A 57671-nucleotide genomic window follows, 5' to 3' on the forward strand; every position below is an offset into this window, starting at 1 on the left:
GCTTGCTTTCATCTACGATCCAGATAATCTGATCCGATAGATTAGCGACCACCTTTTCAAACAAGTGAGCAGCACCGCCGCCTTTGATTCCCTGATATTCACTGGAAATTTCATCTGCTCCGTCGATTGTTACATCAATATGATCAACGTCATCTATATCTTTTAGAGGAATGCCCCACTCTCTAGCATGATCCGCAGTCCTAAAGGAAGTCGTAACTCCAACGATCTGGAGACCTTCTTCTTTAACCCGTTTTCCGACTGCTTCCACCATGTAATAAGCCGTTGACCCAGTACCTAAACCGACTATCATGCCGTCTTTTACAAATTCTGCCGCTTTGTACCCAACCATTTGCTTAAGATTCATTCTAAAAAATCCCTTCTATATTCATTATCTCGTTATGTATCGCTTACATTCCACCGCTATTGTACCATAAGTCGATGCTTTCTACTGAGTTTTTCTGTCGGGTTGTTGTGTATTGCCGGCAGACTATCCTATAAAGACCTCAGACTATCGATTACTATTCTTTTTAGTATAAAACACGTAATTTCTTAAAGAAAAAGAGCACTTTTGCAAGTACTCTTTCTATCTCATCTAGCCGTTTGTCTTATCTAGAATTTTGCGAGCTTCTTCAACAAACGTCTTCAGCACTTTGATTCTGGCATATTTTTTCTGTTGACCTTCTACAATAATCCAAGGAGCGTAATCTGTATTTGTGCGGACAAGCATTTCATTCATTGCTTCAATGTATTCATCCCATTTTTTCCGATTGCGCCAATCTTCATCCGTCAATTTATATACTTTGTCCGGCTCTGTTTCACGCGCTTTAAACCTTTCCAGCTGTTCATCTTTATCGATATAAATAAAAAACTTCAATACTAGCGTACCGAAATTATGCAGATGTTTTTCCATCTGATTGATCTCATCATAAGCCCGGTCCCATTCAGCGGTTTCTGCCAGCCCTTCGACACGTTCGACCATGACCCTTCCATACCAGCTGCGATCAAATATTTTCATATCGCCTTTTTTCGGAAAGTTTTTATAGAATCGCCATAAATAATGATGGGCGTTTTCTAAGGATGATGGAGCAGAAGTCGTAACCACTTCATATCCTCTAGGATCCATTTCTCTTGTCAGACGCTCTATAGCTCCGCCTTTTCCGGCTGCATCGACTCCCTCAAATACCAATACTGTAGGTATCCCTTTCGTATAAAGCTGAAAAGCCAGTCGTTGTGCTTCCAGCTGTAATTCATCTTTTAATTGATCGTACTCCTCATCTTCCAATTTCAGATTCAGATTTATGTGATCCAGCGGTTTCTCTTGAGGTGCATACGTCCGCAGTTCTTTCCTTAATCCGCCGTTTTTCATCCCCATGATTCGATCGATGCCTTGATAAATCAAATCAATGGACATTCCTAAAGCTTTTTCAGAGGCTGCTTTTTTATCTTCTGAAGAGATCACATGCCATTTGCTGAACGTAAAATCTGATTTATCCAGTATCGTATCGAAGTGCTCTAGATATTTCTCATATTGTTTATATTGATCTTCATCTCGTTCACTGATCATAAAAGACCGGTACGGATCTTCCTTTAGTTCATCAATTCGTTTTTGCTGTGTTTTTTCTTTCTGATGCAGAAACAATTTGATGATAATTGCTTGATCATCAAGCAGTTGCTGTTCGATTGAACTGATATCTTTGATATTCTGATCAAGCTCCTGATCTTTTATAGCTGGATCATTGAACAGCTTGAAGTAAAAACTGCGATCATAAATCGCTATATCGCCCTTCTTCGGTAATTTATCCCAAAAACGCCATAAGAATGGACGATTTCTTTCTTCTTCCGTTGGATTTTCAAATACACTGACTTTAAATTGTTTTGGATTCAATTCCCGAACCAGATCTTTAATAACATATCCTTTTCCAGATGATTCCCATCCTTCTACAAGAATCAGTACTGGAATATTTAAGTGATTTACCAGCCGCTGAGCACGGGCTAATCGCTCACCCAGTTCTTTTCTTTTAAACTTGCTATATGGGTTTTCAAAGTGATCAAAGTCAAACACTTTAATCATCGTGTGCCTCCTCAAGTCGTAATCTGATTATTATCTGCTATATTGTTGTTCTCTTTTGACTAGAATAGCAAAAATGAGAACGACTCCCCTAACGAAACACTTTAAATGAAGGAGATTTAGTGCGAACGGAACAGCAAGGAAGAAAGAAAAACAGTTTTCATCTTAAATTAAAAAATGCTATACTGTTTATTAAATATTTTTAATGGAGTGATTAGATGGAAACTGAACGAACAGCTACTTTAGAAGAGCTCATTCAAGAGCATATTTCTGTGGTCAAAGGTTATCGCCGACAACTGCATGAATTTCCGGAATTATCTTTTCAAGAATATAAAACGAGTCAATTTATTTTCGATGAGATGAGTGCTTTAGATCACGTTGAAGTAACCCGTCCAACCAAAACCTCTGTCCTCGTTAAAATCACCGGAGGAAAGCCAGGACTGAAAATCGGACTCCGCGCTGATATTGATGCACTTCCCATACAAGAAGAACGACCAGAGCTGACCTTTTCCTCAAAAGTCGATGGGATTATGCACGCTTGCGGACATGATGGACATACAGCTATGCTGATGACCGCAACCAAAATTTTGTCTGAACAGGCGGACCAACTGGAAGGAGAAATCTACAGTATTTTCCAGCATGCGGAAGAAAGTCATCCGGGCGGTGCTAGAGAAATGGTGGCAACCGGATTATTTGATGATTTTGATTTTATTTACGGCCATCATTTGTTTTCTAATATCGAAACTGGATTGATCGATATCAAATCAGGAGCCTGTACTGGAAATTCTGATCGCTATGATGTCACAATATACGGAAAAGGGGGGCACGCAGCAACCCCCCATGAAACGATCGACCCGATTATCATCGGTGCTCAGATCATTGAAAAATTTCAGACAATTATTTCTCGCAAAGTTGATCCACTGGCATCAGGAATCATTTCAAATACTGTTTTTCAAGCGGGAAATTCTAATGCAAAAAATATTATTCCAGAGACCGTATTGCTGGGAGGAAGTGTCCGTTCATTTGAACCGAACGTCAGAGATTTGATTGAAACGGAAATGGAACGAGTCATCAAAGGAACATGCGACAGCTATGGTGCTGATTATACTTTTAATTTCCGCCGCGGATATGCCAGCGTGATCAATAACGAAGAAACGACAGCGACCGTTCAAGAGATTGCTGAAACAGCTTTTCCCGATCAAATCATTTCCTTACCGCCTACGATGGGGGGAGAAGACTTTTCAGCATTCTCGAATCTGGTTCCGTCTACGTATGTATTTATCGGAGCCAAAAATGAGGAATTCGGATTCGATTTTCCGCACCATCATCCTAAATTTGGAATAGATGAAAACAGCCTTTTGACGGGTATCAAGTTGTTTGTCAATATTGCTGTTCAATACTCTAGGTTGACCCTCACTTAACAAAAAAAACCTTGCTTGACAGTCCCTGCTTCTCTATAAAAAGAGAAACAGTTCTGTCGAAGCAAGGTCTTTTTGTTTAGATTACTCTCTTCTCAACATCTTAAATTCCAAAAAGAGATCATTGTACTTTCCAAGGTACTCATACCCTAGATTTTCGTACACTTCTAGATTCTCCATCATCTCTTCTGTTGGATAGAACTGCGGATCTTCAATCGTTTCTTCAGGCAATAATGCCATAGCTGCCTCATTCGGCGTACTATAACCGATATAGTCAGCGTTTTGAGCTGCTACTTCTGGGCGAAGCATGAAATTGATAAATGCATAAGCAGCTTCTTCATTTTGAGCCGTTTCCGGAATGATCATATTGTCAAACCACAGATTCGATCCTTCTTCAGGTAAAATATAATGGAGAGACTCATTTTCCCACATCATATCTGCAGCTTCTCCAGAGAAGGTTACGGCAAGCGGTGCTTCTCCTTGGATCATATACATCTTGATCTCATCTGCCACCAGTGCTTTGACATTCGGTGCAAGACTTTCTAATAAATCAAAAGCTTCCTGCAGCCTTTCGTCATCTTGAGTATTCAACGAGTAACCCAATGTCTGAAGTCCGATTCCCATAATTTCTCTAGCTCCATCGATCAGCATAATGTCGTCCTTATACTGTGGATTCCAAAGGTCGCTCCAAGATTGGATGGCTCCTTCTTCAATCATTTCATCGTTATAAATAATGCCTAAAGTCCCCCAGAAATAAGGAATAGAATATTGATTGCCTGGATCAAACGAGAGATCTAGGAAATCTGCATCAATATTATCTAGTCCTTCGATTTTGGACTGATCCAGTTTATGTACCAGTCCTTCATCGATCATTCTGTCAATCATATATTCGCTGGGAATGGCAATATCATAAGCAGTTCCGCCTTGCTGCACTTTCGTGTACATCGCTTCATTGGAATCAAACGTTTCATAAACAACACGGTATCCGGTTTCTTCTTCAAACTGCTCCAGCAGCGCCGGATCAATATAATCTCCCCAGTTGAAGATATTTAAAGTATCAGAGCCCGCTGAACCTTCTGAACGGTCTACATACAAGCTGCCGATATATAGAAGTCCAGATACACCCAAAATCACTGCTGCGAGCTGAATTAGTTGTTTCATCTATGGAGACACCGCCTTCTGATGATTCGTAGGATCAATATCTGTCAATTTGCGTCTGCGAGTCCGCTGTTGCTGCTGTACATAATAATAGCCGCTCACTAAGCCAAGAGCTAAAATAAATAGAATCGTACTCAAAGCATTGATTTCCAGACTGATTCCTTGTCTTGCTCTGGAATAAATCTCCACAGATAAGGTCGCAAAGCCGTTCCCCGTTACAAAGAATGTAACCGCAAAGTCATCGATCGAATACGTAAATGCCATAAAATATCCTGCCAGAATACCCGGCTTAATACTTGGAATAATGATACTTTTCAGTACCTGCCAGTTATTTGCACCTAAGTCTTTTGCTGCTGTAACCATATTGAGATTCATCTCTTCAAGCTTCGGCAGTACCATCAAAACGACGATTGGAATACTAAAAGCGATATGGGAGAACAACACAGAAAAGAATCCTAAGCGGAATCCGGCAATAGTAAAAAGGAGCAAGAAACTTGCACCAATAATAACATCCGGCGAAACCAATAGAACATTATTGAGCCCAAGTAAAGTAGTCTGTGTTTTTCTCTGCTTCACAAAAAAGATACCGATGGCTCCTAATGTTCCGATCACAGTAGCAAACAAAGAGGATAACAGCGCTACTCTAAAGGTATCCAGCGCGATGCGAATCAACCGAGTGTCATCCGCCAGTGCCTGATAATGTTCCCCAGTAAAACCAGTAAATGCGTTCATCGTACCGGCCGCGTTGAACGAATAAAAGATTAAATAAAGAATAGGCGTATACAATAAAACAAAAATGAGAATCAAATATAGATTTGCCCAAGAAAAGGATTTCTTTTTCACGATCTGCCCACTCCTTTCTTACCTTTTTTTCTGCCTGATGTCAGAATCATAGTCAGTACCATCAAGACAATCAGAACGATTCCAATCGTTGAGCCCATTCCCCAGTTTTGCGTCACTAAGAAATGCTGCTCAATGGCTGTTCCCAAGGTAATGACTCGATTTCCGCCAATCAATCTGGTCAGCATGAATAAAGACAGTGACGGAATGAACACGACTTGGATTCCGCTGCGTACGCCAGAAAGCGAAAGCGGGAAAATAACATTTTTAAAGCTTTCCCAACTGCTGGCACCCAGATCACGGCTGGCATTCAGCAAGTTTGGATCAATTTCTTCTATGGCATTATAAATCGGCAGCAGCATAAAAGGTATTTCAATATAGGTTGCGACCAGCAGGAAGCTTGCATTGGTAAACAGCAGCTGCTGACGACCAAGACCTATCCAGTCAAAAAACCCATTCACACTGCCATCCTGGCTCAGCAATCCGATAAACGCATAAGCTTTCAGCAGCACATTGATCCATGTCGGCAAAATCAGCAGCAGCATCCATAAATCCTTGCGTTTTGCCTGCGTCAAAAAATAAGCCGTTGGATAACTGATCAGCAATGTAATGACTGTAATTAAGAAGGCATAAATAAAGGATTGCAGTGTCATTGTCAGATAAGTCGCCGATGTAAAATAGGTTACGATATTTTCGAGCGTAAATGTCCCCTCGATTCCAATAAAGGACTGATAGATCAGCAAACCGATTGGAATCAGCACAAATAAACCGATCCAGATAAAATATGGGAAAAAGAGCAGCCGGTTCTGCTTAGATGTCATTGTTCAGATCCACTCCTTTTTCCATATCGATCGTCTCCTGTACCATCGTTCCGTTCACGACAGCATATTCAGACAAACGGGTATTAAAGGCTTCTTCGGTTTCACCGATCCGCATGATATGAATGTCTCGAGGTTCAAATGCCAACCCGACTTCTTCACCGACTTCTGCTTTGCGGGTCGTATGCACCATCCATTCGTTTCCTTCAGGATCTTCGCCGATAATCTCATAGTGAACGCCTCTGAATAATTGCGATTGAACGATGATTTTCATATTGCCTAAAGAAGGTCTAGTCATCACCAAATCTTCTGGACGAATCACCACTTCAACGGTTTCGTTTTCATTCATTCCGCCGTCTACACAGTCAAATACTTTTCCGGCAAACTCTACTTTGTAATCTCTGATCATCGTTCCTTTAACAATATTGCTTTCTCCAATAAAGTCAGCCACATAATTATTCAGCGGTTCATCATAAATGTCGATCGGTGTCCCGCTTTGAACGATTTCGCCTTCTTTCATGACAAAAATCTCGTCACTCATCGCCAGCGCTTCTTCTTGATCATGAGTAACGAAAATAAACGTAATACCCAGCCGCTGCTGCAAGTCTCTTAATTCGTACTGCATTTCTGTTCTCAGTTTCAAATCGAGTGCAGAAAGCGGCTCATCCAGTAGAAGGATTTCCGGTTCGTTGACCAATGCTCTTGCAATCGCCACACGCTGACGCTGTCCACCTGACATTTCAGAAATTTCTCTCTTTTCAAATCCAGATAATCGTACAGCACGCAATGCATCCATTACTTTTTCTTTAATTTGATCTTTTGCTGCCTTTTTGATTTTTAATCCATACGCTACGTTATCATACACATTCATGTGCGGAAACAGCGCATAGTCCTGAAACACAGTATTAACTTTCCGTTTATTCGGAGGCAGAGTATTGACGGTTTTGCCATCCAAAACAATGGAACCGGAGGTCGCTTGGGTAAATCCTGCGATTAAATTCAAAATGGTTGATTTTCCGCAACCTGAAGGACCCAAAAGGGTATAAAATTTTCCTTTTTCTAAATCAAAAGAAATATCTTTTAAGATCATAGATTCATCATATTGTTTGTAAATATTCTGAAACGAAATAATTGTGTTCTCTGCCAAATTCCAGCACTCCCCTTACCTGCATTATAAATCAATTAAACCTATATAATTATATCTTTAAGATATATAAAATCAATCACTTTCCATTAATAATTCTAACAATTTAGACCCGTGCCGGTCACAAGTCAACCATCTGTTTTTTATTATAGTGAGTGCCTCTATCAATCCCAAATCATGTGCATTAAAAAACGACCGCCAGCTTGTGACGATCGTTCTGTTTGGATGATAAGATCTCCCAGTTCTTTCTATACTTTTTACTACAAATTGTTCATAAAAACGACCAGAGAATCTTGCATCCCATGCAATCGCTGGGATTCATATTGCCTTACAAATCGTCTGTTTCTATCGTTTATACTGCTTTTCACCATTTTGTATCCTATTTTCTGCTGATGTTACTCATCGTATATTTCTTATCCTATGAAAACTGCAATCAGTCAGTGTCTGCCGGGAAGTTCGAATCTTCACTTTCGATCACAATCGCCTTCATTCCTTTTTCTGACTGTGTTTCATGCCATTCATCTTTCTTCCAGAAAATTAAATCGCCTGCATCAACAGAAACTGCTTTGTTCTTTTCACCGCGGACGATTCCTGTACCTTCTAAAATCAAGAGCCATTGTGATGCTGTTGCTTGATGATACCCTACTTTTCCTTCTTTACCTATTTTTAAAAATCCCATATTAGTTTTTCCATTTAACTGTAATACATTCGCCAAGAAAAAATCGGATTGATATTCCTTAATTTCTTTTCCTTCTATTAAATCAAGTTTTAGGATTTCCATAGCGTTTCTCCCCTTATTTCATTATTTTATTCTGCTGACTTTATATCATTGTATGACTCACTTCATTTCATTTTACTGATTATGTTGTTTTTTGCTCTAAAATTTCGTGTACAAAAGATTCCTTATAGTCTGTATACTCGTTAATGCCCCTAGATGACATACTTAAGTATTTTTCTTTTATTTCAAGGTAATCCTTTCTTGCAGATGCATGAGTATTCAAGTAGTCTCTAAAAAAAATTAAATGATTCCATATTTCGTCTTTATAGTTTACCAAATGCACAAAATGTGTTTTTTCCATATATGTTTCATCCGTAAACTTAGCCAACACGATTTCTCCGTCTCTTTCAACTTTTAGACGTAAGAATCCTGATCTTTGAAGCGCTTTGAAAAATGACTTATTCAGCTTGCTATAATTGTCTACCCCTATCAATATATCAATGACAGGCTTTGCGGACATTCCTCTGATTGCTGTACTTCCGACATGCTCGATACGATCAGCATCAAGTTCTGTATAGTTAACTAGTTCCTTTTTTATTCTAATAAATTCTTCGTTCCATTCATCCGTATATTCAACCAGTCTGACTTCGTTCCGTTTTAAACCTAAATCCATTTTCTCACTTCTCCCCTGTAGTATGAAATATAAAATCCAATTCGCTTCTTTAACGTTATGCTATAGGAAAAACCCTTAAAATAATAGCCTTATACTGAATGACGCAATATGGTATAATTGTTATAGAAATAAGAACACAGATTGTTTTCACTCTCAAAATTTATGCACAGTAATCAAAATACCCGTCGATTAATCTGATAAGGTTAATCGACGGGTATTTTTCCTATAATGAGTTTGTATACTTTTGTCATCTGCTGTACTTCCATGAGCTAAAATAAACATTCTATCTCTATTCGTATAACAAATTTTACAGGCCTGCTTTTTCAAGGATCGCTTCGCAGACTTCATGGCTTCTTAGGGAAGAATCCAATGATACAGGATTTTCTGAGTTTGCTTGTACGGCCTCTAAAAAGGTTTTGATCATAGGAGCAAATCCTCGTTTATGCAGAGTCGGCTCCCAATCCCCAAATGGTTTGCTAAAAGATCCTTCCTCACTGTATTCTGTCCAGTCTGCCAGATTTTCTACTCGGACAGTTTTTGATGGACTCTGGACTTCCATCGTTTCTAATCTAGATCCTGATTCTGCATTCACTGAGACCATGATATGCGCTCCTGCAGATTCCAGTATGACCCAGGCACGTTTCAGTTGATCAGCATTGCCTACAATTCCAGAGTCAACCACTTCGACCGGTCCTTCTATCATGTGCAGCGCCGTATCGACTGGATGAATCATCATATCGTAGATTCGATATCTGGCAGGCAGTGTCGCCTGATTGACTTGGTTTTTCTGGAAATAAATCATATTTTTATCCGACACTGCTTTCAGTTCTTGGACTCTTGGTGCAAATCTTCTGTTAAATCCTGTCATCAAGAGTGTATTTTGCTCTTTAGACAACTGCAGCATAGCCTTTGTTTCTTCTAAATGATCGCTGATTGGTTTATCCACTAGGACAGGGATATTGTTACTCAGCATAGCTTCAATAATTTCAGCATGCGTAGGTGTCGGTGTATGAATAAATACAGCGTCCATTTTCTGATTAATCAGTTCATGCCAATCTGTATGTAAATGAGTCTGGTCAATTCTATATTGTTGACCGATCGCATTCAATTTCTCTTCATTTCTTGTACTTAAATGCCACTCAATCTCTGGATGCTCAGTCATCATGACTGGTAAATATGCTTTTTGTGCAATAGATCCTAATCCAATAACGCCTATTTTCATTATTTATCCTCCTGTTTTGTACCGCTTTCTTCTATTATATAGTATACAGCAAGTGAACCGCTTTTATCGAGAAAAATTAAAGCATATACCTCAGACAAATAGTCTGCAGTATATGCTCCTCATTACATTTCGTCAGCCAGTTGAATCGACTGCTCGACGTGTACTGTTTTCTTGAATTCTTTGGTTGCTTTTTGAATGATATTTTTTGCCGTTTTCTTTTCTAGTTCCGTTGGATCTTCACCGATGATACGGACTTCTGTCTCTAATTGAACACTGTTTTTTTCGAGAATGACCGACTTGATATGCTCAATCAGTTCAATATAGTCTGTAGCTGTCGCTTTGTTGATATTGACAATAAAGCCGGCGTGCTTCGTTGAGATCTGAGCGCCGCCCCAAGTCAAGCCTTGCAGCCCTGCATCTTGAATCAGTTTCCCAGTGAAATAGCCTGTCGGCCGTTTGAACACTGAACCGCACGATGGATACTCCAGCGGCTGTTTTGTTGTTCGCAAGATCGTCAGCTCATCCATTCGTTCTTTGATGGCATCTTGGTCGCCTTCTTTCAACTCGAAGGTCACATCGATCGCAATATCTCCAGTTTTTTGGATTTTACTATTGCGATAAACAAATTCCATTTCTTCATTGGTTACTTCTTTAAGCTCGCCTGTGCGGCTCAATAAGGTGACCGTTTGGATCACATCTTTTACTTCCCCGTCATAAGCGCCAGCATTCATAAAGACTGCTCCGCCCACACTGCCGGGAATGCCGCAAGCAAACTCAAGTCCAGTCAATCCGAACTGATATGCTTTTTTACTGACATCGATCAATGCAGCGCCAGCTTGTGCCGTGATTTTTTCGTCTTTTACACTAATCTGATCCATTTCCGTCAGAATCAAGGTAACTCCTGGAATCCCTCCGTCTTTTACAATCAGATTGCTGGCATTGCCTAAGATGGTCAACGGCCAGTTGCGCTCATTGATATATGAAACAATCGCTGCAATCTCTTCTTTGCGTTTTGGAAAAACCAGTACATCTGCCGGTCCGCCGGTTTCTGTATAAGTATAGTGTGCTAATGGTTCATTGATTTTTATAATTGAATCTGAAAAGGTCTCTTTAAATAACTGAATATCCATGGTTCAATACGTTCCTCTCGCTTTAACTTCATTCAATTCTGGTAAGCTTTTTTTATTAAAACTATGGTGAATCCTATTAAATCAATTATATTCTAACACGAATAGTTTCACAGTAGTAGCTTCGACGCAAATTGTCACTAAATTGTTGCGGTTTTTCTAAAATCTTCGTTGTTTCAGACTGTTCGCTTTATCCGTCATCGAAATTCCGATAAGATAAAATTAACTTGAACAAAAGGAGCTGCTTATGAAACTTATTTCATGGAACGTCAATGGCTTGCGGGCGATCGTCCAAAAAGATTTTTTAGCACAATTCAAAGAACTGGATGCTGATATTTTCTGTCTTCAAGAAATCAAGCTGCAGGAAGGCCAGATCGATATTGACTTTGAAGGCTATTATTCCTACTGGAATTATGCTGAAAAGAAAGGCTATTCCGGAACGGCTATTTTCACTAAGCAAAAGCCTTTAAATGTCTCATACGGTATCGGTATTGAGGAACATGACCGCGAAGGCCGAGTCATTACTTTGGAATATAAAGACTATATAGTTGTGACTTGTTATACTCCAAATTCTCAGTCTGAGCTGAAACGACTGGATTACCGCATGAGCTGGGAAAAAGCTTTTCAAGCTCATATTCAGACACTGGACCTCGTTAAACCGGTTATTTTATGCGGCGACTTAAATGTGGCTCACAAAGAAATCGACTTGAAAAATCCGGAAAACAATCGGACTAATGCAGGGTTCTCCGATGAAGAACGTGCACAGTTGACTAAGTTTCTAGATTCAGGCTATATTGATACTTTCCGCTACTTTTATCCTGATCAAGAAGACAGTTACACATGGTGGAATTATCGATTTGGTGCCAGAAAGAGAAATGCCGGCTGGCGTATCGACTACTTCCTTGTTTCAGAACGCTTGGAAGACCGTCTGCAGGATGCCAAGATTCACGCAGATTACATGGGATCTGATCACTGCCCAGTGGAACTAGATATTTTTCTATAAAGAAATACCTGTTTTTCTCTCTCATTGAGAAAAACAGGTATTTTGATTATACATAAGGGTATTCAATAACCTCGTCTTCGCCTTCATCTATAACGACTGACGTAAAAGCATTTGCATTATGGAATAGTCTCTTGCAGTCTTCACTTAATCGAACGATCCTGAAGGTTTTTCCTGCGTCTTCATATCGTTTTGTAATTGAACTGATCGCTTCTACAGCAGAATAATCTGTGACCTTAGCATATTTCAAATCTAATACAACTGTATCTGGATCCTCTTCTACGTTGAATAGCTCTTTGAAATTCAATACTGAACCAAAGAATACTGTTCCGTTGATTTTGTAGGTTTTTTCCCCTGTCGCAGATTCTTCTTCGTTTGCATAAATTACTTTCCCTTTTTCCCATGCAAAAATCAAAGCTGAAACAACGACTCCGGCAATCACTGCACTTGCAAGGTCTGCAAAAATAGTAATAAGGGATACAACAATAATAACCAAGATGTCTTGAGCAGGTACTTTTCCTTTATAACGCAAGCTTTCCCATTTAAAGGTACTCACCACAACCATGAACATAACGCCGACTAATCCAGCCAACGGAATCGCATTGATAAAAGCTGAACCAAACATAATGAAGATCATTAATGCACTCGCTGCGACCAGACCAGACATACGATGTCTTCCGCCGGATTTGATATTGATGATCGATTGACCGATCATGGCATCTCCACCCATTCCGCCTAAGAAACCATTGACAGTATTGGCAAGACCTTGTGCAATGATCTCCTTGTTTGTTCTGCCCCTAGTATTCGTCATTTCATCTAATACTTGTAAAGTCAGCACTGCTTCTGTCAACCCTACCAATCCGCCTATCAGCGCATAGGGGAATATGATACTCAACGTTTCAAAGTTCAAAGGAACTTGAGGAATGTGAAAGCCTGGAAGTCCTCCGGCAATTTCCATTCCAGCAAAATCTTGAACATTTCTCAAATGAATACCGCTGTTTCCAAGAACGACAGCAATAATCGTCATTACAATAATAGCAATCAAACTTGATGGTACAGCTTTTGTAAATTTTGGAACGATATGGATTATTGCCATAGTAAAGAGAACAAATCCGATCATCAATAACAGGTCGCCACTAGACATCCATACTGACTCGGTCACCGAAACGCCGTTCACTTCTGTAACTCGATTGATCTTGAACTGATCCAGCTGTGCCAAGAAAATGACAATAGACAGTCCATTTAGAAACCCTAACATAACGGGATAAGGAATAATCCTCGCATATTTTCCCAGTTTGAGAAATCCAATAATCAGTTGAAGGATCCCCATCAATATGACGGTTGCAAACAAGTACTCTAAGCCATGAGTAGCTACTAATGATGCAACAACAACCGCAATCGCTGCAGTCGAAGAACTGATCATTCCTGGTCTTCCAGTGAATGTTGCCGCAACTAGTCCGATTACTACCGCTGTCTGCAAGCTTAATATCGGGCTGACACCTGCAACGAATGCAAAAGCAATAGATTCTGGAATTAGTGCCAATGCTACCGTTAACCCTGAAAGTACTTCACTTTTGATCACTGACTTATGTTCGCCAAAAAATTTTATCGATCGAAACTTTCCGCTATTCTCTTTTTGTTTACTTTCCATTTCATTCTCTCCTTTTTCAGCTATTAATAATTTGTAGCCGCAATTAAACATATTAACAGATTAATGATTTATTACAACGAAAAATTTACTTATAAGTGAATTTTTTTAACTTAAAAGGGTTTACTTTGTGACGTTTGTCTTTTATACTGATAAATTACATGCTATTATACCTAAGCAGGTAAAAAAATTCTCGAGGTGCTCTATGGAAATCGGACCAAAAATTAAAGAATTAAGAATGGCTTCAAATATGACTGCAAAAGAACTCGCTCAAAAAATAGATATATCACCTTCATTCATCTCAGCTATCGAACATAATTCTACAAAGCTCTCGTTGAAAACATTAGCGCACATCTGCGATGTTTTTGGTGTTAGTTTATCTGAATTTTTTAATAATCAATCCAGCCCAATTGAAAAGAAGCTTATATCGACCATTCAATCTCTGCCAGAAGAAAAACAGTATGATCTTCTGAAGTTCTTAGACGGCTTAGTTTAAATTCTGTAAAGATTTCATGTTATTATAGGGCATGTAATTAAATTCCTTGCAAAACTCAGAAGCCTTTTATATAATTAACTGGACAATTCAATAAGCTTACGGGAGTAACTAGCAGTGATAAACTGTTGCAGCGCCACCACTCGCAGATTTGTATCTGCTGGTTCTGTATTAAATAGTGAGACGTATGCGGAGCTAACATACTCCGTATACGTCTTTTTTTATCGAAACGCTGGCTTACTCGCAATCATTTTACGAAAAGGAGCAAGTTAATGGAATTCTATCAGCAATCCAAGGAAGAGATTCTTTCTTCCCTAAAGACTGATTCCGAAAAGGGATTATCGTCAGAAGAAGTCAAACGCCGTCAGGAGGAAAATGGCTATAATGAATTAGAACAGCAAGATCGTCAGTCTATTTTTTCTCTTTTTATCGAAACATTTAAAGATCCAATGGTAATCGTTCTACTCATCGTTGCTATTATTCAAATCGTTTTAGGAGAAACAGTAGAATCACTGATCATCTTTGCCGTTTTGATTATCAATGCGATCTTGAGCGTTGTCCAAACTAGAAAAGCTGAGGATTCACTGGCTTCATTAAGAGACATGGCCGCTCCTTCTGCTACTGTCGTCCGTAACGGCGATACACAAAGTGTTCCTTCAAAAGAAATCGTCGCAGGAGATATCGTTATTTTAGAAGCAGGAAACAATATCCCTGCCGACGGACGCTTGCTTGAAGCTGAATCGCTGCAAGTTGAAGAAGGCGCATTAACCGGTGAATCAGTACCTTCAGATAAGGAAGCTGCAACAATCGAAGAAGAAACCGCGCTTGCTGACCGTAAAAACATGGTCTTCAGCGGAACATTAGTCACTTATGGACGTGCCCGTTATGTTGTCACCGGTATCGGAACAGAAACAGAAATGGGTAAAATTTCTGAACTGATTCAGAATGCTTCAGCTAAGCAAACACCGCTGCAACGTAAACTGGAATCATTCAGTAAAAAATTAGGTCTTGTTATTCTGGCACTATCCGTTCTGATCTTCGCGATCCAAGCATTTAGAATCTTCTTCGGAGGCGGCGATGGAAATGTTCAAATTCAATTACTGGATGCTTTCATGTTCGCAATCGCAGTAGCAGTTGCCGCAATTCCTGAGGCTTTACAATCAATCGTTACAATCGTACTTTCAGTCGGTACTAACAAAATGGCGAAGAGACATGCCATCATCCGTAAATTACCTGCTGTTGAGACTTTGGGATCCACAGGTGTGATTTGTACAGATAAGACTGGTACATTAACACAAAATAAAATGACTGTTGTTGAAGCATTTTTAGCTGACAGTGAAGGTGACTTATTTACGAAAGACCCGAGCGGCTGGTCAAATGATGAAAATCGTCTGATGCAGATCGCTGTACTTGCCAATGACTCTTCTCTTAATGAAGAAGGTGAAGCAAGCGGGGATCCTACCGAGGTTGGATTGATCGAATACAGTAACAAACAAGGAAAACCATTCCGTGAATTACGTTCAGAATATCCACGAATCGAAGAATTGCCTTTTGACTCTAGTCGTAAACTGATGTCTACACTTCACGAAATCGATGGCGAAAAACTGATGCTGACTAAAGGCGGACCGGATGTTGTCTTCAACCGCAGTTCAAAAATCCTTGTAAATGGTGAAGTGGTTGATCTTACAGACGATTACATGAAGAAATTACACGACCAGAACGAAAAATTCTCTAAACAGGCTTACCGTGTATTGGCATTTGCATACAAATCCATGTCAAAAGACACACTTGACTTAGATGATGAGAATGACTTGATCTTTGTTGGGTTACTAGCAATGATCGACCCACCTCGTGAAGAAGTAGCTCAGGCCATTAAAGAAGCTCGTGAAGCAGGTATCCGTACGGTAATGATTACCGGTGACCACAAAACAACTGCTCGTGCAATTGGTCAGAATCTAGATTTATTCAGAGAAGGCGATATTGCGTTAACTGGTCAAGAATTGGATGCCCTATCTGAAGATGAATTGATGGAGAAACTTGAACAAATCCGCGTTTATGCACGTGTTACTCCTGAAAATAAAATCAGAATCGTTCAAGCTTGGCAAAATAAAGACCAGATCACTGCTATGACAGGTGACGGGGTCAACGATGCTCCTGCCTTGAAACAAGCAGACATCGGAATTGCAATGGGAAGCGGAACAGACGTATCTAAGGATGCTTCAGCAATGATCCTGACAGATGACAACTTTGTATCAATTGTTAGTGCTGTAGCCGTTGGACGTAACGTTTACAGTAACATCAAGAAAGCCATTGCGTACTTGTTCTCAGGTAACTTAGGTGCCGTAGTAGCAATCATTGCTGCTTTATTGATGAATTGGATCAACCCGTTCACAGCTCTCCAATTGCTGTTTATCAACCTTGTTAACGACTCTATTCCTGCCATTGCTTTAGGAATGGAAAAAGAAGAACCGCATATCATGAAACAAGATCCACGTGATCCGAATGAAGGAATCTTTACTGGGCAAACACTGCAGTCTGTTATCCTGCGTGGATTTACGATCGGTATTGCAGTCATCATCTCTCAAGCAATAGGGATCTACTACTTTAACTCTCCGGAAATCAGTGTGGCTATGGCCTTTACAACATTGATCTTATCCAGAACGTTACAGGTATTCCCAGCACGCTCAAACTCTCAAACGTCAATCCAGGCTGGTTTCTTCTCTAACAAATATGTTATTGGAGCTTTCGCTATCTGTATGGCGCTCTATACTATTACAGTATTGCCAGGCATCCGTTCAGTCTTTGATATTCCAAGTACCTTTGGATGGACAGAATGGGCTGTTGCAGCTGGACTTGCTTTAACAACAACGATCATTTTAGAAGTTAAGAAACTGGTTTTCCCTTCTAAATTAGATGACTAATCAGTTTCTTTCAGCCCCCCGTTTCAACACTTGTTGTTGAAACGGGGGGTTTTTGTTTTCAGGCAACTTAATTGGAATATCCTTTCGAACACGATACTATTAATTTGTAACAATAAAGGATGTTTTTTTAAGGAGGAAAAAAATGCATAAGATGATCTCAGGTTTCAATAATGTCTCAATTGCTGTTAAAGATATGGGGAATGGTTCTCCAATCATTTTTCTACATGGGTGGCCGCTGAATAATGAAATGTTTGAGTATCAGTATAACTATTTGCTGGAAAAAGGACATCGTGTAATCGGAATTGATTTAAGAGGATATGGTAATTCAGAGTTAGGAGTAGAAAGTTACGGATATGACGCATTCGCTGATGATGTGAAAGCTGTTATAGAAGAACTTCAGCTCTCAGATGCTGTACTGGTTGGATTTTCAATGGGCGGAGCTGCTGCTGTTCGCTATATGGCTCGACACGAAGGCTATGGTATCAGCAAACTAGTATTACTTGGCGCCGCTGCCCCTCGATTTACACAAGGTCCTGATTATCCATATGGTATGGAAAAATCGGGTGTAGACGAGTTGATCGAGCAAGCTAAAATGGATCGTCCGCAAATGGTTACGGAGTTTGGGGCTAAATTGTTTAACAAACAACCTTCTGATGCCTATGCAGACTGGGTAGCTGGATTAGCATTCAAAGCCTCTTCTTACGGAACCATTCTTTCTGCGATTGCCTTAAGAGATGAGGATCTTACAAAAGATTTAACCAAGATCTCTGTATCAACTTTAATTGGCCATGGTAAAGAAGACCAAGTCTGTCCTTTTGAATTTGCTGAAGAAATGGACAAACTAATTCCTGAAAGTACATTAAAATCCTTTGAAGAAAGTGGTCACGGTATCTTTCATGATCAGCCAAAAGAATTGAATACTGCTCTACATGATTTTATCCATATGTAAATAGCCGTATTTTAATCAAATGAATCCTATTCAAAATGATCGCGGTAGTGTCCACTCACTATCGCGATTTCCTTAGGAAAACTATGACATATAAAACATAAAGGATAGATGACTTCTCTTTCAAGATTTGTTAAAATATAATCATCGTTATCGATCCGAGCATCAACTATTGTTAAAAACGTCATTCTATATGAAAAGGTGTTAAGATGAGATTTGCTAAGTTAATATTGTTAGGACTCACTGCTGCTTCAATATTTTTAATAACGGGTTGTCAAAGCTCAACTGCAGAGGATGCCAAAAAAAACACGCCTTCTCAAACTATACATACCGATGAAACACAGTCAGAACCTGTCACTGCAGATACTGATATTTCTGAAGCAGACAGTGAACAGTCAGAATCAGATGCAGCAGATTCTGTACATCTGAAGTCTGTCTATTTCGGTAAGCTGGAAGATGCCAAAGCTAAAACTGAAGAAATGGATGCCAATCTTGATGATAATTCAACAGCTGCTATGAAAGAGTTCGAAGGCGAGCTTTTCAGTATCTGGGACGGACTCTTAAATGAAATTTATGGTGTCTTGGAGGAACAGTTAGCTCCAGAAAATATGGAAGCTTTACGAGTTAAACAACGCGAGTGGATCACATTTCGGGATACCAAAGCAAAAGAGGGCTCCTTAAAATACCAAGGAGGAAGCCTGGCATCTTTAGAGTACGTCTCTTTGCAGACAAAATTAACGATGGTCCGCTGCTTTGATCTTGTCGCTCAGTATATGCCTTAATTAGTTGATCAATTAAATCGTTATAAAGCCGTCGGGGATTGGATTCACCGGCGGCTTGTTCGTTTTAGTGGTTTTAATAGTGAGGTTAGTGTTCTCGGTTCTCGAGCAACTTTTTCAGGTGAATTCTTAGAATAGGTCTCTTATTCTCAGTACTCAAATAATTTTTCGACCTGAGTTCCTAATATTTCCCTCTTATTCTCGGTACTCGTGCAATTTTTCAATCTGAGCTCCTAATATTTCCCTCCAATTCTCAGTACTCAAATAACTTTTCGTTCTGAGTTCCTATTATCTCCCTCCTATTCTCGGTACTCAAATAATTTTTCGTTCTGAGTTCCTATTATCTCCCTTCTATTCTCGGTACTCGTACAACTTTTCTATCTGAGTTCCTAATATTTCCCTCTTATTCTCGGTACTCATACAACTTTTCAATCTGAGTTCCTAATATTTCCCTCTTATTCTCGGTACTCGTACAACTTTTCTATCTGAGTTCCTAATATTTCCCTCTTATTCTCGGTACTCGTACAACTTTTCTATCTAAGTTCCTATAATCACCTTCTTATTTTCAGTACTCAAATAACTTTTCGTTCTGAGTTCCTATTATTTCCCTCTTTTTCTCGGTACTCGTACAACTTTTCTATCTGAGTTCCATAAATCAGCCCCTTATTCTCGGTACTCAAAAGTAAATCTATCCAGAGTCCCTAAAATAAGTGACCGAAAAGAAAAAGCTCGAAGTCCGAAGACTTCAAGCTTTTGGTTTAATGTTCTTATACGGTTTCTGGTACGTTTGTTTTCATTAATTCGTCAACGTACTCAACGGTTTCTGGTTGTTTTTCTTCAATTTCTTTAATTTTGTCAGCAAATTGAGGAAGGTAATCTCTGTGTGCATATAGCATTTCATCCAGCAATGTTTTAGCAATTGTTCCACCTGGAATCAGTGGGTTAACAGTGAAGGCTTGTAATGCAGCGCCGTAGTTTCCTTCGATTGCTGCACGGATCACTGTTTCTTCCATGCCTTTCATGTTTTGGATGATACCGCGTGCGCCATCATTTTGGAATGTGCCCCAATTGTATGGCTCGAATCCATGAGCAGTCACAACACCAGAAACTTCCACTGCACAGTCATATGGCAAGTCAGTGATTGTTCCGTTATTTTTCGTTGAAACAACCATTTCTGTATGCTTGTCATTTTGGATTGAAGCAATGATTTCACAAGCTGCATCACTATAGTGAGTTCCACCACGCTGAGATAATTCTTCTGGTTTGTAGTCCAACTCTGGGTCTTTGTAAAGTTCGAATAAGCGTTTTTCAGTTCCTTTAACAACTTGCGCTCTTGTCTCACCATTTTTGAACTCTTCTATTGAATGCTCAAGCATTTCATCTTCGATGTAGTAGTAACGGTGGTATCCGCAAGGCAGCATATGCAAATCTTTGATTTGCTCATAGTGGAATAGAGCACTATGGATATTTTTCAGGTGGTTGTCATCTTCATTTTGGTTTGGACCATAGATCAAGTCGATCAATTCATCTGTACGCTCTTTACCAGATTTGTCCCATACTCTATGCCAGTGGAAGTGATTGATTCCAGCGAATTTAAAGAATAGATCATCCTTTGGTACGTTTAGTTTTTCTGATGCTGTTTTAACATGTCCGATCGGTACGTTACATAGTCCAACGGTTTTTTCCCATCCGCCGTGTTTGATTGCTGCTTCTGTTACCATACCTGCCGGGTTAGTGAAGTTGACCAGCCAAGCATCTGGACATTGTACTTTCATGTCTTCAATAATATCTAAAATAACAGGAATTGTACGGAATGCTTTGAAAATCCCGCCTGCTCCGTTGGTTTCTTGTCCTAAAATGCCGTGAGACAATGGAATACGCTCATCTTTGACACGCGCATTCAATAGTCCGACACGGAATTGAGTTGTTACAAAGTCAGCATCTTTAAGTGCTGTTTTACGGTCTAGTGTCAGAGTGACTTTCCAGTCCAGCCCTGCTGCTTTAACCATTCGTTTCGCCATAGCGCCAACGATGTCTAATTTTTCTTTACCATCTTCAATATCTACAAGAACGATTTCTTTGATTGGAAGTTCATCTTTACGTAAAATGTATCCTTCAATTAGTTCCGGCGTATAGCTTGATCCGCCGCCGATCGTTACTATTTTCAATCCATCTTTTGCCATGTTGAATTTCCTCCTAAAATAAACCTCTTTTTAGAACCGCTTTCATAACTTACAAGTATACTGTATTCTATGTAATGGTTTACATACAAGCTTTTCTGTCAAATTTTTTATTTTTTACATAAAATTAATATACCGTATGAAATCTGCCTTTCCTCTCCATTTTTCGACGAGGAACTTCTACTAGAGTATTTTTAAATCGTTCAATGAAAAATATCGTAAAAAATAACGATACCCAGAGTTTTGCCTCAAGGTATCGCTAAATATTTTGCTTATTTATATAATGGATATTGTTCGGTTAATTGACGAACTTCTGCTTGGATTATGCTTAGAACATCTTCGTTTTCTCTGTTATCCAACGTTTTAACGATCAGTTCTGCTACTTTGCGGCTCGCTGTTTCATCGAATCCTCTTGTTGTAATCGCTGGTGTTCCAATACGGATCCCGCTTGTTTTAAACGGACTTAGTGTTTCAAAAGGAATAGTGTTCTTGTTAACGGTTATCCCGACAGAATCCAATACTGTTTCTGCTTGTTTTCCGTTGATGCCAAAATCAGTGACTTCTACTAATAATAAATGATTGTCTGTACCGCCACTGATTACACGACCTTTAGAATCATTAAAGACCTCAACCATTGCTCTGGCGTTTTTCTTGATTTGCTGAGCATATGTTTTGAACTCAGGTTGGAGTGCTTCTTTGAATGCGACTGCTTTCGCCGCAATAACATGCTCTAATGGTCCCCCCTGTGTTCCTGGGAATATAGCGCTGTTCAGTCGTTTAGCATATTCTTCTTTAGCTAGAATCAATCCGCCGCGTGGTCCGCGTAAAGTTTTATGAGTGGTACTTGTAACGACGTCTGCATAAGGAACAGGATTAGGATGCTCGCCTGTTGCGACCAACCCAGCAATATGCGCCATGTCGACCATTAATTTTGCTCCGACTTCATCCGCAATCTCACGGAATTTCTGGAAGTCGATTTCTCTAGGATAGGCACTGTATCCAGTGATAATCAATTTCGGCTTATGCTCTAGAGCTAGTGCTCGTACTTGATCAAAATCGATTGTCTCTGTTTCTGGATCTACCCCATATGCTACAACATTATATAGTTTTCCGCTGAAGTTGACAGGAGAACCATGTGTCAAATGTCCCCCATGATTCAAGTCCATTCCCATATAAGTATCCCCGGGTTCTAAAAAGGTCTGGAAGATCGCCATATTGGCTTGTGACCCAGAGTGCGGCTGAACGTTCGCATATTCTGCGCCAAACAGCTCTTTGACTCTTTCTATGGCCAGATTTTCTACAATATCAACGAATTCGCAACCGCCATAATATCTTTTTCCAGGATACCCTTCTGCATATTTATTGGTTAGCACGCTTCCCTGTGCTTTCATGACTTCTTCAGATACAAAATTTTCAGATGCAATTAATTCAATATTCTGCTCTTGTCTATTCTTTTCTTGTTCAATGGCATCAAAAATCTCTTTATCAAAACTCAATGCACACAACTCCTTCAACTATTGTGATATAAAAAGAGTATAGCATAGGTGAAGCCTATCAGAAAAAGCATCTTGAAAATTTCTTTCCTTAATTCCAGTGATCATTCGGTTCTGTCTGGAATTGTCAATTTTCAGAAACAATCATGCATTTTATTTATAATAAATCAGAGTCACTATTGAATGCTGCTTTATCCGTGGTATAATGAAGAGAATGCATGTTCGTTTAGATAGGCAACAGTTAATACTAAAAACTTTAAAAAGGTAGGGATTGAATGGACTTTACTGCCCTGGATTTTGAAACTGCCAACCGTCAGACACACAGTGCTTGTTCAGTCGCTTTGACCGTCGTAAGGAATAGTCAAATCGTCGATGAGTATTATACACTGATCAACCCGGATACATGGTTCAATGCCATGAACATCCGAGTTCATGGCATTCGTGAGCAAGACGTGATTGATGCCCCTTATTTCCCTGAAGTTTGGGAAGATATGGCTCAATTTTTTACTGGTGATCAACTGGTGATTGCACATAATATGGCTTTTGACAAACGGATTCTTCAAGGAACTCTGCAGCACTATGGGATCACTCAACCGAATTTCCAGACGTTGTGTACGGTACAGTCTTCCAGAAGACTGCTAAAACAGTTGCCGAATCACAAGTTGAACACAGTGGCGGCGCACTATGGACTTTTATTGAACCATCACCATGCCCTTGATGATGCCAGAGCATGTGCCAATATTCTGATCAATCAGGAAAAAGAATATGGAACGGCTCCTTTGAAAAAACTCGTTAAATTTGCATAAAAAAAGTCTGAAGTTCAAGAAACCTTTTCGTTTCTGAAACTTCAGACTTTTTTTATATCAACTTTGCCATCATACAGACAGGCAAGTATTCTCCATTATCCTTTACACCGCGTTCCATAATCCCTTCTAATTCAAAGCCATACTTTTCATACAAATGGATCGCGCGTTCATTTCTTTTCTGAACTTTTAATTCTATTCGGTTGATCATTTCAGAAGCTTCCGCCCAGTCCAACACTTCTTGCAGCAATTCAGTCCCGATTTTGAATCCCCAGTACTCCTTATCCACAACGATCCCCAACTCGCCGATGTGCTGGATTTTAGGTTTATTGGATGCATGAATGGTGGCCATCCCGATGATTTTATCCTCAATCAGTGCTACGATCAGGCAATTATTCGGTGAATCATAAATGTTTGCGATATGCTGACTTTCTTCTTCAACAGTCAGCCCAGAACCTTCTTCTCCCATTGTCATAAACCCAGTCTGCACAGCGGTTCTTTCCAGGCAGTCCAGTAAAGCTTCTGCATCAGTCGGAATCGCTTCGCGGATGCCGATCTCAATCTCTTCTCTCATCTTTTACCCCCTCCAGCAACTGTTCATAGTGTGTTCCTTTTGCCGTTAACTGAATCGTACGTTCTTCCAGATCAGCCAGAGACGATTCGATTGTTATCAGCAGATGTTCTTGCGGCAGCTCATCTTCTACCATTGATCCCCACTCCACAACACAGACACCTTCACTGTCAAAATACTCTTCCAGTCCCATCTCTTCAGCACCCGTATCTTCTAACCGGTAAAGATCCATATGATACAGCGGGAGTCTGCCTTGTGTATATTCTCTGATCAAGGTATAAGTAGGGCTTTTGATCACACGACTGATACCCAGACCTTTAGCGAATCCTTTTGTGAAGGTCGTTTTGCCGGCGCCCAGTTCACCTTCCAGGAGAATGGTCATTCCCGGGCTCATTTTTTCCGCTATTTTTGCGGCTAAGGCTTTTGTTTCTGTTTCATTATGTGTTTTTACAACCATTGTCATAGCGGTACTTCCTTTGCATCATTTGCGCTTATTTTACCATAGTCTTTTTTCAATTCCTATACTCAACAAAAAGACACGAGGACAGTACCTCGTGTCTAAGCCGAAATGGTCATTATTTTTTATTTTTCTTACTTTTTTTACTTTTCTTATCTTTGTTGTCTTTCTAATCTTCTTTATCTGCGATTGCATTTTTGCCCATAAACGCTTGCAGCATCCAGATGGTTTTATCAACGTCTGATTTTTGTGAGACCAGGAAATCATTTGTTACGTCATCTCGTTCATCATCAGTCAGTTGAATCCCGTTTTCAAGTTCACTGCGCAGCGTTTCATAATCATCAATAACACTTTGGATCATTTCTCTTTCAGAAAGTGTTTTATTATCTGCAGACTCTTTTATCAGCGAATGCTCTATAAACTCTTCTAAAGTTGAATAAGGTTCTCCGCCAAGTGCTAATAGTCGTTCCGCAATGTCATCCATTTGCACTGTCAGTTCATCATAAAGATCTTCTAATTTAGGATGCAAGGTAAAGAAACTTTCTCCCTTGATGTACCAATGAACTTGGTGCAGCTTTACGTAGAATAGTCCTTGCGTTGCAACCAGCGTATTTAAATAGTTCTGGATTTTTGTGTTTGCCATTGTACTTCCTCCTAATATTTTTTCTAAATTCACTATATGCTTATTTTATCACAAAGTCAAATCATATGTCTTTTTTCGACAGATTATCCATAGTTCGTTATAATAAAAAAGCAAAGCTGATCATTACGTCATTGACGTTTAAATTATTCTTTTGGAGGAAGCCTTTATGATACAAGTAAAACAAGTCGTTACGGGTATGATTGAAGAAAACTGTTATATCCTTTATTCAGAAAATCAGGCACTGATTATCGATCCAGGTGATGAAACGAGCAAAATCAAAGATCAGATCGAAGAACTGGGCGTTAGACCGATAGCGATTCTGCTGACGCATACCCATTACGACCATATCGGTTCATTAGAGGACATCCGAGTAGATTATGATGTGCCTGTATATGTCAGTCCCAAAGAGCAAGACTGGCTGGGTGATCCTTCTGCCAATCTTTCTGTTAATAAACCTTATGAAGTGAACGCTAAGCCGGCAGATCATTTATTCTCTTCTCTTGAAACCTTGAAGATCGGTCCATTTACTTTTGATGTGGTCCCTACTCCAGGACACTCTCCTGGCGGTGTCAGCTTCATTTTCCACGAGGATCAGTTTGTGATCTCTGGAGATGCTTTATTCAAAGAGAGTGTCGGAAGAACAGATTTACCTGGAAGTGAACCGAAACGCTTACTGGATGGCATCAGAAAACACTTATTTACGCTGCCGGAAAACTATGCCGTCTATCCTGGTCACGGACGTGACACGTCAATTGGCCACGAAAAGGCTGCTAATCCATATTTTAACTGATTGCGAGGGACTGAATTGAAACATATTTTAATATTGCATACAGGCGGTACGATTTCTATGAGTACAGATCAGAGTACGGGTGTCATTAAACCAAGTTCTGAACACCCGCTGAATGAGTACAGTCATCTTTTCAATGAAGAAGTCAGATTAACAGAAGAAGATATTCTGCAACTGCCTTCTCCGCATATGACCCCAGAGACTATGCTGATCGTTAAGCAGCGGATAGATGCTGCAATTGCCTCAGAAGAGATTGACGGCGTGGTGATTACCCATGGCACAGACACACTGGAAGAAACGGCTTACTTTCTGGATCTAACGGTCAGATCTGTTATCCCCATTGTGCTGACAGGAGCAATGCGTCCCACGAACGAAATCGGTTCAGACGGTGTAAGAAACCTTCAGAATGCCGTCTGGACAGCCATGTCAGATACTGCAGCAGATAAAGGTGTACTGGTTGTCATGAATGAAGAAATTCATGCTGCGCGGTACGTTACAAAAACACATACAACCAATGTCGCGACTTTTAGAACGCCGACATTCGGACCGATCGGAATCGTTTCTAAAAAAGAAGTGATGTTTTTCCAGAAATTGATCAAGACGGAATACTTTCCTATCGAACGAGTAACCAAGACAGTTCCGCTGCTCAAAGCTTATGCCGGGATGAGCGGAGCTTTCCTTGAAGCATTAGCCCAGACTGATATTGATGGCGTAGTGATAGAAGCCTTAGGCGCCGGCAATCTCCCCCCTGCTACCCTTACTGGAGTGCAGCTGCTTTTAGACCGGAACATTCCTATTGTGTTAACCTCGCGTGCTTTCAACGGTATCGCACAAGATATCTATGATTACGAAGGCGGCGGCAAACAGCTGAAAAGTGCTGGAGTCATCTTTGCTCCTGGACTCAGCGGACCCAAAGCTCGTCTGAAATTATTGGTTATCTTGGAACAGTCAACCGACCATGCATACATTTCGGAAGTCTTTGAAAGTGTATAAACGATAAAAGGAAACCACAGATTGTCTAGAGATTACACTCTAAACATCCTGTGGTTTATTTTTATTGTGTTTTATTCAAATCCCATTTTGAGATGTTCAGGTCTGCTTCTCCTGAGAATCGAATTTGTCTTGTTTGACTGGTCGGATACATTCTAGTAGTTAAAACGTACGCACCATCATTAAGAAAAATTTCTACAGATGAAGTATCTACAAAAACATGAATCTGTTCTAGTCGTGATAGTTCGATTGAACGCGTTTTCCGTCCGTACCCTGATTTGCCTAAGTTGAGCGTGAAAATCTGCCCATCGTATTGAAGGGTCATATCTTGAGAGAGTTGGATTGTTACAGATTTCTCCTTTTGTCCAACCTCTATCTTCAGCTCATAAGTCAAGCTAGTTTCTGTAAGGCTGATTTCAGAATCATGGGTATTATATTGAAGCTTCGTTTCTTCATTTCTCAGTTTTTGATATTCAGGTAACGGTCGTTGTTTGAGCTTGCCTTTTTCAATCGTCAGTTCTCTCGGCAAGGTCATTGCATGCTGCCATCCCCGCTCGACTGTTGGATTATAATACTCAGGTTCCGTATCCGGTAATCCCATCCACCCCCACAAAATCCTGCGGTTCTGCTCGTCTAAGAACGTCTGCGGCGCATAGAAATCAAAACCTCTGTCCAGTTCAACAAAGTCCTCTGCCGGTTTAAATTGTAATGCGTTCCAGTCTGTCTTACCCATCAGATATCCGGACTGATAAACATTTTCAAATTCAAAGCCTTTTTGTTCCACCCCTTGCGGAGACATCAGTAAAATTTCCTGACCGTTCAACTCAAAGAAGTCCGGGCATTCCCACATATAGCCTAATTCTTCCCGATTTTCTAAGAGATTTCCTTTGTACTGCCACTTTGATAGATTATCTGATTCGTAAAGTAAAATAGCACCACGATCATCACTTGTACGACCACCCATCACCATATAAAATAGTCCGTTTTTTTCTAAGATTTTAGGATCGCGAATATGTTGTGTGAATCCATCTGGATACTCCATTGAATCGATCACTACTTCTCGACGATCTATATTAAATCCATCAGAACTAGTCATGTGTACCGTATTCTGTTCCCTGCCGCTCGTGATATAATCGTGGTCTCCTAAATGTTTGACATTTCCAGTATAAAAGAAATGGATGAGACCCTCTTTTTCAAAGGCACTGCCTGAATATACACCATCCTTATCAAAATCCTGATCAGGGTATAAGAAAATATCTTCTTCTTTAAAATGAACAAGGTCTCTTGAGGTTTTATGGCCCCAATACTTCAGTCCACCGGTCGCATCAAGCGGTGAATACTGGTAGTATAGATGATAAAGACCATCTTTTTGATGAACCCCATTCGGATCATTCAACCAGCCAGTCGGCGGCTGCTGGTGGTAATGCAGACGCCAAGGATCGGCAGCTACTTTGTTCTGCAAAGCAGGTTGTTCAGCTTCGATGTCTTTTTGCAAACTTTCTTTTAAATTGCTCATATGCACATTCCTTTGTCTATCTTAATTAAATTCTCTATGACTATTTTGTGTTTAATTCTTCTTTAATCGGTCGGCTTTGGACTTTTACTAATACAAATCCTACCGCAAACGATACAGCGATAATCAGTAAGTATTGTAGAAGGCTTACTATACTATTCGTGTACAATAATAATCCAGGAATAAAGGTAATGCCCATGCCAGTTGCAGCCAGACCTAAGATATAAGTCAGCAAACCTCCAGCGGCTCCGCCAACAATCCCAGAACCGAATATGCGCATTGATCTTAGACTAACACCGAAAAGAAGAGGTTCAGTGATCCCAAACAATGTAGAAGCACTTGCACTCAAGGCATTTGACCGTTTCAAATGATTGCTCATCAAGAAAGCTGCACTGACAGCTGCTCCGAATTGTCCCGCCATACTAGCTGTACCAAGTGTCTGCAATACGTTCGAACCAGTATTATTCAGCAGGCTGATCTCAATAATACTGATAGAATGGTGTAATCCTGTAATGGTAATGACCTGTTGTAATCCAGCATATATTACGTAACCAATACCAAAAGGCGCTTCTATCAAGTAAATAATACTATTGATTACAGCTGATTCAGCTACTTGAATAATCGGACCTAACAAGAACAACATCACTGCAATCGTAATGACGATCGTGAAGAACGGTGTGACGATCAAATCCATCATTTGAGGGACAAAAGATCTAAACGTTCTTTCCAGCTTGGCAATCAACCACCCTGCTAATATGGCAGGAATGACAGAGCCTTGATATCCAATAATATCTATTCCCAGTAAGGTCAGCGGTTCAGCATCTCCACCGGCTACTGTATAAGCATTAGGCAATTGAGGCGCAACCAACATTAGCCCTACCACAATTCCCAGAATTGGATTTCCACCAAACTTGCGTGTAGCGCTATACGCAATTAAAACCGGTAAGAAAGCAAATGCCGTATCTGTCAGCATCTCGAACATGGTCAACCAGTCTGGGCTCAACTCAACGCCGAGTTCAATAATCAGTCCTCTGATCCCCATTAACAATCCTGTCGTAACAAGCGCTGGAATCAGCGGAACTAAAATATCCGCAAGAGTACGTACAACTTTTTGCAGCGGGCTTAAATTCTGGTACACATCGTCTTTGAAATTCCCCTCTGACTCATTCGAAGAGGAATCCCCTAACATTTGTTCCATCTCACTATATACCGTGTTGACTGTCCCCGTTCCAAATATAAACTGGTGCTGTCCAGTGTTGAAGAAATACCCTTTACTTTCTGGTACTTCTTCAGCCTTTTCTTTATCTAGTTTACTATCATCTTTTAAGATAATTCTTAATCTAGTGGCACAATGTTCAAAGTTTCTGATATTTTCTTTTCCGCCGACTGCGTCTAATACTGCATTAATTGACTTGTCATATTTCATTTGGCTCATTCTCCTTATATTTTTTAGCAACCGGTTCCAATTATCTTTTTAAAAAAACACTCTTTTTTAGAACCGGTTCCTATTAAGTGCTTTCATTCTATCAGGAACCGGTTCTATTTGCAAGCAAAAAAAGAAAGCAAAATAATTTTCATGCTTTCTCTCTTGCGGTTGTTGATTTTTTTATGGTCAGTTGGTTCGGCAATAAAATCTGATAGGGTATCTCTGTCCCCTTTACTAATTCCATCAGGTTGTTTAAAGCTTCCCTGCCCATTTCTTTATAAGGATAGCTCACGGTTGTAATACTAGGATGAACATAATCTGTTTCTTCATAACCACCGAATCCGCTGATCGAAAAGTCCTCTGGCACTTTGTATCCCAGTTCATAGGCTGCTTTTAAAACGGCAATTGCTATATTATCCGTTGCACAAACTATATATGTCGCTTGAATGTTTTTCAAAACAGATAAAGCATCTTGATAAGCATTCGTTTTTGAAAAACTAGTTTCAATGATTGTCACTTGCACTTGATCATCTTTTGCGACAGCATCTAAAAAGCCTTGTTTTCGTTCTACTCCAACTGCCTGGTCCAGTTCTGTAACTCCAAAGAAGAGAAAAGTTTTGTGGCCTAATCCCAGAGCATACTGTCCAATTTTATTTCCAGCATCATAATCTGTATAGGTCATTGAGTGAATGGACGCTGCGCTTTGACCCAGTATTAAAAATGGAATACCGGATTCTTCGATCAATTTTTTATGTTCAGCAGTCACTTCCCTTGCCAGCACAATAATTCCTTCTACCTTCTGCTTGATCAAGGTCTGAATGTTTTCCAGCTCTTGATCAATATCCTGATTTGAGTTCGTAATAATCAACTGATAGCCCTTCTGGCGAGCTTGTTCATCGATTCCTTCCAGTACTTCATTGGTTGAAGCCGAATTCAATCTGGGAATCACCACACCGATCATGTTTGTATTGGCTGCCTTTAGGCTTCTTGCAAAAGCGTTTGGTGAATAGCCCGTTTCTTTCACGATCTCATCTAACCGTTTTCTCGTTTTTTCACTAATAGAGCCATTATTCAAATAGCGTGAGACTGTACTTTTCGCTACCCCTGCGCGTTTAGCAATATCATTTATGGTGACCACCTTGATCACTTCTTTCTGTTTGAGTCTTTTGTTCTTATTCGCTTATTTTTTTCCATTTAAAACTTGCTGTACAGTGCGTATTCGATTCTGTGGAGATTTTGTGGGCTGTAGTCACCGCTGCATCTTCTGCAATTTGACTATAGATACTTTGTACTTGTTGTCCTTCATGCACTTCTTTGTCGAATTTTATATTTGCATAGGTCATTTGATGACTGCTTAAAAACGCTCCACCAAGCGGTGTCAGTGCCCAGTCCAAATATTTGGAATTATTGACATGCTGATTTGTGTCAATGTCAAAATACCGTACATTAAATGGCTGCTGTTCAGCTGTTTCTTCATTAACGGGTGCAGGTTTTGCAGTTCGTTTTACTCGTTTGTTGAATACTGCTTCATAAGGATCAACAATTTCTTCAGGAAGTCTGGCCATTTTTCGCTTCGCAAAGTCAAACAAAGCAAACGTAGAGTGCACAGTGACCAACTCGTTTCCTTCCAGATCTTTCACTATAAAGTCGCGGTAGCAGAACAGTTTATTATACTCTGTCGCAAAGGTTTCGATTTCAACCGTTTCTTTGTTTTTAGGCAGACGATCTATAAAAAATTCATACTGCAGCAAGATCCATGAATATCCCTTTTCTTGCATTACAGTATCCCCTAGTCCCAGAGACTCAGATTGTTCCCCTGAAACTTCCAACAATAAATTAACCAGCATTGGAAGGGTCAGCGTCTGGGTACGGTCGCACATATAATAAGAGATTTCTTTCTGATTGCTGTATTTTTTTCCTATCATTCTTCAGCCTACTTTCAATCATTCATTTCCTTTTCTAGTTTATCATATATATACGTAGACGAACGAAAAATCTTCCGATAATCTCTTACTTACCTGCTAAGCTTTCCTCTTTTCCACGGTCTTTTATCTTTTATGCTTAGATTATTATAATATGAATTGATAATGAATGGCGATGTATTATAAAATCTAAGGAGTAATGCACTTTTTATAACTGAGACCACCATCTTTGTCTAATTGTTCTCTTATAAAATGGCTTTACATAAAATGATTTAGGAGGAACTTTTTTTATGAGTGATTCTGACACAAAGCCGAATAAAGGATTACTTGGGATGGTTGAAAGAGTAGGTAACAAACTCCCCCACCCAGTGATTATCTTTATTCTTTTTTCAGTCATACTAATCATCATTTCAGAGATTGCTGTACGCTTTGGTGTGCAAGGAAGTTATTTAGATGCAAATACCGGTGAGGACACCGTCGTAGAAGCTGTATCGCTATTAAATGGGGAGGGAATTGCCCATATTTTCAATTCTGCTGTTACCAACTTCACCGGGTTTGCACCTTTAGGGACTGTATTGGTTGCTATGCTCGGAGTCGGAGTTGCTGAATGGACCGGACTGATTTCTTCTTCTTTGAAGAAATTGCTGAACAATGTCCCTTCTGCTCTACTGACATCAATGGTTGTTTTTGCCGGAATTATTTCTAATATTGCTTCTGATGCTGGCTACGTTGTTGTTGTTCCTTTAGGTGCTATCGTATTCGCTGCCGCAGGACGTCACCCAATTGCCGGACTTGCCGCTGCGTTTGCTGGAGTTTCAGCTGGATTTTCTGCTAATCTGATTTTTGGACCGACGGATGCCTTGCTGGCCGGTATCTCAAACGAGGCACTAGCTTCTTCGAATATCGATTATGAAGTCGCCGTAACAGGCAACTGGTACTTTATCATTGTATCGACTTTCTTATTAACAGCGGTCGGCGCATTTGTAACAGAAAAATTTGTCGAACCGAGATTAGGAGAATACCACGGAGACTACAGCCCAAGTGAAGAAAAACTGACGCCTGTACAAAACAAAGGACTAATTGCAGCTTTAGCTGCTCTTGTTGTCTTCTTGATTATTATGGGTTTTCTAATGATTCCTGAAAATGCGCCGCTTCGCGCTTTAGATGATGCAGGCGAGTTGACATTAAGCAACTTTCTGTCAAACGGGTTACTATTTATGATTTTTCTATTATTCGCTATTCCTGGTTTAGCATATGGTATTACGACTGGAAAAGTAAAATCATCTCATGATTTTGTTCAAGGAATGGCCGAATCAATGAGTTCAATGGGCGGGTATCTGGTTTTAGCCTTTTTCGCTGCTCAGTTTATTGATTACTTTGCTTATACAAATCTTGGCTATATTATTGCTTCTAATGGAGCTGCTCTTTTAGAAAATATCGGCTTTGTCGGACTGCCGCTGATTTTGGCTTTTATCTTGTTTACCGCATTTATTAATCTTTTCATGGGATCAGCCAGTGCGAAGTGGGCGATTATGGCTCCTATCTTCGTTCCTATGCTGTTCACCTTGAATATTTCTCCGGAAATGACTTTGATGGCTTACCGCATTGCGGATTCTTCTTCAAACGTTATTTCTCCTTTAATGAGTTACTTTGCTATGATTTTAGTTTTTGCACAACGCTACGATAAAAACTCCGGTCTAGGAACAATCATTTCTACTATGATTTACTATACTGTTTCATTCCTGATTGCCTGGTCAGTCTTGCTGGTGATATGGTACTCCATCGGTTTGCCGCTTGGTCCAAATGCCCCATCTGTTTTACAGTAAACTTTTTGACTCTCTTGTCTCGATGCTGCTATACAGTCGAGATAAGAGAGTTTTTTACAAATAGATTGAAATGTCTGCTGACAACAGACTGTAATATCAACGATTGTTCGTATTAGTTTACTCTTTCATTTTATGCTGATAAAATAAATTTTATACACTTTTACAAACTCCAAAATATCATCGAGTATTTTATTTAACGGGTTTAAAGTGTAGAATTTCGAAAGGGAGATGAGACATGAAAGAAACGAAGAAATGGTATAATTTAGATCCATCTGCTGTCAGCGACATCCTGCAGACTGATATCGACGTTGGGCTGCACCAAAAAGAGAGACAGCAGCGATTAGAATCCTCTGGTCCAAATGAACTGCCAGAAAAAGAACGGATACCGGAATGGATAAAGTTTCTCAAACACTTCAATGATATTCTGATTTATATCTTGTTTTTAGCGGCGATTATCACCTTTTTACTTGACCATCGATTAGACACGGCCGTTATCATTGTTGTCGCTTTGATCAACGCTATCATCGGTTATGTTCAAGAAAACCGAGCAGAAAAAGAACTTGACAATATAAAAAATCTATTATCCTCCAACGCAACCATAATCTCTGACGATCATCGCCACGAAGTCGACGCCAAAGAACTTGTACAAGGCGACATCGTTGTCTTGAATGCTGGTGACAAAATTCCAGCAGACATCCGCTTAACTTATGCTTCCAACTTTAAAGTAGAAGAATCTGCTTTAACTGGAGAGTCCACTTCTGTAGAAAAATCTACCATCATTTTAGATGAAGATACTGTCCTGGGAGACAGAATCAATATGGTCTTTTCTGGAACGTCCGTAGCTTCTGGCTATGCCGTCGGAATTGTCGTCGAAACAGCTGAACAAACTGAACTCGGCAAAATCAATCAGTCTATTTCAGAAGTGGAAGCCGTCAAGACACCTCTCCTGGAACAAACAGAAAAGCTGGGGAAAATGATTTCCGTTGCTATCGTATTTTTAGCTATTCTGACCTATATCTATGGCTATTTCTTTGGAAATTACGATGCTTATGATTTGATTTTGTATGTCATCGGAATGGCAGTCGGCGCTATTCCAGAAGGATTGCCGGCTATTTTGTCTATTATATTGTCTATCGGGGTTCGTTCCATGGCTAATCACAATGCCATCGTCAAAAATCTACCGTCTGTCGAAACACTTGGCGCAGTTTCCGTTATCGCTTCCGATAAGACCGGAACACTTACAAAAAATGAAATGACCGTCACGACTATTATACTTGAAAACGAAACTTACGAAGTGACCGGGACCGGATATGCTCCAGAAGGCGAAATCAAAAGTAGCCAGCAGAAAATTTCACTGACAGAACATCCAACCTTACTCCAGTTTTTGAGCATTGCTAAAACAGTTAATACAGCTCATATTAAACAAGACGATGAAGGGCATTGGACAATTACGGGCGACCCGACTGAAGGCTGTCTGATTACCCTGTCAGAAAAAGCGGAACATGAAATCCCTCGTCACGAGATTATTAGTAAAATCCCCTTTGATTCGTCCTATAAATATATGGCTGCACTAGTTGAGACAGAAGGTGAAAAAATGATTTGGGTCAAAGGGGCTCCTGATCGATTACTTGATCTATCATTTTCTGATGCCGAAAACGAGCAGAGAAATTTCTGGAATGAGAAAATGACCGAGCGAGCAAAAGAAGGAGAGAGAGTCATTGCCATGGCCTACAAACCTGTTGAAAAACAGCTCTCTGAGATCAATCACGACGATTTAAAAGAAGGACTTCAAATCGTTGGTATGGCCGGGATTATCGATCCACCCCGAGAAGACGCTATTGAAGCCATCAGCCAGGCTCAAAGTGCTGGGATACAAGTCAAAATGATTACCGGCGATCATAAAGAAACAGCTCTTGCAATTGGAAAACAGATGGGCATTACTCGTAGTAAAGAGGCATTGACAGGCAAAGAAATTGATGAGCTTTCAGAAGAAGAACTAAAAGAGGTTGTTCTGGACTATGATGTCTATGCCCGTACCAGTCCAGAAAATAAAGTCGATTTAGTGAAAGCAATGCAAGCCAATGAGCTGACCATTGCAATGACCGGCGACGGCGTAAACGATGCCCCTGCTTTGAAAAGAGCCGATATCGGAGTCGCTATGGGGATCAAAGGAACGGAAGTCGCAAAAGAATCTTCTGAAATGATTTTAGTAGATGATCATTTCCGGACAATCTTTGAAGCGGTTAAAGAAGGCCGACTTGTCTATGACAATTTGAAAAAGTCTATTCTATTTATTCTGCCGACAAACGGCGCTGAAGCTCTACTGACCTTTCTCAGTATTTTGCTGGGAATTTCTATGCCCCTCAGCCCGATTCAAATTCTTTGGATCAATATGGTAACGTCTGTTACGATTTCACTGGCTCTGGCATTTGAGAAGCTGGAGCCCGGCACAATGAAAAAGCCGCCGCGCCCTAAACAATCCCGTATCTTAAGTCGGTACTATCTTTTCAGGATTTTTTATGTATCCTTCCTTGTGGGCGGAAGTGTTTTACTAATGAATACGCTGCTATTACAAAACGGTTATGAGCAGAATCTAATCAACACGGTCACCTTTCAATCGATTGTAATTTCGCAGATTTTCTATCTATTTAACAGTCGCAAAGAACTTGATTTTGCTTTTGGAGAAAATTTCTTTTCCAATAAAAGTGTCTTTTATGTCTCTGCTTTGCTAGTCTTGATGCAACTCAGTGTCAGTTATCTGCCGATAATGAATACGATCTTGGGTACCATTCCTATTGATGGAATCTATTGGTTGATTCCAATCGTGATCGGTACGCTTGTGTTTGTGGTGGTTGAACTCGAAAAATGGGTTACCCGCACTATCCTTTCTAAAAGATAAATATGACTAACCCAATCAATCCAGTAAACAGCAAAAAATCTTCTCTTGGACTAGTCGGATCGACTAGAAAGAGAGAAGATTTTTAGTTTACTGTATAGGTTTATTACGCTTTCTTGGCTTTCAACTGATAAATAAATCCAAAAATCTCCAGCGTCAGAATCGGCATCAGCGCAACAAGTGCAATCATACCAAACCCGTCCACTAAAACATCCGCTTGCGGCAGTCCTTGTGCAGCTCCTTGAATAAAGGCCAGAATAAAGGTTGCGGTCATGGGACCGGAAGCTACTCCTCCCGCATCAAACGCCATTCCTACAAACATTTTTGGAATCAGATAACTCAATCCGATTGCAACAATATATCCTGGCAGCAGCAGATGCCATAAGGCTAAGCCTTCTACTATGACTCTTAATGTGGCAAACATGATAGCCAGACCTACACCGATCGACAGGGTAGCCAAAATAGATAACGGCTTAATCGCGCCGGAAGTCACATCTTCGATTTGTCTAGTTAAAACATTGACGGCTGGTTCCGCTAATATGGTCACCAGACCTAACAGAAACCCGATAATAACCAGTGAAGTATACGCTCCATCTTGACCCAGTGTGTAACCGATTAGACTGCCGACATTCATAAAGCCTGCATTGACACCTGTCAGGAAAATAATCAACCCAATATATACGTACACCAGACCTTTCCAGATTCTGCTGATGCGCCTAGCCGGCAATTTCAGCGATAATACCTGGTAAAGGCTGAACAGCAGGACAATAGGTGCGATCGCGATAAACACTTCAAAAGATTGGAGGATGATCTGATTAATGAAGTCCGCAACAAAACCATTCTCCGAACCCACTCCGATTTCCAGCGATCCGGTCATTCCGCCAAATGAAGAAAAAACATTGACGATCATAACAGACAAGATGGCTCCTGTCGAAGCAATCGCGACCAATCCAAAACTGTCTTCTTCTGAAGAAGTACTGTTTTTTTTCAATGTGGCTACTCCGGCAGATAAAGCGAGTAGAAATGGAACGGTAACTGAACCTGTAGTTGCTCCGGAAGCATCAAACGCGATCGATAGAAAATCAGGCGAAGTGAAAAATGAAAGTAGAAAAATGATGCCATAAGCGATGGATAGAATGTATACCAGCGATAAACTGTATACAATACGCAGCAGTCCTACAACCACCATGACCGCAATTCCGATTGAAACCACCGCCACAATAAACAGACTGGAGATCGCGCCGTCCGTTACCGCGCCGATCTGATTCCCTAAGACCGTCAAACTAGGCTCAGCAGCGGAAATAAAGAACCCCAGCACCAATCCTCCGAGTACAACAATAATGACTTTATTCGACAGAGCTGCTCCTTTTCCCATATACGATCCAATCGGGGTAATAGCAACATCAACTCCGATTAGAAATACCGTCATACCAATGATGATCGCTAGAGCACCGATTAAGAAACCGACCAAAGCCTCCGCCGGCAATGGTACAACTAGAAAATGAATCAATAAGACCAGCCCTACGATCGGCAGCACCGCTCGGATTACTTCTAAGAATTTTTCCTTCAGTACATTCACTTATATGCGTCCTCCTTTTTCTTTTATTGAATACCTCGTGTTTCTGTCAGGTCAATGACAAAAATAATGCCTTTATTCGGCTCTGCAATATTCAGTTCTTGGCTTAATTTTTCTACAATTTCTTTTGTCTTCTGTTTTTCAGAAATAATGATCAGCATTTCTTTTTCCGGAACGATATCCATGTTGAAAATCTTTTTCGCTTCTTTCGAGCCCGCTCCGCGGGCTTGGATGATCGTTCCGCCTTGTGCGCCTGCTTCCTGGGCATAATCCATGACCTCTTCTGCGCCCCCTCGGTTAACAATCACCACAATTCCCTGATGCATACTTGTATTCTCCTTTTCTTCGTTTTGATCCATTTGTTCATTCAGTTCTTCTTCAGCAAGAACGCCTAATGCGCGTCGCAGCGGCAGTCGGAATCCGATTCCTCTGTTTTTTTCCTGCATCTTTTTCTTTTGTGCCACATAATCGAGTGTTTCAGCTGCCTGAGACTCGAGCGCGACAATCAGCAGAATCTCTTTTTTTATGATGTCTAATCCCAATTTGGACAGCAGTCCTTTTCTGGTGGTTCCTGTCCCATGAAAGACCGTCCCTCCTTTTGTACCTGTTTCTTCTGCCAGGTGCATGACCCGGTCTCCTTCATTGGCATTGACAATAAAGACGACCAGCTCCATTTGAAAATCACGTGAAATCTGCATAATCAATCTCCTTTCTATCGCTTCGATTTTAATACTGAATCAACTGCCCCACCAGCATAACAAACGTTATTCAAATACTTATCTTTGTCTCCATTCGCTCTTTTGCAGCTAGATACATAAGAATGCAGGAAAAAAATTCAGTCTTTTTTAAAACTGAATAACGCAACTCATTCGAAAAAAATAAGGGGGTTAAAAGATTCTGTATATCTGCAAAAATAAACCAGTATGGATCAAGGTGACAGAAACAGTATTGTTTCTGAATGCGAGGTTCCAAACAACTTGAAGTGTTCAGAAATAGGATGGGAATAATTCAGCTGTCAAAAGCAGATCGCTTTTGATCACAATCGTTAAAAATCAAACAAAACAATATCCAGATCCGTTTATACTGTATACTTATTGTACCATATATGTGTAAAACCCAAAAATGATCTCTGGCATGAGCGCTGCAAACGAAAAAATACGAGAATCCCGATAGTATTGGGATCCTCGTATTTTTCCTGCTCTATTTATTCTGGTCTTTTTTATTTAAAACTCTTTTCTTTGCAATCAATTGCTCGAATTGTTCTTCTAGATCTTGAGAAGGTGCTGTACTTAACTTTCCTAAGACTGCCACTATTTCATTTTCTATTCTCATCAGCTCTTCTTCTATAGTCGTGATTTCTTCATTTGAGCCAGAAAGCTGGTATTCTGCATAGGTTCCTGCAAATGTTTCAATCTGCTGGTTTTCTAAGATCAATAGTTTATCAGCAAACTGATTCATTATTCTCCGGTCATGCGTGACTAAAATGACGCTTCCCTCATATGCTGACAGCAGAGACTCTAATGCCTCGATCGCTTGCGTATCCAGAAAATTAGTCGGTTCGTCTAATACCAGTGTATTATAATCCCCTAAAATTAGCTTCGCTAAAGCTACCTTCACTCGTTCACCGCCACTTAAAACACGAACAGACTTATGCACATCCGCTTGTTTAAAAAGGAGCTGTGCCAGTACAATCCGAATCAGCGTCTCCGTCTGAACAGATCCTTCAGCAACATTTTCCAGTATAGTCTTGTTTTGATCTAAAACACTCAGATCTTGTGCAAAATAGCCGATTTTTACTGCTGGTGTCTTTTGGATTCTTTCTGATCCGTTGATTAGATGTTGAAGCAAGGTCGTCTTACCGCTCCCGTTAGGGCCGACGATGGCTACCTTTTCTCCTCCTTTGATAAAAAAAGATGAAGGCTTCCACAGCACTTTTTTAGGGAACTGCACAGAAAAATCTGTTGCACGGATGATGTATTTGTTTATGAACTCTCCTGAATTTGTCAAGGTCATTTTAATCGTTTCAGGTTCGCTTGGTTTCTCAACTTTCTCCAGCTGTTCCATTCTCGATTCCATTGACTTCGCTGATTTATAGAGCTTTTGCGCTTTCTTCCGGAAATAAAAGTGACTGGATTCTGCCGTTATGCTGTCCGCCTTGCTTTTCTTACTTTCAGCTGCCTGAAGTAACTGTCTTTCCTTCTTTTTGTATGCTTCATAAGAGATCTGCTGCTGCTTTCGTGCTCGTTTCTTTTCTTCTTCAAATGCTGAATAATTTCCCGAGTACACTTTAATCTCTTCCTGATCCAATTCCCAGATCTGTTGACACGTTTTATCTAAAAAATCACGATCGTGAGAAACGATTATATAAGCACCTTGATACTGGCTGATTTCTTTTTCAAGCCACTCAACATGCTCGACATCTAAATGCGTCGTCGGTTCATCCGCCAACAGAATGCCCGCTTTTTCATTTAACACAGAGATGATCGTATTCGCAGTGACTTCTCCGCCGCTTTTTATTCCGATTGCCGCTCTGAGCTGCGGCAGCAAAGAAACAGACTTTTGACGAATCACTGTTCCAGTATCTGGTTGAATCGTTCCTTTAATGATATTCAGCAGGGTTGTCTTCCCGCTGCCATTTGTTCCTACTAAACCGATTCGATCTCCCGGTTCAATCGTTAAATGTTCTATTTCAAATAGTGTTCTGTCTCTGACTGAGTGTTTGATTTGATTTAATTCTAGCCACGCCATCGTTATCCTGTCCTTTCTTGTATAAGTGTTTAGATATACACCTGATTAGACATTATAAAAAACCTCCTATTCTACTTTGTGCAGAATGGGAGATTTAGCTAAGCGTAATTTAGAAAAACAGCATAAAAAAGCAGCCCTTATATGCTTAGGTTTCTCTGCAGACACTTGTAAACTGATCCCATTCCCATAAATAACAACATCAAAAATAAAGTTCTTGACGAACTTTTTTTGTCTTATGGATTTAAAATAGGATTAGTTACGCATTGGCCCAGAGAACACCTCTTTCATTTATGGTTAATCTTAGGATAAGGTTTTCCGGTAATCTTGTCAACTTCTACAATGCGGTCAAGTATGATACAATCAATGGCACAGACAGCACGGACAGGAGGAATGGCATGTCTTCTAAAAACAAAAGACGATTACTGCAACTGCTGGGATTTGTCACCGGCGTCCTTTTTGGACTATGGCGTCCAACTCAGATTCAGACAATGCTCCCGATACTAGGAATTACTGTCGGAATCGGCTACTTTTTCCTTTCTAGAAACACTATTGAGAGTAAGAAAGAATTGTCGGATATTAAATGGTTCATTCCTATTCAAATGATCATGTACTTCCTGATTGGCGGAGTGATCGGCTCTACAATCATTCTCTACACTCAACTTTACTAAAAAGACTATCCGGCAAGTCTCTCTTGTCAGATAGTCTTTTTTGTTCGGTTTATAACTGCAGGTTCTATTAAACGCATAGACGTTTTCATCCTACCGGTTTTTTTGATCGAACAATTTGAAGGCCTGCTTTCGTATCAGCTTTTTACCAGTGATTGTACACTTTACTATCTTGCTGTCGCCCTGATTTTGACTATTTGAAACAAATACACTAATTGCATTTTTTAACGAAGTTATACAAATAAAAGGAGGGAAACTGTCGCCATGAAAAAACGAATAGCAACCGTCGGAGTTTTGTCTTTAACTCTTTTAACGGGATACCATTTAGCGGATGGAAATCAGTTTGATGAAGCGTTCAAAGAGTCGCTGGCTGAGGGTGAAGAAAAGACACTGAACGTGGATAACGGGCTATTTTTAGACTTTAATGAGTCAGGCATGACGTATTACGGTATCGATGCAGATTATGACCGTTACGAAACACCATTTGAACATATGGAAACCTATACTGACTATACTTTAGAATATAATGATGATGAAGATCTTTTGACTATCGTTGTTGAAGGTGGCGAATATGAATTAGATGTAATAGGGTCAAAAGTGTTCAGAGACGAAGTAAACGATCTGAACCTTACAACCACTACAGCGTTTCTGCCTGAGTAGATAGAGATACATATCACTGCAGGAGAAATGCAGAGAATGAAATCAGATTCTTAGTCCCGAAATACTTAATTAGGGCAATCCAGTCATTGCAGACAGACTTTATCCTCTTCAGTAAGCGTCTTAAAATTTTCACTTTAGAGAGCATTAGAAAGGATGTCGCAATGGCTTTTTTGCGCCTTGTGAATACTATAAGAGACGTCATTTTTTGCTACGGGAAACCATAATTTATAAACAAAAAAGGAACTTTTTCAGATAGTCAGACTGACTTCAACCTCTGAAAAAGCTCCTTTTTTTTACATTTCTATCAGATTTCTTATACTTGTTGCTTACTGCATCATAGCCAAGGCACCCATCGGATCCCAAGGTTCAAGCTCTGTAACAGGCTCTTCTAGTGCTTTTAACCATTTTTCATCGACGTACTTTTTGTCGACTGTGATTTGATAGTTGTATTCGTCAAACCATTGGTCGCTCATTGAATAGATCCCTTTATCTCCTGATGTGTCGCCCCAGCTGTTTTCGACTTTCCATTTGATTGGATTGCCGTCTGCATCCAAGTCGACACCAACAAAGACCATGGCATGCGTGAGCAGACTTTCTCCGTAGTCTAGTCTCTGTGCTTTGGTCAATTCCACTGTTTCTCCTAATGTAGCTTCATAATCATATGCATGATGATCCATGATTCCGGCTTTGCGGTCCAGCATTTTGCCAACATCGCAACCGAACCAGACAGGTTCCCCGTCCTTGATCGCTGCAATGGCTGCTTTTTTCAAGACGTCGATCGGTACATTGATATAGGTTACAGGATTGCCTTCTTTTACCGTTCCCAAATATTTCACGGTATAGGCTTTGCCATATGGCTTGTCTTCTGTCGGAGCATTGATCAAACTTACGCGGTCATTCAGATTCCAAGCTACATACTCATTGAAAAAGTCTTGCGGGGTAATATCGTTGATACGGTGGAACTGATCTTCTTTATCACGATACTCATAAGTGAATGTTTCAGGAACTTCTCCCAGTGTCTTCACTAATAGGTTATAGACAAAATAAAGGTGCTCATCCTTTTGTGCTGTCAACTCTTCTTTAGTCTTCCCTGCTTTATGTGCATCACGCAGCTTGGCAGCAAATTCTCTTAACTTCGCTGTCAATAAACGATTCAATTCACGTGTATTGGAAGAATGATAGGTTTCCGGCATAACAGATTTAGGCACAGCACCATATTTTTGAAGCAAGCCGGAAAACATGTCCCATTGTCCGCCGTCTTGGATCGGATCAAATAATAAGTGCTGTACTAAACGGGAATTTAGTGGTTCATCAGCTGTTTCTATGATATTGTCCAGTAAGTAATTAGATTTCTCCAGTTTGTCCCAAAATAACGTATAGTTTTGAGAAAATTCAAAAGTCTTTACATCCAGTTTCTTCATCGTGTCAACTCGAGCTGTATTCAGCGCCGCAAACATCCAGCAGCGTCCGCTGGCTTTTTGGTTCGTTATGTCTCCTCTGCTGGTTTCATCTGAAAATACAAACGAGTGGCGTCTCAGCATGTTATTATCGATGGAGGCATCGGCAATCCCGACTTTTGCGATTGCCTGCTTAACTGCATGGTTCGCCGGTTCAGCATTGAATTTCTCTTCATAAGCTTTCAATAGTTCATTATTGATCGTCATTGTGATTTTCCCTTCTGCATGAATTAGTACTATCATACCGAAGCGGATTGCAAATGACAAGGTGTCATATCACAAAAAAACCGGCTTAACTCTGCCAGTTTTTTTGCTGAACTATTGAGGAGGAAAAATGATGCCGCCTGCTACGTGACTTTGAGTTTGTTCACTTTCAGATCCGCTTAAAAGAACAATGGATGTTCCTTCTTCAGTAGCCAGTGTTTGTGCCTCCTCAGGCAATAGCGATGCTTCAGACAATGTAACCGTCTGATTAACCACTCCATTTTCTGAAACTTCTATTTCCGGCACTTCATATTGGCTAATTGGTTCACCTGAATCTTCAAAGTTTGGTGGTGTGGCAAATCCGGCATCATGAATTTCCATTCTGAGAGTGCCGGAAGGAATATCTTCCAAATTCAGCGTAACAGAGACACCATCTTCAACTTCGTCAAAAACGGCTGTTCCAACCCGTTCAGAATTACTGTTGTACATGTCGATGCTTAGAGCAGCCATATCCTCATCTGTTTCAGCTGCATTCTCTGTTTCTTCATCTGTACTGTCAGAGTCAGATTGCTCTGCACCTGGGGCAATCTCAGGAGCTTCAGATTCTGAACAGGCTGCTAGAAGAATACTCGTTGACAGTACGGCTAACCAGCTGATCCACTGTTTCATTATAACTCATCTCCTTTTCTGGGTTAATTGTCTATCTAATATTACCAATAAAAGAAAGCAATCACGAAAATAACGCATTTTCTTTTCAAATCATTGGTTGATTCATGATAAAATAGCAGCATTAACAGATAAGGATGATTAATAATGGAGTATGGAAGTTATCGGTTTACACGTGCAGAAGTCAACCTTGACCATATGGAATACAACGTCGACCAAATAAAAAAACAGTTAAACCCAGAGACTAAGTTTATGGCTGTTGTCAAAGCGGATGCCTACGGTCATGGAGCTGTCGAAATCGGCAGAAAGCTAGAGGCGATTGGTACAGATTATTTAGCGGTCGCCGTTTTGGATGAGGGATTAGAACTGCGAGAAGCTGGTATAACAATCCCTATTTTGATGTTTGGTCCTATCGAAGAGTCAACGATTGCTACAGCAATTGCTAATGAAATTACGATGACAGTTTTTACAGAAGAAACGGCTTATCTTATCCAAAAAAAGGCAGAAGAACTACGCAAAACAGCTTACATCCATTTAAAAGTTGATTCCGGCATGTCTCGAATCGGTGTACGCTCTTTTGAAGAAGCCTTGAATGTTATGAATGCTTTAAAATCAGACTTTGTCAAATGGGATGGTATTTTCACTCATTTTGCTGACGCAGAGAATCTGGAGAATCCCGCCTTTACAAAGTTACAATTCGATACCTTTATTAAAATCGTTGCTGAGCTTGAGTCAGAAAACATCTTTTTCAACTTGAAGCATTGCTGCAACACAGCAGCGACACTAGCTTTTCCAGAATATCATTTAGATATGATTCGGACAGGGATTTCTTTGTACGGATATCATCCCGATCCCAAGATGCAATCTTATGTTGATTTAAAACCAGTCATGACATTAAAAACGCACGCCTCTTATATAAAGAATATATCTGCTGGCGATACGGTCGGTTACGGCAGAACTTTTAAAGCCGCGAAAAGCACTAAAATTGCCACAATTCCTCTAGGTTATGCAGATGGCATTCCCCGACAACTGTCTAACCAATGGGCACTATTTATAAATGGGCATAAGGCTCCGGTTGCCGGAAGAATATGTATGGATCAAATCATGTTAGATGTGACGGAAATCGAATCTTTAACAGAAGAAGATGAATTGATTTTTTTCGGTGATCCAGCGAAAGGCTATCCTTCCCTTTATAAAATGGCTGACATAACAAATGGATTCCATTATGAACTGCTTTGCGGAATCGGCAAAAGAATTCCGCGGATTTATTTCAGTGCAGGCAGTGTGACAGCTACACAAAATACACTTCTTGATTAACAGATAAACGCCATTGACCTGAAAAAAGCTGTCTGATTCCTTTTAAATAAGAATCAGGCAGCTTTAAATTAAAATGCGTATTTTAAAAATGATTGTTGAAACCGAATTTAATCTTCTCCTGCGTCGTCGCCTATATCTTCTTCTAGATCTGTCCCCGTATCAACGTCAGTATCCATTTCTGTGTCAGTAGCCGGATCTTCTACATCAGTGTCAGGGGGGTCTCCACATGCTGCCAGGAACATCGTTGCAGTCATTGTTAATGCCGCCAGTTTTTTCCATTTCTTCATATTGATCCTCTCCTTTATTCCATGTAATGATCAAACTAGAAAGTATCGACTACTTTCAATAACATCCTACCACAAATATTCATACCGCTTCCAAAGAGAAGACCATACAATTTCGTAAACCGTTTTTTAAAGGTTGATACAGAGTTTATCGAAATTCAATACTGTTTGCTTTGCACATCCTAACAGCCACCCGCGGAGTTATACTGCGTTGAAGGATCATTTGGGTTATGAAAAGTTTTGATCCTATGATTGCGACTAGTTCATGCGGCTTTTTCAGTTTAACTGGTTTCAATCCCCTTTTTGGAACTAGTTCCTGCAACTTTTTCAAATTAACTGGTTCCAATCGGCTCTTTGTGACTAGTTCTGAGGACAGTGCTGTTCTGAAGTGGTTCCAATCCCCTTTTTGCAACTAGTTCCTGCAACTTTTTCAAATTAACTGGTTCCAATCCCCTTTTTGGAACTAGTTCCTGCGGCTTTTTCAGTTTAACTGGTTCCAATCCCCTTTTTGCGACTAGTTCCTGCAACTTTTTCAAATTAACTGGTTCCAATATTTTTTAAGAACCCGATCTGCAATCAGGGAGTTGATCAACTTGTTCTATCATCTCAGATGCAAGACGCAGCAGCCAAGAAAATTAGGCTCTCTCTAAGTCATCACAACTAAGAGGGTTTACTAAGGTTTGAACTGTGCTATTAAAAGCAGAAGACAAACGCCCTTCTATTGGTTAGAGACTTTATCTACAATGAAAACGTGCTAGAAAAAACCGAGCAGAATTGTACTTATGCACAAATCTGCTCGGTTGATCTTTTATATTCGCCGGATTTAATTTTTGTTCCGGCCTCTCTTTTGAAATTAGTTACATTAATCTAAGATTTGCACTTCAATGGTACGACGACCAAATGACCATGCAGCATCTAAGCTTTCCATGTGGATATCAATGCGATTTCCATTGATTGCTCCACCAGTGTCTCCAGCTACAAATTCTCCATATCCTGGGACATAAATTCTTGAACCAAGTGGGATAAAGCTGGGATCCACTGCTATTACGTTTGGATTTTCTCTTAAATCAATACCTGAATAAGTGATATTCCCTAATGAAGCTTGATTGCGTGAATACGCTGTTGCTTCGACTGTTACCGTTCTTCCAGCTGGTGCTGCTGCTTGAGCCGCTTCTGTTTCAGACTCAGTAGATGAAGAAGTGTTTACTTCATTAGAAGGTGCTGCTTCTGGAGCTTCGGTTTCTGATTCTGCTTCAGGTTCCGCTTCTTCTACGATCTCTTTTTCAACTTCATCTGGTGTTTCAGTTTCAACTACTTCATCTTCTGAAACATCATAGCTGACAACTTCATCATTATTTTCTACTGAAAGAATCGATGCATCTCCACTAAGATAGATCGTCGTTCCAACTTCGATCATACTGTGATTATTGATATCGTTAACTTTAGCAAGTTTTTCTATAGAAAAATCTGTTGCTTCTGAAATTCCCCAGAGCGTATCGCCCCATTGGAAAGTATACTCTACTGTGTCTTCTTCATTTTGGTTTTGTTTTTGGGCTTTAATTTCAGCTTCGATTTCTGCAACGGTTCTTGGCTGCCAATTGCTTGCTGACATTTCCTCTGCGTGTATTTCGTTCATAGTTCCAAGACTAAATAATGAAGCGAAGGCAATTGTTGCACTTGCTTTCAATAAATATTTCTGCACTGTAGACATAAATTCTCGTGCTCCTTTTCTTTTTATTCCTCTTGTGTGTTGGTCAATAAAGGTTGCTGATCATTGGCAAAACAAATAAAAATGAATGATCACAAAACTAATCTATCTGCAACCAGATGTTATCTTACCACGATTATTTGAGAATAAAAGAGTGAGAAGCCTTGTGTTACGCCTTTTTAGTCTTCCTGTATTATAATACTTACTTTTTTACAGTCGTGTTTCAAAATGCCTTTAATTACATATTTCAGTAACGAAACCATGCACTGATCATTTTATACATTATAATATACAAAAAACAGGATGATGCACGTATATTTATTATATATCGTGACATCATCCTGTCATACTATTCATATTTTCCTCTTAAGAAAGGCTGAATCTTGCCTTTTAGGCAGTTTTCTCTGTAACAATCAAAATGATTGAATTTCACTTGAAATTGTTCTATTCATCTGTCTGTTCATTCGCTTAAAGCAGCTGTTTTTGTTCGTTGAAGAACTGTTTGTATGCCAAAAAGCTGGCAATGACACTAGAAATACTCGTTACGGAAATGAGCATGAACATCACCACGATCTGATATCGGATCGCTGCCGTCGGTTCTACCCCAGCAAAAATCAGCCCGGACATCATTCCCGGCAGACTCACTAGTCCAACGGTTTTGGTACTGTCGATTGATGGAGACATACCAGTTTTAACACTCTCACGGATAATCGAGAGCGAGGCTTGTTTCTCATCCGCTCCTAAAGCCAGTTTTTCCAATACTTGCTGCCTTTGATCTTGAAATTTCCCATTTAGAGCCCGATAAGTCAATCCCACTGCGACCATAGCGTTGCTGGCGATCATTCCAGTGATGGGTACAATCTGTGAGGGAACCCATTCTATCGCTCCTGTCAATACTAGTAAGCTTAATGTAATAGCTGTTCCAGCACTAAGAGAGAATAAAGAAATTTTAAACGAATGCGGAATACCGCTGCTGCGTTTATGTGCATTAAAGGATGCATTAAATACAATGAATAGTACCATAGCCAATGTAACAAACAGATTGTCTAATCCAAAGATGAAACTCAGAACATAGCCGATAATGAACAGCTGGATCACTGCCCTCAGTCCGGCAATAAAAATGTCTTTCCCCAATCCAAGTTTTTCTTTATAAGTAATAAAAACAGCAACCATCAATAAGGCAGTCGAGAACAGCAATGAGACATTATTGATTTCCAGATTATTCGTCATGCTTTTCCTCCAATCGTCCATCTATGATCCGAATCACCCGATCAGCCTGAGATAATTCTGATTCATCATGCGTGATCATTAGAACAGTGATGTCAGACTGCTGGTTCAACTCTTTGATCAGTGTATGAATAATCCGTTTGTTTTCAGTATCCAAAGAACTAGTCACCTCATCCAGCAGCAAGACTTCTGGCTGAAACAACAAATTCCTGACTAACGCTATTCGCTGCTTTTCTCCACCTGACAACTCTGTAACAGCTTTTTCATAATAGGTCTCCGGCAATTTGACTTTCTTTAAATAGTCTTTAATTCTCTGCTCTTCTGGATCCTGATTCCTTATTTCATATGGAAACGTTAGATTATCTTTGACTGTTTGATCAAACAATGCTGCATTCTGAAAAAAATAAGAAACCTTTTTTCTATATTCCAAAGGATCGTTTTTATCGAGACTTTGACCTTTAAAGAGTATCTCTCCTTTTGTCGGAGAGATTAAACTGCCCAGCACTTTCAGCAATGTACTCTTTCCACTGCCAGAAGGTCCGGTAATCGTAACGATTTCTCCTTTTTCCACATCGAAAGAAATGTTTTCAAGAATCGTTTCCTGGCCGGCTTTAAAACCAACTGCTTGAACAGATAAAATCGGTTGTTCCATAGGTACTCTCCTTTACTCAATGTACAGCTTTGTATCACTGTCGCTTTACTATAAAGCGGCTCACTGTCTTTTATTTATTGAAAGAACTTTTGCTACTGTTGTCCCTGTTCTTCTGCTTTTGTGATTCTTTCTGCCTGTTCTTCCTGAGAGAGATAGGTAAAGCCTTCTCCCGTTACTTCCTGGACATGTGAGATCGTGACAAATGCATTGGGATCAATGCTTTCCACAATCCGTTTAATCGCCAGCACTTCGCGTCGACTGATAATAATATATAAAACTTGTTTCTGGTTGCCCGTATAGTATCCTTTCCCATCTAAGATGGTAATGCCACGGCCGATCTGCTGTTCAATCTGCTTAGCGATTTCATCATATTTTTCTGAAATAATGAAAAAGGATTTTCTAGGATTCAATCCTTCCAGCACAAAGTCGATTACCTTACTCTGTACCACTAAATTTACTAGCGTTAAAAAGACGTTTTCTGCCCCGATAATAAAGATACTTGGTACCACAATACAAAGATCGATCAGTAAGATCGCTGTAGGAATATTGATTCCCAGATACTTTTGCATCATCTTGGCTAGTATATCTCCACCAGCAGTTGTTCCATGGCCAAGCATGATCAGTCCGATTCCTGCCCCCATAAACACACCTGCACCCATTGGAGCTAATAAGGTTGTCTCAGGAATAAATGACCACCGCGTTACAATCAGCAGCATCACGGAAATAATTCCATTTGCCACGATTGTATAGTTCAGCGTTTTCTTATCTAAAAAGCGATACCCCATTGCGATGATTGCTATATTACTAATGAAAATGGTATACGACGGTTCTATTCCGGATAAGTAGAAGAGAATTAGTGAGAAACCGGTCAAACCACCTTCTGCTAAATCATTCGGTACGGTAAAGACATTGACACTAACAGCATATAAAAACGAACCGATTGTAATCAATGCCAGGTTTTTAACTGTCTCTTTCGTTAACAAAGACTTCATCTTAGTTCTCCTTTTGATAAACGACTTTTCCGTCAACAACCGTCATCAAGACAGCGGTCTCTTTGATCTCTTCAGTCGCACACGTAAAAATATTGCGGTCCAGTACAACAAAATCTGCATAGTACCCTGGCTGAATCCTGCCTTTTACATTTTCTTCAAAGCTTGCGTAGGCACTTTCTAGGGTATAGGCATCTACTGCTGTATAGATGTCCATCGCTTCTTCAGGACGGTAACCTTCAGATGGCTCACCATTCAATCGTTTTCTGGACACTGCTGAATAAAGATTTTCCCAAGGATTAAACGATACAATCGGTGCATCCGAACTAAACGACTGGTGAACCCCCGCTCTAGACAGGGTACCAAAGGCATAAGATGTGCTTGCCCGCTGCTCTCCTAATCGTGATAACAGAATAGGAATATCATCATTTAAAAAGATCGGTTGAATATAAGTCAGGTATTTTCGATCAATCACACGATCGATCAGATCCTTTCCAGTGATTTGAATATGATTGATACCTAAACGCAGATCATTCAGCCGATCTCCCAGTGCTGCATCGTAAGCATCTAAAATGCGTTCGACACCTTTATCTCCAATGCCATGGATGATGACCTGGAAGCCGTGATCTACCGCCAACTTAACTTCATGATTCAATACAGACTGCGGCTTGGTTTCTATCCCAACATTACCCGGATCATCAGAATACGCTTCTCTCATCGCAGCGGTTCTAGCACCCAGCGTTCCATCTGAAAAAAGTTTTACAGGTCCGATTCTGTTAAATGCACTGCCTTGCCCCAGTTTATACCCTTTATCCATAAAAGGCTGAATATAATTACCATCATTGAACCAGATTTGCTGGTAGAACCGCACGGTCAGGGCACCTTCTTCTTCCAGTTCATGATATAAATTCAGATTTGCTTCTATCTTATCATCTTTTGCATCGTTTGTATGCATGGAAGTCAGCCCTTGACTGTTTGCTAGACGCATCGTTTTCTTCAGTACTCGCTTTTTCTCATCTTTGCTCAACTCAGGAAGGTAGGGACGCACTAAATCGATTGCCCCTTCTGTCAAAATTCCTGTCGGCTCTCCAGTTTTATCTTTCACTACTTCGCCGCCCGTTTTAGAAACGGAATCTCTGGTCAGTTTGAGGACTTCGATAGCTTTAGAATTCAAGCTCATGACATGACGGTCAACTCGGACCATGGCTACAGGAATGGTTGTAGAAATCTTATCCAGATCTGTACGGTCAGGGGTTCTCTGTTCGTCTGTGAACTGATTCTGATTCCAGCCTTCTGTATATAAGAAGGCTCCCTCAGTCAGTTGCCGCTCTTGAATATAGTTTTTAGCCCGCTCAATCAATTCTTGCATAGAGGTGACATCCGTGATTTGCAGCATATCCAGATACTCGGCAGTCATCAAAAAATGCAGATGTGAATCATTTAAACCTGGTATCACTGTAGCTCCTTTTAAATCAATGATCTCAGCTCTATCTTTATAGGTTTCCACCAATTCATTGTCTCCAACTGCAATGATTTTTCCGCTGTCTACGACCATTGTCTTGGAGAATTGATCTCTATTTCTATATAAGTTTCCATTTATGTATAGTTTCATTCTTTTTTCGCCTCCAGATCCTCTCTCATTGTATCACGATACGGAATAACGCAACACCGGTTTTCTCAATCCAGGATCTATTCTGCATCTATCTGCAAAACAACAAACTACCGGATGCATTAAAAAGAACGATTTTGCCTTTGAGGCAAAATCGTTCGAGTCTTAAATTCAAATGGTTTATAGCCAGCTTCCTGTAAACTGATGGATGCCATAGGTATTTTCTGTAGAATCGATTTCTCTGGTCCAATAATCTTTTGGAGAGAAATACTCACGTGGGAAAATATGACAGTTTTCTACCACTTGCTTAGTGTTGTCGGGTTTCAGACCGCGTTCTGTCATAATTTCAGTGATTCGAATAACGTTTGTCTTACGGTCATGTGAGCCGTCTTCTTGAATAAACGTACGTCCTTCATAATCATTGTAAAGTTCTTCGATGAATGGGTGATGCGGTTCAGCTCCGATGATCCCAGTAGATATCTCCGTTTCGATTTCAAAACTGAAAAATGCCGGCAGATCCCTAAAGTCGTCAATCGGCTTGATCAATTCCATATCAGTATCCACGTAAACGCCGCCGTATTCTTTCAGTGCATACACTCGAGCAACGTCTGAGACAAACGCCCATTGTTTTTCATCGTATGCCTGCTTTGTATAAATACCGTGATCTTCAGGGTTAAAGTTGGACTCGTTCCAAACTTTGATTTCCCAATCCGGGCAATATTTTTTCCAGCTTTCTAGACATTTCTTTTCCAGCTCTCCAAGTTCGTTCCCGCCAAACCAAGCATAATGTATTATTTTCGGAATCATAGTTGTACTCCTCCATTTTATTTATCATGAAAATTTCTTGAAAACTCTAGATTCATTGTAACAAAATGACACCTGAAAAATCGAACAATAAGCTTGATAGGAAACTCATCTGACTCTACCTGACTTAAAGGTTAAGACTGGTCTTGTGCAAACTGTTCACGAGACAGTTCAACTCGTTCTTCCATCGGCTGAATTTTTTTCTTGTACATATACCGCATTGCAATAGCGGCAAACACAACAGCTACCGCTTCTGAGATGACAATAGCCCACCAGACAGAATGGACATCGCCTGTCAGTGACAACAAATATGCCACTGGAACTAATATGATCAGCTGCCTCGCTGCTTGAACGCCCAGACTAAGTATACCATTCCCCAAAGCTTGGAATACTGTTCCCATGATAATACTGAATCCAGCTAATACGAAGCTGAGACTGATAGTTCTCAAGGCAGAAACACCAATTGCTGTCATTTCTGGAGAAGCGCTGAATAAAGCCAACAGTTGCGTTGGGAACAATTGGAACAGAATGGTTCCTAAAAGCATCAATGAAAGAGCATAAATCAAGCAGATTTTAATGGCACTCATCATTCTCTGTTTATTGCGTGCACCATAGTTGTAAGAAACGATCGGAATCATACCATTGTTCAAACCGAAGACCGGCATAAAGGCAAAGCCCTGAAGACGGATATAAACGCCATAAACGGCAGTAGCCGTCGCAGTGAACTGCAGCAGAATGTTATTCAACAAGAAGGTAACTAATGAAGTGATTGATGTCATCAGCATAGAGGGAATCCCTACAGAGTAAATGCGTCGGATAACACCCCAGTCAGGTCGGAATCCTTTGATCTTCATATCCACGTCATCATTGAATTTTGCATTAAATGTAAACGCCATAAGTGCAGAAACCGTTTGAGCGATAACAGTCGCCAGGGCTGCACCATAAACACCTAGTGCCGGGAAACCAAATAATCCGAAAATCATAATCGGATCCAGTGCAATGTTTAAAATCGCACCTGTGCCTTGCGTAATCATTGTATAAAAGGTTCTGCCGGTAGCCTGCAATGTTCTTTCATAGACAAACTGCAAGAACTTCCCGATCGAGAATACTGAGATAATCATCGTGTATTCTACACCGTTTTGAATAATCAGCGCATTATCTGTCTGCGCTTCAAAAAACGGGCGCATGGCGGTCAGACCTAATGCAAGGAAAACTGCATAGTGCATAAAGGCCAGGAACACACCGTTATTAGCCGTTTCACTGGCTAAATCTTTCCTGTCTTCTCCTAGTCGTTTAGAGAGTTCCGCGTTCATTCCTACTCCTGAACCAACTTGAACAGCCAGCATCAGCATTTGAATCGGATAAGCGAGTGAGAGTGCAGCCAGTGCTTCTTCACTGATTTGTGCAACGAACATACTATCTACGACATTGTACATTGACTGGATCAGCATAGAGATCATCATTGGCAGCGACAAGTTCAGCACGAGACGGTTCATCGGCATCGTGCCTAGTTTATTGGATTTCATTTTTTTCATTACTGTACACCTTCTTATCCTTTACTTCATTCCTCAAACCTCAAATACTTACTTTAAGTTTGAAAATACTTTGTTCATTATACCCAATTCAGAAATTGAAATGAAGCAGAATGTTGTAATCCAATGAGTTTATCATTTTACTCATCAAAGTCTGTGAAAAACTGCTAAAAAAACAAAGTTAAACATCGTTTCTCTTCATTTTTCTGATACAATATTGAGGACCATTACTGAAAGGAGCTTCATCAAAAATGGGTAAAGTCATCCGTAAACTTTTCACTCTCTTACTTGCCGTTTTTATTGGTTTCTGGCTGTCTGCTAGCGGGATTCTTCAAGGAACCGAACTGGGGAACTGGCTGGACAGAATTGTCAGCTATATTCCGACTCCTGAAACATGGTCGGAAATAGGCTCTCTCGAACTGGATATAGATCAATTAAGCAAAACAACCGGACCATCTGCAGACACAGAGTCTGAAGACACCGTGGCAACCACTCCCGCCTCTTCAGAAGTAAACTACAGCATCGTTGAAGATAAAATCTTTACTTTATTAAATGAATTACGACTAGAAAAAGGACTAAATACTTTACAAAGAAATGATATGCTGAAAAAAGCAGCCGATTTGCGTGCAGTTGAAACGGAGACCCTGTTTTCCCACACTCGACCGAACGGCACAGATGCTTTCACGGTATTTAAAGAAGAAGGCATTGATTATGCTTATCAAGTAGTCGGAGAAAATCTGGGTATGGCTACGAATTATTTAGAAGAAACAGAAATGGCTGAATTGTTATTCAACGGCTGGGTAGAAAGTGAAGGCCATTATGAAAATATGGTCCGTCCAGAATATGAAGAAATTGGAATCGGCGTTCATTACGATGGAGAATTTCTTTACGCCACTCAAATTTTCGGCACGCCTATGTATTAAGCTCAATTTTAGGTCCTCCATTCATTATCAGATGACCTATCGTTCCTAAATAAAAAAGATGCCCGGCACTCGCTGTTATCAAGCGTACCGAGCATCTTTTTTTATTTGCATGATGGATCCTTTTATAACTGATACAGATCAGGACGGCGGTCTTGGAAGACATTGATCTGAGACTTTACCTGGTTGCGCAATGGAAGGTCGAACTCTGCTGTTAAGATCTGTTCTTTTTCTTCTGCATTCGCTAAAGTATTGCCCAAAGGATCCAGCAGCAGCGAATGTCCGCAGAAGGCAAGCTTGTCTGTTTTTCCCGCACCATTTACCCCTGCTACAAATACTTGATTTTCAATTGCTCTCGCTTTGAGCAGTGTTTCCCAGTGAAAAACACGAGGATGCGGCCAAGCAGCCGGGACAAACAATATTTCGATCTCTTTCAGCGCCAGCATTCTGATCCACTCCGTAAACCTCAGATCGTAACAAGTAGCTATACCGGCTTTAACGCCATCTATTTCAAAAATCCCCAATTCTTGACCGGGCGTAAACTGTTCATGTTCCCCAGAAGGAGAAAACAAATGGACTTTATGATACGTTCCAATCAACTGCCCTTTTCGGTCATATTGATAGCCGGTATTATAATAACTTCCATTAAAAACAGTGGCTACTGTCCCGCCGACAATATTTACCTTATGCTTTTTACTTAATCGACTAAGGAACACTTTTGAGCGCTGACCATCCTTATCTGCATGCTTTGAAAGGTCTTCAGGGAAGAAAGACACATTCCACATTTCAGGTAATACGATCGTATCCGGCTGTTCCGTTTGGATTGCTTGATCAGTCAGCCGCTCAATCATTTGTTCATTCTGCTCAGGCTCATTGAATATCAGTTCTGGTTGAATGGCACTTACTTTCATCTTCTTACCTCCTGTTTTTATGTTTTTTAGGTTGATTCACTGCTCAAAAATTCTCAGAAAAGCTGCGGTCTTCTTCTGACATCAAGTATTGATACAGCGCACCATATAAATTAGCATCGTTTCCTAGTTCACTCTTTACAACTTCTGCTTGAAACCCGTTGATTTCTGTCATTGGATCTTGTTCAAAAACCTCGTTTACTGCTTTTTTAATCGATTCAACAAATATCGGTTCAGCGCTCATACCGCCGCCGATTACGAAGCGCTCCGGGTCCAGTATTGTCTGAAGATTCAGTATTTGGATCGCAATAATCTCACAATAGGCTGAAAACAACTCTGCAACTTCCTGATTCCCATTTTTGATCGCTTGGAAGACATCTTCTCCTGAAAAAGTTGCTTGATCTGCGCCAACTAGTCTAGCAGCTTTCTGAACCAGCTTCACTGTGCTGGCTTTTTCAGCAAACGAATTGTTCTTTTTATTGATGCTCGTTCCATCCACTTTAACAGACGAAAACTCACCCGCTCCTAAATGATGCCCTTTGATCAATTCTCCATTTAAGACAATTCCGCCGCCTACACCGGTCCCCAGAATCATTGCCACGCCGTTTTCTATACCATGCAGCTTTCCTTTCCAAACTTCTCCAAGCGCTGCACTTTTGGCGTCATTTTCAATAGCGATCGTCGTCTGAAGACATTCCTCTATCACTTCTTTCAGATTAAGGTCTCTGATAAACAACAGTGAACCGCCATGTACCGCATGCCCCGTTTCAGAATCAATAATCCCCGGCATACTGAATGATACACCCTGAATCTCATCTTTAACCTTTTGATAAATACTCTCTATTGCGGATAAAAAATCCTCCATATTGCTTTTCGGCGTTTTGACTTTATCTTTTTCAAATATTGTATCTTCATTCATAACAGCATATTTTATGGCAGAACCGCCTACATCGTAAACCAAGTATTTTTTCATAGTGTCCTCCAACAAATTTTTTGAATGTTTGCTTCTTTATTACCTTATCACGATTCAAATATTAATCAACAATCTAATTTATATGGTCATTCGGGTAAAATTCCTTCTTTAGAATTCAAACGAAATTCGTACAAATTATCGTTTACTTGCGCCATTTAACTGAAAATATTGATAATCTTTCATAGTTTGTGTTGAATTTTCATTGAAAGTAGTGTATAAATAATATATAAGAAGTAAACGATTTCAATGAAGTGCTATTGAGTCTTTAAAAGAAGCCTGACTTGCATTTATT

The 57671-nt window shown here is 40.2% G+C and carries 51 protein-coding genes (1 of these 51 only partly in view); 15 read left to right on the forward strand and 36 right to left on the reverse strand.

Annotated features, from left to right (window positions below):
- Together rpiA and B6F02_RS01375 are read right to left on the reverse strand one after the other, a co-directional pair.
- A protein-coding gene (gene rpiA, locus B6F02_RS01370; RefSeq protein WP_080145606.1) for a ribose-5-phosphate isomerase RpiA crosses the window boundary here: on the reverse strand, window positions 1–364 show its 5' portion. It extends 317 nt beyond the left edge of the window; 364 of the gene's 681 nt are visible here — the first part of the coding sequence; it begins with the start codon at window positions 362–364; the stop codon falls past the left edge of the window.
- 228 nt (window positions 365–592) lie between these two features.
- Complete coding sequence (locus tag B6F02_RS01375) at window positions 593–2071, reverse strand: hypothetical protein (protein ID WP_080145607.1); 1479 nt, start codon at window positions 2069–2071, stop codon at window positions 593–595.
- A gap of 215 nt (window positions 2072–2286) precedes the next feature.
- Between B6F02_RS01375 and B6F02_RS01380 the strand changes: the two genes are divergently transcribed.
- Window positions 2287–3489: an amidohydrolase gene (locus tag B6F02_RS01380; RefSeq protein WP_080145608.1), complete on the forward strand. Its 1203-nt coding sequence runs from the start codon at window positions 2287–2289 to the stop codon at window positions 3487–3489.
- Window positions 3490–3570: 81 nt separating this feature from the next.
- On the opposite strand, the gene B6F02_RS01385 is transcribed toward B6F02_RS01380, so the two are convergent.
- From B6F02_RS01385 to murB, 8 genes are all read right to left on the reverse strand, one after another.
- Window positions 3571–4647 carry an ABC transporter substrate-binding protein gene (locus B6F02_RS01385; RefSeq protein ID WP_080145609.1) on the reverse strand — a complete coding sequence of 359 codons (1077 nt, stop codon included), beginning with the start codon at window positions 4645–4647 and terminating at the stop codon, window positions 3571–3573.
- The gene (locus tag B6F02_RS01390) at window positions 4648–5487 is read right to left on the reverse strand and encodes an ABC transporter permease (protein ID WP_080145610.1); all 840 of its coding nucleotides are present in this window, start codon (window positions 5485–5487) and stop codon (window positions 4648–4650) included. It abuts the gene before it with no gap.
- A complete protein-coding gene (locus B6F02_RS01395) occupies window positions 5484–6305 on the reverse strand; it encodes an ABC transporter permease (RefSeq protein WP_080145611.1) in 822 nt (273 codons plus the stop codon). The genes B6F02_RS01390 and B6F02_RS01395 overlap by 4 nt, the downstream gene beginning before the upstream one ends.
- Window positions 6295–7392 carry an ABC transporter ATP-binding protein gene (locus tag B6F02_RS01400; protein WP_080145708.1) on the reverse strand — a complete coding sequence of 366 codons (1098 nt, stop codon included), beginning with the start codon at window positions 7390–7392 and terminating at the stop codon, window positions 6295–6297. The genes B6F02_RS01395 and B6F02_RS01400 overlap by 11 nt, the downstream gene beginning before the upstream one ends.
- A gap of 487 nt (window positions 7393–7879) precedes the next feature.
- On the reverse strand, window positions 7880–8227 hold the full coding sequence (locus B6F02_RS01405; RefSeq protein WP_080145612.1) for a cupin domain-containing protein: 348 nt from the start codon (window positions 8225–8227) through the stop codon (window positions 7880–7882).
- Between the two features lie 79 nt (window positions 8228–8306).
- A complete protein-coding gene (locus tag B6F02_RS01410) occupies window positions 8307–8837 on the reverse strand; it encodes a GrpB family protein (RefSeq protein ID WP_080145613.1) in 531 nt (176 codons plus the stop codon).
- A 307-nt stretch (window positions 8838–9144) separates the two neighbouring features.
- A complete protein-coding gene (locus B6F02_RS01415; protein ID WP_080145614.1) occupies window positions 9145–10059 on the reverse strand; it encodes a Gfo/Idh/MocA family protein in 915 nt (304 codons plus the stop codon).
- 122 nt (window positions 10060–10181) lie between these two features.
- A complete protein-coding gene (gene murB, locus B6F02_RS01420) occupies window positions 10182–11189 on the reverse strand; it encodes a UDP-N-acetylmuramate dehydrogenase (RefSeq protein ID WP_080145615.1) in 1008 nt (335 codons plus the stop codon).
- A gap of 244 nt (window positions 11190–11433) precedes the next feature.
- On the opposite strand from murB, the gene B6F02_RS01425 reads away from it, so the two are divergent.
- A complete protein-coding gene (locus B6F02_RS01425) occupies window positions 11434–12189 on the forward strand; it encodes an exodeoxyribonuclease III (RefSeq protein WP_080145616.1) in 756 nt (251 codons plus the stop codon).
- A gap of 46 nt (window positions 12190–12235) precedes the next feature.
- On the opposite strand, the gene B6F02_RS01430 is transcribed toward B6F02_RS01425, so the two are convergent.
- Window positions 12236–13837: a SulP family inorganic anion transporter gene (locus B6F02_RS01430; protein ID WP_080145617.1), complete on the reverse strand. Its 1602-nt coding sequence runs from the start codon at window positions 13835–13837 to the stop codon at window positions 12236–12238.
- 202 nt (window positions 13838–14039) lie between these two features.
- Here B6F02_RS01430 and B6F02_RS01435 point away from each other — a divergent pair, with 202 nt between their 5' ends.
- The 4 genes from B6F02_RS01435 (at window position 14040) to B6F02_RS01450 (ending at window position 18976) form a co-directional block, all read left to right on the forward strand.
- Window positions 14040–14330 (forward strand): helix-turn-helix domain-containing protein, encoded by a 291-nt coding sequence (locus B6F02_RS01435; RefSeq protein WP_080145618.1) that lies wholly within the window; start codon window positions 14040–14042, stop codon window positions 14328–14330.
- Window positions 14331–14599: 269 nt separating this feature from the next.
- On the forward strand, window positions 14600–17248 hold the full coding sequence (locus B6F02_RS01440) for a cation-translocating P-type ATPase (RefSeq protein WP_080145619.1): 2649 nt from the start codon (window positions 14600–14602) through the stop codon (window positions 17246–17248).
- Between the two features lie 142 nt (window positions 17249–17390).
- Window positions 17391–18197, forward strand: a complete 807-nt coding sequence (locus B6F02_RS01445; RefSeq protein WP_080145620.1) for an alpha/beta fold hydrolase — start codon at window positions 17391–17393, stop codon at window positions 18195–18197.
- A 206-nt stretch (window positions 18198–18403) separates the two neighbouring features.
- Window positions 18404–18976: a lysozyme inhibitor LprI family protein gene (locus tag B6F02_RS01450; protein WP_080145621.1), complete on the forward strand. Its 573-nt coding sequence runs from the start codon at window positions 18404–18406 to the stop codon at window positions 18974–18976.
- Window positions 18977–19740: 764 nt separating this feature from the next.
- Here the strand turns inward: B6F02_RS01450 and B6F02_RS01455 are convergent.
- Window positions 19741–21156, reverse strand: a complete 1416-nt coding sequence (locus tag B6F02_RS01455; RefSeq protein WP_080145622.1) for a 6-phospho-beta-glucosidase — start codon at window positions 21154–21156, stop codon at window positions 19741–19743.
- Window positions 21157–21425: 269 nt separating this feature from the next.
- A complete protein-coding gene (gene glyA / locus B6F02_RS01460; RefSeq protein ID WP_372924824.1) occupies window positions 21426–22649 on the reverse strand; it encodes a serine hydroxymethyltransferase in 1224 nt (407 codons plus the stop codon).
- A 272-nt stretch (window positions 22650–22921) separates the two neighbouring features.
- Here glyA and B6F02_RS01465 point away from each other — a divergent pair, with 272 nt between their 5' ends.
- Window positions 22922–23452 (forward strand): 3'-5' exonuclease, encoded by a 531-nt coding sequence (locus tag B6F02_RS01465; protein WP_080145624.1) that lies wholly within the window; start codon window positions 22922–22924, stop codon window positions 23450–23452.
- Window positions 23453–23504: 52 nt separating this feature from the next.
- On the opposite strand, the gene B6F02_RS01470 is transcribed toward B6F02_RS01465, so the two are convergent.
- From B6F02_RS01470 to B6F02_RS01480, 3 genes are all read right to left on the reverse strand, one after another.
- Window positions 23505–24023: a GNAT family N-acetyltransferase gene (locus B6F02_RS01470; protein ID WP_080145625.1), complete on the reverse strand. Its 519-nt coding sequence runs from the start codon at window positions 24021–24023 to the stop codon at window positions 23505–23507.
- Window positions 24007–24477 carry a tRNA (adenosine(37)-N6)-threonylcarbamoyltransferase complex ATPase subunit type 1 TsaE gene (gene tsaE, locus B6F02_RS01475; RefSeq protein WP_080145709.1) on the reverse strand — a complete coding sequence of 157 codons (471 nt, stop codon included), beginning with the start codon at window positions 24475–24477 and terminating at the stop codon, window positions 24007–24009. Before tsaE ends, B6F02_RS01470 begins: the two co-directional genes overlap by 17 nt.
- Before the next feature lie 169 nt (window positions 24478–24646).
- On the reverse strand, window positions 24647–25120 hold the full coding sequence (locus B6F02_RS01480) for a Dps family protein (RefSeq protein ID WP_080145626.1): 474 nt from the start codon (window positions 25118–25120) through the stop codon (window positions 24647–24649).
- Between the two features lie 166 nt (window positions 25121–25286).
- Here B6F02_RS01480 and B6F02_RS01485 point away from each other — a divergent pair, with 166 nt between their 5' ends.
- Both B6F02_RS01485 and B6F02_RS01490 read left to right on the forward strand, forming a co-directional pair.
- Window positions 25287–25910: an MBL fold metallo-hydrolase gene (locus tag B6F02_RS01485; protein WP_080145627.1), complete on the forward strand. Its 624-nt coding sequence runs from the start codon at window positions 25287–25289 to the stop codon at window positions 25908–25910.
- A gap of 15 nt (window positions 25911–25925) precedes the next feature.
- Complete coding sequence (locus B6F02_RS01490) at window positions 25926–26900, forward strand: asparaginase (protein WP_080145710.1); 975 nt, start codon at window positions 25926–25928, stop codon at window positions 26898–26900.
- 61 nt (window positions 26901–26961) lie between these two features.
- Here B6F02_RS01490 and B6F02_RS01495 read toward each other — a convergent pair whose 3' ends face one another.
- The 4 genes from B6F02_RS01495 to B6F02_RS01510 form a co-directional block, all read right to left on the reverse strand.
- Window positions 26962–28413 carry a glycoside hydrolase family 32 protein gene (locus B6F02_RS01495; RefSeq protein ID WP_080145628.1) on the reverse strand — a complete coding sequence of 484 codons (1452 nt, stop codon included), beginning with the start codon at window positions 28411–28413 and terminating at the stop codon, window positions 26962–26964.
- A gap of 40 nt (window positions 28414–28453) precedes the next feature.
- Complete coding sequence (locus B6F02_RS01500; RefSeq protein ID WP_080145629.1) at window positions 28454–29836, reverse strand: PTS transporter subunit EIIC; 1383 nt, start codon at window positions 29834–29836, stop codon at window positions 28454–28456.
- A 148-nt stretch (window positions 29837–29984) separates the two neighbouring features.
- Window positions 29985–30974, reverse strand: coding sequence for a LacI family DNA-binding transcriptional regulator (locus tag B6F02_RS01505; protein WP_080145630.1), 990 nt, complete (start codon window positions 30972–30974; stop codon window positions 29985–29987).
- A 34-nt stretch (window positions 30975–31008) separates the two neighbouring features.
- Window positions 31009–31761: an acyl-[acyl-carrier-protein] thioesterase gene (locus B6F02_RS01510; protein ID WP_080145631.1), complete on the reverse strand. Its 753-nt coding sequence runs from the start codon at window positions 31759–31761 to the stop codon at window positions 31009–31011.
- Window positions 31762–32048: 287 nt separating this feature from the next.
- Between B6F02_RS01510 and B6F02_RS01515 the strand changes: the two genes are divergently transcribed.
- Both B6F02_RS01515 and B6F02_RS01520 read left to right on the forward strand, forming a co-directional pair.
- A complete protein-coding gene (locus tag B6F02_RS01515) occupies window positions 32049–33584 on the forward strand; it encodes an AbgT family transporter (protein ID WP_080145632.1) in 1536 nt (511 codons plus the stop codon).
- 235 nt (window positions 33585–33819) lie between these two features.
- Window positions 33820–36483 (forward strand): cation-transporting P-type ATPase, encoded by a 2664-nt coding sequence (locus B6F02_RS01520; protein WP_080145633.1) that lies wholly within the window; start codon window positions 33820–33822, stop codon window positions 36481–36483.
- Window positions 36484–36586: 103 nt separating this feature from the next.
- Here B6F02_RS01520 and B6F02_RS01525 read toward each other — a convergent pair whose 3' ends face one another.
- From B6F02_RS01525 to abc-f, 3 genes are all read right to left on the reverse strand, one after another.
- Window positions 36587–38059 (reverse strand): DUF1538 domain-containing protein, encoded by a 1473-nt coding sequence (locus B6F02_RS01525; RefSeq protein ID WP_080145634.1) that lies wholly within the window; start codon window positions 38057–38059, stop codon window positions 36587–36589.
- Between the two features lie 23 nt (window positions 38060–38082).
- A complete protein-coding gene (locus B6F02_RS01530) occupies window positions 38083–38754 on the reverse strand; it encodes a P-II family nitrogen regulator (RefSeq protein ID WP_080145635.1) in 672 nt (223 codons plus the stop codon).
- A 502-nt stretch (window positions 38755–39256) separates the two neighbouring features.
- Entirely contained in the window at window positions 39257–40804 is a 1548-nt protein-coding gene (gene abc-f / locus B6F02_RS01535; protein WP_080145636.1) for a ribosomal protection-like ABC-F family protein, read from the reverse strand.
- A gap of 395 nt (window positions 40805–41199) precedes the next feature.
- Here abc-f and B6F02_RS01540 point away from each other — a divergent pair, with 395 nt between their 5' ends.
- Entirely contained in the window at window positions 41200–41472 is a 273-nt protein-coding gene (locus tag B6F02_RS01540) for a hypothetical protein (protein ID WP_080145637.1), read from the forward strand.
- A gap of 261 nt (window positions 41473–41733) precedes the next feature.
- On the forward strand, window positions 41734–42129 hold the full coding sequence (locus B6F02_RS01545) for a hypothetical protein (protein ID WP_080145638.1): 396 nt from the start codon (window positions 41734–41736) through the stop codon (window positions 42127–42129).
- Between the two features lie 326 nt (window positions 42130–42455).
- Here the strand turns inward: B6F02_RS01545 and B6F02_RS01550 are convergent, their stop codons facing one another.
- Together B6F02_RS01550 and B6F02_RS01555 are read right to left on the reverse strand one after the other, a co-directional pair.
- The gene (locus tag B6F02_RS01550) at window positions 42456–43793 is read right to left on the reverse strand and encodes an aminopeptidase C (RefSeq protein WP_080145639.1); all 1338 of its coding nucleotides are present in this window, start codon (window positions 43791–43793) and stop codon (window positions 42456–42458) included.
- Window positions 43794–43904: 111 nt separating this feature from the next.
- A complete protein-coding gene (locus tag B6F02_RS01555; protein WP_080145640.1) occupies window positions 43905–44459 on the reverse strand; it encodes a hypothetical protein in 555 nt (184 codons plus the stop codon).
- Window positions 44460–44603: 144 nt separating this feature from the next.
- On the opposite strand from B6F02_RS01555, the gene alr reads away from it, so the two are divergent.
- Window positions 44604–45773, forward strand: a complete 1170-nt coding sequence (alr, locus tag B6F02_RS01560) for an alanine racemase (protein ID WP_080145641.1) — start codon at window positions 44604–44606, stop codon at window positions 45771–45773.
- Between the two features lie 107 nt (window positions 45774–45880).
- Here the strand turns inward: alr and B6F02_RS01565 are convergent, their stop codons facing one another.
- The 9 genes from B6F02_RS01565 to B6F02_RS01610 form a co-directional block, all read right to left on the reverse strand.
- Entirely contained in the window at window positions 45881–46060 is a 180-nt protein-coding gene (locus B6F02_RS01565) for a hypothetical protein (protein WP_080145642.1), read from the reverse strand.
- A gap of 329 nt (window positions 46061–46389) precedes the next feature.
- A complete protein-coding gene (locus B6F02_RS01575; RefSeq protein ID WP_080145644.1) occupies window positions 46390–46593 on the reverse strand; it encodes a hypothetical protein in 204 nt (67 codons plus the stop codon).
- Window positions 46594–46919: 326 nt separating this feature from the next.
- On the reverse strand, window positions 46920–47768 hold the full coding sequence (locus B6F02_RS01580) for a 3D domain-containing protein (protein WP_080145645.1): 849 nt from the start codon (window positions 47766–47768) through the stop codon (window positions 46920–46922).
- Between the two features lie 465 nt (window positions 47769–48233).
- Complete coding sequence (locus B6F02_RS01585) at window positions 48234–48995, reverse strand: ABC transporter permease (RefSeq protein WP_080145646.1); 762 nt, start codon at window positions 48993–48995, stop codon at window positions 48234–48236.
- Entirely contained in the window at window positions 48985–49644 is a 660-nt protein-coding gene (locus B6F02_RS01590; protein ID WP_080145647.1) for an ABC transporter ATP-binding protein, read from the reverse strand. The genes B6F02_RS01585 and B6F02_RS01590 overlap by 11 nt, the downstream gene beginning before the upstream one ends.
- A gap of 92 nt (window positions 49645–49736) precedes the next feature.
- Window positions 49737–50636 carry a YitT family protein gene (locus B6F02_RS01595; protein WP_080145648.1) on the reverse strand — a complete coding sequence of 300 codons (900 nt, stop codon included), beginning with the start codon at window positions 50634–50636 and terminating at the stop codon, window positions 49737–49739.
- A gap of 1 nt (window position 50637) precedes the next feature.
- Window positions 50638–52245, reverse strand: a complete 1608-nt coding sequence (locus B6F02_RS01600; RefSeq protein WP_080145649.1) for an amidohydrolase — start codon at window positions 52243–52245, stop codon at window positions 50638–50640.
- Between the two features lie 177 nt (window positions 52246–52422).
- Complete coding sequence (locus tag B6F02_RS01605; protein ID WP_080145650.1) at window positions 52423–53049, reverse strand: glycosyltransferase family 32 protein; 627 nt, start codon at window positions 53047–53049, stop codon at window positions 52423–52425.
- Between the two features lie 131 nt (window positions 53050–53180).
- Window positions 53181–54581, reverse strand: coding sequence for an MATE family efflux transporter (locus B6F02_RS01610; RefSeq protein ID WP_080145651.1), 1401 nt, complete (start codon window positions 54579–54581; stop codon window positions 53181–53183).
- Window positions 54582–54829: 248 nt separating this feature from the next.
- Between B6F02_RS01610 and B6F02_RS01615 the strand changes: the two genes are divergently transcribed.
- Entirely contained in the window at window positions 54830–55501 is a 672-nt protein-coding gene (locus B6F02_RS01615) for a CAP domain-containing protein (RefSeq protein WP_256864619.1), read from the forward strand.
- Between the two features lie 122 nt (window positions 55502–55623).
- Here the strand turns inward: B6F02_RS01615 and B6F02_RS01620 are convergent, their stop codons facing one another.
- A complete protein-coding gene (locus B6F02_RS01620; protein WP_080145652.1) occupies window positions 55624–56409 on the reverse strand; it encodes a carbon-nitrogen family hydrolase in 786 nt (261 codons plus the stop codon).
- Window positions 56410–56452: 43 nt separating this feature from the next.
- On the reverse strand, window positions 56453–57379 hold the full coding sequence (locus B6F02_RS01625) for an ROK family protein (RefSeq protein ID WP_080145653.1): 927 nt from the start codon (window positions 57377–57379) through the stop codon (window positions 56453–56455).
- Window positions 57380–57671: the final 292 nt, after the last annotated feature.

This window comes from Marinilactibacillus piezotolerans, assembly GCF_900169305.1.
Taxonomy (GTDB): domain Bacteria; phylum Bacillota; class Bacilli; order Lactobacillales; family Carnobacteriaceae_A; genus Marinilactibacillus; species Marinilactibacillus piezotolerans_A.

Bases quoted from the DNA above. Each gene is read 5' to 3' on its own strand.
- B6F02_RS01375 (WP_080145607.1), bottom strand. From the start codon at position 2,071: ATGATTAAAGTGTTTGACTTTGATCACTTTGAAAACCCATATAGCAAG.
- B6F02_RS01380 (WP_080145608.1), top strand. From the start codon at position 2,287: ATGGAAACTGAACGAACAGCTACTTTAGAAGAGCTCATTCAAGAGCAT.
- B6F02_RS01385 (WP_080145609.1), bottom strand. From the start codon at position 4,647: ATGAAACAACTAATTCAGCTCGCAGCAGTGATTTTGGGTGTATCTGGA.
- B6F02_RS01395 (WP_080145611.1), bottom strand. From the start codon at position 6,305: ATGACATCTAAGCAGAACCGGCTGCTCTTTTTCCCATATTTTATCTGG.
- B6F02_RS01400 (WP_080145708.1), bottom strand. From the start codon at position 7,392: ATGATCTTAAAAGATATTTCTTTTGATTTAGAAAAAGGAAAATTTTAT.
- B6F02_RS01405 (WP_080145612.1), bottom strand. From the start codon at position 8,227: ATGGAAATCCTAAAACTTGATTTAATAGAAGGAAAAGAAATTAAGGAA.
- B6F02_RS01410 (WP_080145613.1), bottom strand. From the start codon at position 8,837: ATGGATTTAGGTTTAAAACGGAACGAAGTCAGACTGGTTGAATATACG.
- B6F02_RS01415 (WP_080145614.1), bottom strand. From the start codon at position 10,059: ATGAAAATAGGCGTTATTGGATTAGGATCTATTGCACAAAAAGCATAT.
- murB (WP_080145615.1), bottom strand. From the start codon at position 11,189: ATGGATATTCAGTTATTTAAAGAGACCTTTTCAGATTCAATTATAAAA.
- B6F02_RS01425 (WP_080145616.1), top strand. From the start codon at position 11,434: ATGAAACTTATTTCATGGAACGTCAATGGCTTGCGGGCGATCGTCCAA.
- B6F02_RS01430 (WP_080145617.1), bottom strand. From the start codon at position 13,837: ATGGAAAGTAAACAAAAAGAGAATAGCGGAAAGTTTCGATCGATAAAA.
- B6F02_RS01435 (WP_080145618.1), top strand. From the start codon at position 14,040: ATGGAAATCGGACCAAAAATTAAAGAATTAAGAATGGCTTCAAATATG.
- B6F02_RS01440 (WP_080145619.1), top strand. From the start codon at position 14,600: ATGGAATTCTATCAGCAATCCAAGGAAGAGATTCTTTCTTCCCTAAAG.
- B6F02_RS01445 (WP_080145620.1), top strand. From the start codon at position 17,391: ATGCATAAGATGATCTCAGGTTTCAATAATGTCTCAATTGCTGTTAAA.
- B6F02_RS01450 (WP_080145621.1), top strand. From the start codon at position 18,404: ATGAGATTTGCTAAGTTAATATTGTTAGGACTCACTGCTGCTTCAATA.
- B6F02_RS01455 (WP_080145622.1), bottom strand. From the start codon at position 21,156: ATGGCAAAAGATGGATTGAAAATAGTAACGATCGGCGGCGGATCAAGC.
- B6F02_RS01465 (WP_080145624.1), top strand. From the start codon at position 22,922: ATGGACTTTACTGCCCTGGATTTTGAAACTGCCAACCGTCAGACACAC.
- B6F02_RS01470 (WP_080145625.1), bottom strand. From the start codon at position 24,023: ATGAGAGAAGAGATTGAGATCGGCATCCGCGAAGCGATTCCGACTGAT.
- tsaE (WP_080145709.1), bottom strand. From the start codon at position 24,477: ATGGTTGTAAAAACACATAATGAAACAGAAACAAAAGCCTTAGCCGCA.
- B6F02_RS01480 (WP_080145626.1), bottom strand. From the start codon at position 25,120: ATGGCAAACACAAAAATCCAGAACTATTTAAATACGCTGGTTGCAACG.
- B6F02_RS01485 (WP_080145627.1), top strand. From the start codon at position 25,287: ATGATACAAGTAAAACAAGTCGTTACGGGTATGATTGAAGAAAACTGT.
- B6F02_RS01495 (WP_080145628.1), bottom strand. From the start codon at position 28,413: ATGAGCAATTTAAAAGAAAGTTTGCAAAAAGACATCGAAGCTGAACAA.
- B6F02_RS01500 (WP_080145629.1), bottom strand. From the start codon at position 29,836: ATGAAATATGACAAGTCAATTAATGCAGTATTAGACGCAGTCGGCGGA.
- B6F02_RS01510 (WP_080145631.1), bottom strand. From the start codon at position 31,761: ATGATAGGAAAAAAATACAGCAATCAGAAAGAAATCTCTTATTATATG.
- B6F02_RS01515 (WP_080145632.1), top strand. From the start codon at position 32,049: ATGAGTGATTCTGACACAAAGCCGAATAAAGGATTACTTGGGATGGTT.
- B6F02_RS01520 (WP_080145633.1), top strand. From the start codon at position 33,820: ATGAAAGAAACGAAGAAATGGTATAATTTAGATCCATCTGCTGTCAGC.
- B6F02_RS01530 (WP_080145635.1), bottom strand. From the start codon at position 38,754: ATGCAGATTTCACGTGATTTTCAAATGGAGCTGGTCGTCTTTATTGTC.
- abc-f (WP_080145636.1), bottom strand. From the start codon at position 40,804: ATGGCGTGGCTAGAATTAAATCAAATCAAACACTCAGTCAGAGACAGA.
- B6F02_RS01540 (WP_080145637.1), top strand. From the start codon at position 41,200: ATGTCTTCTAAAAACAAAAGACGATTACTGCAACTGCTGGGATTTGTC.
- B6F02_RS01545 (WP_080145638.1), top strand. From the start codon at position 41,734: ATGAAAAAACGAATAGCAACCGTCGGAGTTTTGTCTTTAACTCTTTTA.
- B6F02_RS01550 (WP_080145639.1), bottom strand. From the start codon at position 43,793: ATGACGATCAATAATGAACTATTGAAAGCTTATGAAGAGAAATTCAAT.
- B6F02_RS01555 (WP_080145640.1), bottom strand. From the start codon at position 44,459: ATGAAACAGTGGATCAGCTGGTTAGCCGTACTGTCAACGAGTATTCTT.
- alr (WP_080145641.1), top strand. From the start codon at position 44,604: ATGGAGTATGGAAGTTATCGGTTTACACGTGCAGAAGTCAACCTTGAC.
- B6F02_RS01565 (WP_080145642.1), bottom strand. From the start codon at position 46,060: ATGAAGAAATGGAAAAAACTGGCGGCATTAACAATGACTGCAACGATG.
- B6F02_RS01580 (WP_080145645.1), bottom strand. From the start codon at position 47,768: ATGTCTACAGTGCAGAAATATTTATTGAAAGCAAGTGCAACAATTGCC.
- B6F02_RS01585 (WP_080145646.1), bottom strand. From the start codon at position 48,995: ATGACGAATAATCTGGAAATCAATAATGTCTCATTGCTGTTCTCGACT.
- B6F02_RS01590 (WP_080145647.1), bottom strand. From the start codon at position 49,644: ATGGAACAACCGATTTTATCTGTTCAAGCAGTTGGTTTTAAAGCCGGC.
- B6F02_RS01595 (WP_080145648.1), bottom strand. From the start codon at position 50,636: ATGAAGTCTTTGTTAACGAAAGAGACAGTTAAAAACCTGGCATTGATT.
- B6F02_RS01600 (WP_080145649.1), bottom strand. From the start codon at position 52,245: ATGAAACTATACATAAATGGAAACTTATATAGAAATAGAGATCAATTC.
- B6F02_RS01605 (WP_080145650.1), bottom strand. From the start codon at position 53,049: ATGATTCCGAAAATAATACATTATGCTTGGTTTGGCGGGAACGAACTT.
- B6F02_RS01610 (WP_080145651.1), bottom strand. From the start codon at position 54,581: ATGAAAAAAATGAAATCCAATAAACTAGGCACGATGCCGATGAACCGT.
- B6F02_RS01615 (WP_256864619.1), top strand. From the start codon at position 54,830: ATGGGTAAAGTCATCCGTAAACTTTTCACTCTCTTACTTGCCGTTTTT.
- B6F02_RS01620 (WP_080145652.1), bottom strand. From the start codon at position 56,409: ATGAAAGTAAGTGCCATTCAACCAGAACTGATATTCAATGAGCCTGAG.
- B6F02_RS01625 (WP_080145653.1), bottom strand. From the start codon at position 57,379: ATGAAAAAATACTTGGTTTACGATGTAGGCGGTTCTGCCATAAAATAT.